Genomic DNA, 57671 nt, shown 5'->3' with positions numbered 1-57671 from the left:
GGACCATCCGGAGATCCGGCGCGCCGTCCGCTTCACCGCCTGATCAACACTCCGGCCGGACCAGTTCCTTGATCAGGAGTTCGAACACGAGGTCGTCGCGCTGCGGGATGCCGAAGCGCTCGTCGCCGTACGGGAACGGGCTCGTCCTTCCCGTACGGCGGTAGCCGCGGCGCTCGTACCAGGCGATCAGCTCCTCCCGCACCGAGATCACGGTCATGTGCATCTCGGTCGCCCCCCAGTCCTCCCGGACGGCGCGTTCGGCCTCGGCGATGACCACCTTGCCGAGCCCGGCGCCCTGAAGGTCGGGGCGGACCGCGAACATCCCGAAGTAGGCCGCGTCGCCCCGGCGTTCGAGCTGGCAGCAGGCGACGACCGTGCCGTCGCGCTCCACCACGAGCAATCGGCTGCCGGGGGCCTCGACGACCTCGCGGACGCCGTCCGGGTCGGTCCGCCGCCCGTCGAGGATGTCCGCCTCGGTGGTCCACCCGACCCGGCTGGAGTCGCCCCGGTACGCCGATTCGACCAGCGCCACGAGGACGGGAACATCGGCGTCGGCCGCGTCGCGGAACGTCAGCCGTCCCGAATCCTGGGTGGGGGCCATGTCCATGACGGCGATTCTCCGTTCCTCTGCTGCGGACGTGCCGCAGCAGCGTAACCCGGTGTCGCACGGCGGGCGGCGGTGCGGGGGCAGACATAGAGTCCGCCGCATGGTTCATGTGCTGAGCAGCCGCATCCTGCTGCGTCCCACCGATCCCGAACGGTCCCGCGCCTTCTACGGGGAGTCGCTCGGACTGCCCGTCTACCGGGAGTTCGGGACCGGGCCCGAGCGGGGAACGGTCTACTTCCTCGGCGGCGGCTTCCTGGAGGTGTCCGGACGCGCGGACAGCCCGCCGGTGCCGAGTCTCGCGCTGTGGTTGCAGGTCGCGGACGTGCACGCGGCGCACGACGAGCTGTCGGGCCGCGGGGTCGAGGTGCTCGGACCGCCGCTGCGCGAACCGTGGGGGCTCGTCGAGATGTGGATCCGCGCCCCGGACGGGCACCGGATCGTCGTGGTGGAGGTCCCGGCGGACCATCCGCTGCGCCACCGTCCCTGAGGGACCGGGTCGGCATCCAGTGCTGTGACCGGGAAGGTTCACCGGCTCGCGGCGTCCGGTGCGGTGCGTCGCAAGGCGGAGCATCGTCCGCGTACTGGACGTACGCGGGTGATGCGACAACGCCGCGAGGTGCCGTGCCGGGCGTCGCGAGCCGGTGAACCCTCCCGGTCACAGCACTAGTGCCGCATGGCGGCCGGCTCCCGCGGCGCGGACCACGGGGACGGCCTCAGCGCGGGGCGCGGCTCCGTCCGGCGCAGTCGACCAGCACGGGCAGGGCCCGCTCCAGGGCGCCGTCGTCGTCCGCGAACGGGAGGCGCAGGTGGTGCCGGAAACCGTCCACGGCGGAGAAGGCGGGGCCCGGCACGATCAGGACGCCCGCACGGCGGGCCAGTTGTGCCGTGGCCTCGGCGTCGGCGCCGGGCATCTCCACCCAGAGGGCCGAGCCCCCGGCGGGCCGTTCCCACCGCCATCCGGTCCCCTGCGCACGCAGGAGGCGTTCGGTCTCCGTCAGGCGTTCGCGCAGCCGGGAGCGGCGCCGGGAGCGGGCCTCGGGCAGCTGCTGGAGCAGACGCACGGCCAGCATCTGCTCGACCACCGGGCAGGACAGGTCGACGGACCTCTTGATGTCGGCCAGTCGGCGGACGACGGTCGTGGAGGCGCGGATCCAGCCCAGCCGCAGACCGCCCCAGAACAGCTTGGACAGGGTGCCGATGGTGGCGGACCCGGCGGGCGGCAGCCGGGAGGCCAGCGAGACGGGCGCCTTGTCGTGGTCCAGGGCCAGTTCCGCGTACGCGTTGTCCTCCACGGCGTACAGGCCCTGCTCGGTGAGCACGGCCGCCCAGGCCCGGCGCGTGTGCTCGTCCATGCTGCGCCCGGTGGGGTTGTGGACGGACGGCTGCAGATAGACGAGGCGTGGGCGCACGTGCCCGGCCAGCCGGGCCAGGGCGGCGGCGTCGCGGTGGGAGGCGTCGGCCGCCAGCGGGACCAGCCGGGCGCCGCGGGCGCGCAGGGCTTCGAGGGCGCCGCGGTAGGTCGGGTCCTCGACGATCACGGTGTCCCCCGGCTCGACGAGTCCCTGGGTGATCAGCCAGACGGCCTGCTGGGACCCGGCGGTGACGAGGATCTGCTCCGGCGTGGTGGGCAGGCCGGCCGCACGGTGGTAGCCGGCGATCGCCTCGCGCAGCTCGGGCAGCCCGTACGGCAGGTACCCGTCGTCGGCCAGCGCGGCGGTGAGGTCGCGGGCGGTCAGGGATCCGGCCGCCGACGCCACCATCGGCAGGCCGTCCAACGCGCCGCTGGAGAGGTCGATGCCGTCGTCCCTCGTACCGAAACTGGCCAGCCGTCCCTCGGTCGCCGGTTCGCCCACGCCTCCCGATCCCCGCAGCCGGGAGCCGCTGCCCTGCCGGCTCTCCAGCCAGCCGCCGGCCTCCAGCAGCCCGTACGCGGCCGTCACCGTGGAGCGGCCGACCCCGAGCGCGGTCGCGAGAGCCCGTTGCGAGGGCAGCACGGTGCCGGGAGCGATGTCCCCGCGCTCCGCCAGCTCCCGCAGCGCCTCGGCGAGCAGCTGCGGCAACGCGCCCGCGCCGCCCTTGGACCACCCGGTCAGCAAACGCGACAGGCGGGTGGGAGGAATGCGGTCCATGCGTTCATCATCACCCGGCGCAGGCCAATTGCCCTCAAGTGGTCTTGGTCGCCCTCCGGCCGCGGGCACATGATCGGGAGAACGCCGTTGCGAAGGAGCAGAACATGGCGACCGTCGTGCTCGTCGGAACACTGGACACCAAGGGAGCGGAGTACGCGTGGCTGTCGGAGCGGCTGCGCGAGTCGGGATGCGATGTCGTGCTCGTCGACGCGGGCGTGCTGCCGCCGCCGCAGGACGGCCCCGCGAGTGACGTCGACGCCGCCGCCGTGGCGCGGCGCGCCGGGCACGATCTGGACGCGCTGCGCGCCGCCGGGGACCGTGGGGCGGCCGTGACCGCCATGGCCGAAGGCGTCGAACTGGTCGTCGGCGACCTTCACCGGGAGGGGCGGCTGCACGCGGTCCTGGCGGTCGCCGGCAGCGGCGGATCGTTCATCGCCGCCCGCGCCATGCAGGCACTGCCCGTCGGCGTGCCGAAACTGCTGGTCTCCACCATGGCGAGCGGGGACGTGTCGCCGTACGTGGGCAGCAGCGACGTCACCATGATGTACAGCGTGGTCGACGTCGCGGGCATCAACTCGGTGTCGTCCCTGACCCTGGGGAACGCGGTGGCGGCGGCCGCCGGGATGGCCGCCCACCACGAGCGGAGCGTGAACCGGTCGCATCCGCAGGGACGGCCGCTGATCGGTGCCAGCATGTTCGGCGTGACCACGCCCGCGGTCGACGCCGCCCGGCGGCATCTGGACGAGCTGGGTTACGAGGTGCTGGTCTTCCACGCCACGGGCGCGGGGGGACGGGCCCTGGAGAAACTCGCCGCCGGGGGGTTCCTCGCGGGCGTCCTGGACCTGACGACCACCGAGCTCGCGGACGAACTGGTCGGCGGCGTGCTCAGCGCCGGGCCGGACCGGCTGACGGCGGCGGGCCGGGCGGGGCTGCCCCAGGTCGTGGCCCCCGGCGCCCTGGACATGGTCAACTTCGGCGCCCGCGAGACGGTTCCGGAACGCTTCGCCGAGCGCCGTCTCCTCGTCCACAACCCCACCGTGACCCTGATGCGCACCACCGCCGGCGAGATGACGGAACTCGGCACCCACATGGGGCGGAAGCTGGCCGCGGCTCAGGGCCCGGCGGCGGTCCTGTGGCCTCTGGGAGGGGTCTCCGCGGTGGACGCTCCCGGCGGACCGTTCCGGGATCCGGAGGCCGATGCGGCCGGGCTCTCGGCCCTGCGCACGGCGCTGGAGGGCAGTGCCGTCGAGCTGCGCGAGGTGGACGCGCATCTGAACGACCAGGCCTTCGCCGTGGCCGCCGCCGACCGTCTCCACCAGCTGATCTGTGCCCCCGCGGACCGGGACACGGGCGTCCGCTCCGGACCGACGTCCGATTCGACGTCCGAGCCCGCACGACGTGCCCGCGCCATGTGACCACCTATGTCACGCGCGTCCCCTATGTCACGCGCGCCCGACAGAATCCGACCGCATCCGACCGATCCCGAACGATCTCACCCGAACAGGAGTCCTTCCGTGAACCGCGACCAAGCCCTGGCCCGCCTGACCGCACAGGTCGGCGCCGGCAAGCCCGTCATCGGCGCAGGCGCGGGCACCGGCCTGTCCGCCAAGTGCGCGGAGTCCGGCGGCGTCGACCTGCTGATCATCTACAACTCCGGTCGCTACCGGATGGCCGGCCGCGGCTCGCTGGCGGGCCTGCTGCCCTACGGCGACGCCAACGCCATCGTCCTGGACATGGCGGGCGAGGTCCTCCCCGTGGTGCGAGACGTGCCCGTGCTCGCCGGAGTGTGCGGCACCGACCCGTTCCGGATCATGGGCAACTTCCTCGACCAGCTGAAGGCCGTCGGTTTCACCGGCGTGCAGAACTTCCCCACGGTCGGCCTGTACGACGGGAAGTTCCGCGAGAACCTGGAGGAGACCGGCATGGGCTTCGGCCTGGAGGTCGACATGATCCGCCAGGCCCACGAGCGCGATCTGCTCACCGCGCCCTACGTCTTCGATCCCGAGCAGGCCGCCGACATGGCGCGGGCCGGCGCGGACGTCCTGGTCCCCCACGTCGGACTCACCACCAAGGGGTCCATCGGCGCCGCCACCGCCCTCACGCTCGATCAGGCCGCGACGGCCGTGCAGGAGATGCACGACGCCGCCAAGCGCGTCAACCCCGACATCATCGTGCTCTGCCACGGCGGGCCCATCGCCGAGCCCGAGGACGCGCGCTACGTCCTGGAGCACACCAAGGGCATCGCCGGGTTCTTCGGCGCCTCCTCCATGGAACGGCTCCCCACCGAACGCGCCATCACGGAACAGGCCCGCGCCTTCAAGTCGCTCACGATCGGCTGATCGAACGGGCAAGGAAGGGGTGGGCCCGGACCGGGGCGGCAGGGCGCGCGGCGGGGAACGCTCCGCCGCGCGCTCCCCGTGTACTCCCGTGCGCCGCGTACGACGTTCCGTGCCCGGGCATCGACCCAAGGGACCGACTCGTGCGTCCAGGGGGTGCGCTGTGCACGGACCGGCGATGTCCGGCTGGCTGCTGATGGCGTTGTGCGCGCTGACGGGCGCGTACTGCCTGCTGCGTGCGCGCGGCGAGACCGGTGAGAGGCGCAGGGCGGCGCGCGCGGAGGCGCTGATGGGATTCGGCATGGCCGCCATGGCGGTGCCGACGGCCGTGATGACACCGCCCGCGTGGGGGTGGGCGGTGTACGCCGTGCTGTTCGGCGCGGCCTCGGTGCGCGCGTTGTGGTTCTCCCGGCGCGGCGGGCACCATCTGCACCATCTGGTCGGGTCGTCGGCGATGGTCTACATGGCGTTGACGATGGCACCGGGCGGCGGGGGCGCGGCCGGTCACGGCGGGCACGCGGATCACGCCATGGCCGCCGCGGCCGGGGGCATACCCCTGCTGACCGGGCTGCTGCTGGCCTACTTCGCGGCCTATGTACTGCGGGCGGGGACCCGGCTGATACCGGTGGCCGCGGGCGGCGGACCGGCCGGGAACGGAGTCGGCGGACCGGCCGGGGACGGGTCCGGCCGGGCGGCACGGCCGGAGCTCGCTCTCGCCTGCCGGATGACGATGGGGATCGCCATGTTCGCGATGCTGCTCACCGTATGAGGGGCGCGTGGGACAAACCGTGGCGTGCGTCACTTGCCGTGCGTGGGCATATCGCGGGCACCTCGACGCCCATAGGCTGACGCCATGTTGGTCTCCCTCGCACTGCTGTCGCTCGGTGCACTGGCCGCTGTCGTGACCCCGCGCCTGATGGCGCGGGCCCGGTGGCGGGAGCGGGAGCCGGTGGTCGCGCTGTGGGTGTGGCAGTGCGTGGTGGCCGGGGTGCTGTTGTCCTTCGCACTGTCCATGACGTTCAGCGCGGCCGCGGCCTGGCAGGCGGTGCGCGGGCACGTGTTCGCTCCGGCGCCGCGGGCCGTGGTGGAGGCGTACGCGCTGGGAGACCACGGCCGGTGGTCCGCGGCCATGGCCGTGCTGCTGGCGCTGGGCGGGGTGTGGACGGCGGCGATGCTGGCCCGCGAGGTGGGCCGGGCCCGGGTGCGCCGACGTCGGCGCAGGGCCGAACTGCTGGTGCGTTCCCCGCTGTTGCCCGGGGAGGAGCCCGGCAGCGGGCGGCTCGTCGTGCTGGAGGGCGAGCGTCCCGGTGCCTGGTGGCTTCCGGGCGCGGCGCCGCAGCTGGTCATCACCACCGGGGCGCTCGGCCGCCTGAAGGGGCGTCAGCTCGATGCGGTGCTGGCCCATGAGCAGGGACACGCGAAGGCCCGGCACGACTGGCTGCTGCATTGTTCCGACGCGCTGGCCACCGGTTTCCCGCAGGTCCCGGTGTTCGCCGCCTTCCGCGACGAGATGCACCGGCTAATCGAACTGGCCGCGGACGACGTGGCGTCGAAGCGGTTCGGGCGGCTGACGATCGCCCTGGCGCTGGTGGAACTCAACGAGGACCGGGGGGTGTTCGGCCCGTCCCCCGCCGCCGACGCCCAACTGCCGCTGCGGGTGAACCGGTTGCTGACTCCGGTGGAACGGCTCACCGCGGGCCGTCGGCTGCGACTGACCGCGGCGGCCGCCCTGGTGCCGGTGATTCCGCTCCTGGTGGCTTTCGTCCCGGGGCTCAGCGCGCTGCGATAGCCGGGACAGGGGCTTTCCGCGAAGATCGCCTCATGCCCTCCCGGTCTCCTGCTCCGCCGCCCCGTGCGCGTTGCTTCGTCACACCGTTCGGCGCGGCCGTAGCCTGCGCCGCTGCCGCCGTGGTCCTGCTGGTCCTGGTCGCCGTGCGCTGGTCGCCGCTGATGGCGGCGGACCTCTCGGTCGCGCGGGCCCTGCACCGCAGGGCGGTGACGGAACCCGGTCTCGTGCATGTGAACCGGATCCTGACCGACTGGGTGTGGGATCCGTGGACCATGCGCGCGCTGATCGCGGTGGCCGTGGTGGCGCTGTGGTGGCGCGGGGAGCGCGTGCTCGCGGGGTGGGTCGCCGTGACGAGCGTGCTGTGCGCCGTCCTGCAGCAGGGGCTGAAGTCCGCGGTCGGACGTCAGCGCCCCCGGTGGCCGGATCCGGTGGATTCTGCCCACTACGCGGCGTTCCCGTCCGGTCATGCGATGACCGCGATGGTGAGCTGCGCCCTGCTGCTGTGGCTGCTGCGCCGAAGCGGTCCCGGCCGGCCGGTGTGGCGGGCGGCACTGGCCGTGGCGGTGGTCTCGGTTGTCGGGGTCGGCGTCACCCGGCTCTACCTGGGGGTGCACTGGATGAGCGATGTGCTGGGCGGCTGGCTGCTGGGGGCGGCCCTGGCCGGGTTCTGCGTCGCCGAGTTCGACAGGTACGAGCGGCGGGGCCGGTACGAGGGCGTGTTTCGAAAGTGGCGTCGTCCGCCCGAAGGGCGGGGCCCGCGGCGTCTGGTGCGGTGCATCGCAAGGCGGAGGGGCGTCCTCGTACGGGGCGTACGTGGACGATCCCGACGACGTGGCGAGGCGCCGTGCCAGACGCCGCGGGCCGGACGGGACTTTCGAAACACGCCCTAGCGGCGCGGAAGGGCGGCCTTGCCCCGGCGTTCCTGAACCGGAAAGGATCGCCCTCATGCGAATCAAGGGTGTGCTCTTCGACTTCTCCGGGACCCTCTTCCGTATCGAACCGGTCCGGTCCTGGCTGCGCGCCGCCCTCGCCGAGCGCGCGGTGCCGATGGGCGAGGACGAGTTCGAGCGGTGCGCACGGGAACTGGAGGCGGCCGGGGCGCTGCCGGGCGGTCCGCCTCCCCTGCGGGTGCCCGACGAGCTGGCCGGGCTGTGGGCCGCCCGTGACGAGAGTGCGGAGCTCCACCGGCGGGCGTACACCGCCCTGGCCCGGCAGGTGGAGCTGCCCGACCCCGGGCTGTACGACGGGCTGTACGAACGGCAGAGAACGCCCGCCGCCTGGCGGCCGTACCCGGACGCGGCGGAGGTGCTCGGCGCGCTGCGCGAGGGCGGCACCCGCGTCGGTGTGGTCAGCAACATCGGCTGGGACCTGCGACCGGTCTTCAGGGCGCACGGCCTGGCCCCCCTGATCGACGCCTACGTGCTGTCGTACGAGCACGGCGTCCAGAAGCCGGACGCACGTCTCTTCCACACGGCATGCACACTTCTGGAGCTGGATCCGGCGGATGTGGTGATGGTCGGTGACGACCGCCGCGCGGACGGCGGGGCGGCGGCGCTGGGCTGTGACGTGCGGTTCGTGCGCCATCTGCCGGTGGAGGAGCGGCCGGACGGGCTGCGGGAACTCGGACTGGTGCCGGGCGCCGGCTGAAGAACATGTGAGGGATGTCCCTGACGCACAATGGGTCGGATTTTCACATCAGGGCTTTAGCCTGTATGCATGTCCCGCTCTCCGTGCCCCTCCGATTCCACGCGCACCGCCGCCGTGGTGAACAAAGACATTCGTGACCTGTGGCAGCGTTCGGGCGGCCGCCTGTCCCCGGAGGACGAGGAGCAGTACCAGCGGCTGCTGGTGGAGTGGGCGGCGGTGACGGGCGGGAGTTCCAGGCCCGCCGCGTGACGCCGCCGTGCGCTCCGCCCCGACCGCACCGCCCCCACCGTCCGTCGGCGGAGCGGGGCTGCCGCACCGCCCGTCCCGGTCGACGCGACGGTCAGTCGCGCCGCCGGAGCACGATGGCGGCGTCCGCGTCGTACCCCTGGGTCCAGCTGCGCCCGGCATCCGACGTCCAGGTGACATGGACGGTCTCCCCGACGACCCTGACGGCCTCCACCGTCATGACCCGGTCGCCGTCCCTCACGTCCCCCCGGCGCAGCTCCCGCGCGCGGACGGCGACGGGCTCCGACACTGCCGCGGCCTCGGCCCGGTCCGCCGCGAGGGCGAGGGCCGCCGCCAGCTCCCGGGCGCGGGCGGGGGTGCAGACCAGGGACAGCTCCCCCGACGGCGCCGCGGCCCTGATACCGACCCTCGTCCCGGCCGGGGCCACCTCCAGGGTCGCGACGCGCCCGTCACGGTCCTCGACACCAGTCGTCATCGCTCCGCACTCCTCCTGTACGACCTGCTCGCCCGTCCCGTGCCGGGCGAACCTTCCCGCCGGTCCGCCCGTAGATCAATTGCGTTGCCGACCGGTCCGGGCTCGCATACCGTCCCACACATGGCGACACCCACCCTGAACACCGAACGGCTGATTCTGGAGCCGTACTCCCCCGCCGACGAAGAGGCCTTCGTCGAGCTCTTCCAGGACACCCGGGTCTCCCGGTGGATGGGCGACGGGACGAAATCCGAGGCCGAGGACCGCGCCATGTTCCAGCGCGTCTTCAGCAAGGTGTACGCGCAGGAACTGTTCGACGTATGGGCGGTGCGGCACGACGGCCGCCTGATAGGACACGCGGAGATCAAGCCCACCGAGGAGGTGTCCGGTCACGAGCTCGTGTACGCGCTGGTGCCGGACGCGTGGGGGCGCGGTTTCGGCACCGAGATCGCACGGGCACTGATCGCGTACGGGCACGACGTCCTCGGCCTCACCGAGGTGCATGCCACGGTGGCCGCCGAGAACACCGCGTCCCTGGTGCTGCTGGACCGGCTCGGGTTCCGGTACGTCCGGGACATCACGGAGGACGACGGCGGCACGACCCGGGTACTGACCCGGTCCGCCGCCGGCGAGGCGCCGGAAGCGGCGGCCGGTCAGCCGCTGTAGACGTCCAGTCGGCCGCACATACCGAACCTGCCGCGGGCAAGAGGCCGTTCGGCGTGCGCGCCGGTGGCGGCGAGATATCCGCCGTCGCCGGGCGCCAGGGCGTCGAGCCGGTCCCCGGTCGCCGCCGCCACTCCCCGGCCATCGGCCGCACGAGTGCGGCGGCGGCCCGGTGGAAGGCGGCGAGGGGACCGGGGTCACCGGCCTCGACGGCCCGGCGGGCGAACGCGGCCCGCCCCCGCTCCGCATCGGACCCTTCGGCGGGAAGTCGACACGCGTACTCCTTTTCGGTGTGTCGGTCACGGCGCCGGGAAAGCGCTTTCCGCATGTCCCGCACCGGCCGGGAAGCGGCAGGGGCGGATCGCCGGGAATCACCCTGCGGGGTTGCGCCGACGTAGGGGTGCAGACTTGCGCGTATCCGGCAGAACGGCGTTTCGGGAGGTTCGGCCATGGCCGACGTACTGCTCACCGTGGGCACCCGCAAGGGACTCTTCATCGGCCGCCGACGCGGTGGCGAGTGGGAGTTCGACGGTCCGCATTTCAACGCCCAGGCGATCTCCTCGATCGCGATCGACACGCGCGGCCGGGTGCCCCGGCTGCTGGTCGGCGGGGACAGCGCGCACTGGGGTCCGTCCGTCTTCCACTCCGACGACCTGGGCCGCAGCTGGATCCAACCCGAGCAACCGGCCGTGAAATTCCCGCAGTTCACCGGCACCTCGCTGGAGCGGGTCTGGCAGCTGCAGCCGGCGGGGGCCGAGGCGCCGGACGTCGTGTACGCGGGGACGGAGCCGGCCGCGCTCTTCCGCTCCCGGGACGGCGGTGTGTCCTTCGAACTGATCCGCCCGCTGTGGGAGCATCCGACGCGCTCCGCGTGGGTGCCGGGCGGGGGCGGCGAGGGGCTGCACACCGTGCTGACGGATCCGAGGGACGCCGGGGCCGTGACGGTCGCGGTGTCCGCGGCCGGGGTCTTCCGCACCAGGGACGGCGGGGCGAGCTGGGCCCCGGCCAACAAGGGGGTGTCGGCGTCCTTCCTCCCCGGACCGGATCCGGTGTTCGGGCAGTGCGTGCACAAGGTGGCCCGGGACGCGGTCGATCTCGACCGGCTCTATCTCCAGAACCACTGGGGCGTGTTCCGGAGCGACGACTCCGGGGACCACTGGACGGACATCGGCGGCTCCCTGCCCTCCGACTTCGGTTTCGCCATGGCGGCGCATCCGCATCGCGCGGACACCGCCTACGTCTTCCCGATCAACGCCGACGTCGACCGGGTGCCGGCCGAGCACCGTTGCCGGGTGTTCCGCACCGGGAATGCGGGCGGCACCTGGGAGCCGCTGTCGGCGGGGCTGCCCGAGGAAGCGCACTACGGCACGGTGCTGCGCGACGCGCTCTGCACCGACGACGCCGACCCGGCCGGGGTGTACTTCGGCAACCGCAACGGCGAGGTGTACGCGAGTGCGGACGACGGGGACAGCTGGCGGCAGCTCGCCTCCCACCTGCCGGACGTGCTCTGCGTCCGGGCGGCGGTGGTCGGCCGGTGACGACCGCCGGAGGGAGCCGCCCGCGGAGACGCGCGGTCGGCCCCGGGAGGGCCGGATACGCAACGGGGTCGTGCGCGGAGCCCCTCGGCCGGGAGGCCCGTCGCCGGAAGGTCCCCGACGGCGGGCGTCCGGTCACGGCAGTTGCCAGTCCACCGGCTGGGCCCCCTGGCGGAGCAGCAGCTCGTTGGTACGGCTGAAGGGGCGCGAGCCGAAGAATCCCCGGTCCGCGGACATGGGCGAGGGGTGGGCGGACTCGATCGCCGGGAAGTCGCCGAGGAACGGCCGCAGGTTGCGGGCGTCGCGCCCCCACAGCACGGACACCAGGGGCTTGCCGCGCGCGGCCAGGGCACGGATGGCCTGCTCGGTCACTTCCTCCCAGCCCTTGCCGCGGTGCGCGCCCGGCTTGCGGGGCGCCGTGGTGAGCGCCCTGTTCAGCAGCAGCACGCCCTGACGCGTCCAGGGCGTCAGATCGCCGTTGGACGGGCGCGGCAGTCCCAGGTCCGTGTGGAGTTCCCGGAAGATGTTCTCCAGGCTGCCGGGCAGTTGACGGACCTCGGGGGCCACCGAGAAGCTCAGCCCCATGGCCATTCCCGGTGTGGGGTAGGGATCCTGACCGACGATCAGGACGCGCACCTCGTCGAAGGGCTGCTGGAAGGCGCGCAGGACGTTCGCGCCGGCGGGCAGATAGGTGCGACCGGCCGCGATCTCCGCCCGGAGGAAATCGCCCATCTCGGCGATGCGTCCGGCCACGGGGGCCAGGGCCTCGGCCCAGCCGGGCTCGACTACTTCATTCAAGGGTCGTGGTGCCACGGAACATCACTCTACCGGCGTAGCCGACACTCCCCCGCTCCCTGTTGACAGCTCCCACCTCCGGACTTCCGTGCCCGGCTTCCCGCCCTCCGGCTCCCGGTCCACCCGCTCCAAACCCCCCTCCTCGCGGTTTCCGTCCCTCCCTCGCATCGCGGTTCCCGGGCCGACCGCCCGGCCCGCGGAGATCCGCCGTACGACCGGTTCCGCCTCGGGCGGCTCGCGGCGGTCGGGATAGGCTGCCGCCGTCATTCCTCGTTCCTCCTCGCACTGGAGCCGGTCCATGAGGTCACACAGGCGTCCGCCGGTGAGCGGCGATGCGCGTCACGCCCCCTGGAGGCGGTCATGACGGCGGGGACGGACACGCCTTCCGGAGCGACGGAGGCACAGGGAGCGACCAGGACGAAGGCGACCGGGACGAAGGCGACCACGGGGACGGCCGCAGGGGCGGGTGCGCCGGGCCCCTTCGTGCTCGGCGTGGACTCCGGCGGCTCCGGGCTGCGGGTGGCGCTGGGCGGCGTGGACGCGTCCGGCGCCCTGGACACCGCGGTCTGCGGCGAGCCGGTGCGGACCGGTCCGGAGGGGATCGACGCGGATCACCTGCTGGAGCAACTACTGCCCGCCGCCCGCCACTTGCTGGAGGGACAGGGCGCTCGCCCCGGCTCCGGGATCGCCGCGGTGGCGATCGGCGCCGCCGGGATGGCCACGCTCGGCGGGCGGTTGCGCGCCGAGCTGCCCGCGGCCCTGGAACGCGCGCTCGGGGTCCGGCTGCTGGCTCTCGCCGCCGACGCGGTGACCGCGTACGCCGGCGCGGTGGGACAGCGTCCCGGCGCGGTCGTGGCGGCGGGCACGGGCCTGATCGCGCTGGGCACGGACCTGACGCGTTGGCACCGGGCCGACGGCTGGGGGCATCTGCTGGGCGACAGCGGCGGCGGTGCCTGGATCGGGCGGGCCGGTCTCGACGCCGCCATGCGCGCGTACGACGGACGCCGCGGCGGGTCCGCCGCGCTGCTGGCCCGGCTGGAGGCGGTGTTCGGGCCCGCGCCGGAGCTCCCGGGGCGGCTGTATCCGCGCACCGACCGGCCCGCCGTGCTGGCCTCGTTCGCGCCCGAGGTCGCCGTCTGCGCCGGTCACGACCCGGTCGCGGCGGGCATTCTGCGGGAGGCCGCCGGGCACATCGCGGCGGCGGCCGCGGCCGTGTGCCCCGAGGCCGGAGCCGACGGCGGACCGTACGAAGTGGCCCTGACGGGCGGCCTGTTCCGAATGGGCGATCCGCTGCTCGTGCCGCTGCGCGAGGAGCTGTCCCGGCAGGTTCCACAGGCCCGGGCGGTCCCCGGTTCGGGTGATCCGCTGACCGGCGCCCTGTCCATGGCACGGGCGGCGGCCGACGGGGATCTGCGGCTGCCCCGCCATCCGACGCTGTTGTGCGTACGCGGCGACGGGCCTGCGCAATGACCTCGAACAGGCACCGACAGAACGGGACGGTCAGCCGGTAAGCCTCTCATCGGATAAAAGCGGACAGATGGCGCCCGACTGGGCCCTCCCCGAACGGGGAGACACTCGAAGCCAGTAGCATGCGGCGCCATGAGCACCCCCACTGGGCCCGCTTCCGGCCTGCCTGTACGAATGCCGCGACCTCGCCAGTCCGGACGGCACCGCCGCCCGGAGCCCGTGGTCGCACCCGAGGGCGCCGCGGCGCTCGTTCTCGCCGTCCCCGGTGCCCCTTCCTCGGCCACGCGCAGCCTGGCCGAGGAAGTGATCAGCATCGCCCGTTCCGAGCTGCCCGGTCTGAACGCCCTGATCGGCTACCTCGACGGCGACGACGCCGAGTTTCCCACGCTCTCGTCCGTCCTCGCCCAGAACGCCGCCGAGCGCGTCGCGCGCGTCGAGCAGGCGCGGGCCGCGGGTCGCGAGGTCGCCGACCCCGAGGGCCCGTCGGGCGTGGTGGTGCCGCTGCTCGCGGGGCCGGACAGCGCGCTGATCAGGCAGATACGGCAGGCCGTGATGGACAGCGGCACGCAGGTGGAGCTGACGGACGTGCTCGGCCCGCACCCGCTGCTCGCGGAGGCGCTCCACGTCCGGCTGTCCGAGGCCGGCCTGGCCCGCGCCGACCGCGCGCGGCTGTTCACCGTGGCGACGGCGGCCGACGGCATCGTGCTGGCCACGGTGGGCGGAGAGGAGGCCGTGCAGGCGGCCGGGATCACCGGCATGCTGCTCGCCGCCCGGCTGGCGGTCCCCGTGATGGCCGCGGCGCTCGACGTGGACGGGTCCGTCGCGTCGGTGGCCGAACAGCTGACGAGCTCGGGCTCGGCGCAGCTGGCGCTGGCCCCGTACCTCGTCGGCCCCGAGGTGCCCGAAGGTCTGCTCGACATCGCCGCGAAGGAGGCGGGCTGCGCGGCGGCGGAGCCGCTCGGCGCCTACCCGGCGATCGGCAAGCTCGTACTGTCGATGTACATGTCCGCGCTCGGCATCACGCCGGCCGTGCCGCAGGGCGCCCCGGCGCACTGAGCCGGGGCCGGGTGCGCTGCCCGGGGTCGCCGTTCGTTCCCGACGGCCGGCCGGGTCCGGAGGAACCGGACCGGGCCGGCCGTCGTGGTGCTCGGGACGTTCCGGCGGCCGTCAGGCGAAGACCACGCAGGACGCGGCGGGGACGTCCAGCGAGCCGACACGGCGCGGGATGCCGGTCGTCGTGTCGACGGCGAACCAACTGACGTTCCCCGACCGCTCGTTGGCCGCGTACAGCCACCGCCCGGTGGGGTCGAGCGCGAGATCGCGCGGCCAGTGCCCGCCGCAGTCCACGGTCGTGACTGTCCTCGCCCTCTCACCGGCCGGGTCGAGGGCGAGGACGGAGATGCTGTCGTGGCCCCGGTTCGCGGTCCACAGGAACCGGCCGTCGGGCGAGACGACCACCTCCGACGGGTAGGTCACCAGATCCTCGGCGCCTTCCTCCCCCTCGGGCAGCACGGCCGTCTCGGCGACCGGTTCCAGAACGCCCGCGGCGGCGTCCCACCTGCACAGGGTGACGGTCGGTTCGAGTTCGTTGAGGACGTAGGCGTGGCCGCCGTCGGGGTGGAAGGCGAGGTGGCGCGGGCCCGTGCCCGGCCGCAGGGCCGTCTCGCCGTGCAGACGCAGCGCGCCGGTCGCGGTGTCGAGGGCGCAGATCCGTACGGAGTCGGTCCCGAGGTCCACGGTGAGCACCCAGGCGCCCGAGGGGTCGGGCAGCACCTGGTGCGCGTGCGGGGCCCGTTGGCGCTCGGAGTCCGGACCGCCGCCCTCGTGGCGGAGCACGGAGCCGACGGGGCCGACGGAGCCGTCCGGCCGCAGGGGCAGGGCGGTCACGCTGCCGGAACCGTAGTTGGCGGTGAGCAGTTGACCGGCCGCGAGGGCCAGATGGGTCGGGCCCTCGCCCTCCACGGGCCGGAGTGCGCCGATCGGCCGCGGCACGTCGCCGGTGATGTCGAGGGCGGTCGCCGCGCCGTGCTCCGTCTCGCTGACCGCGTAGAGCACCCCGCCGCCCGGCCCCGGCCCGGCGCCGACGGCCAGGTACGAGGGATCGGGGACGGCGTCCGTCGCGCCGAGGAAGCTCAGTTCCCCGGTCCCGGCGTCCACGGCGACGGCGGTGATTCCCCGTCCGCCCGCCGAGGTGAACGATCCGATGTAGGCCCGCCCCGCGCCGTCGCCCGTCGCACCGCTTGTCACCGCACTGCCCCTCTCCGCCGACGGACCGCGGCCGTGCGCGGCACCGCGGTCTCTCCGGAGCGACGGTAGCAGTCGGCCGGTCAAGGTCTGGACCAGGGCCACGGCGGGTGGTACGGCCCGGCACCGCCGTGTCAGGCGCCGATCAGCGGCGCCCCCGGCGCACTGCGCAGCGGCGCGGCGAGTTCGGCCAGGGCCCGCTCCAGGCCGTGCAGATGGGCGAGGGCGGGCTCGGCGACGGTGACGTGCGGCGGCACGCCGGGCACATCCGCCCGGCGCGCCGGGTCCGGGGCGGTCAGTGCCTCGACGGACGCCTCGACGCGCCAGCACGCGGCGGCGAGACGGGCGTCGTGGGACGCCTCCGGGTCGGCGGCGACGGAGGCCAGTCCGTGTACTTCCCGGGCGCACGCGTCCAGGAGCGCGAGCACCTGCTGGGCCCTGGCCCGGCGGGCGCGCAGCGGGCTCAGCGGATGCACCAGCGGCGCCAGTGAGAGCCGGACCCGGCCGAGGAGCGCTTCCAGTTCGGCGATGCGCGGCGCGGGGTCGGCGGTCGCCGAGCCCGCCAGCCGCGCCGCGGCCTGCGCGGTGCAGGCATGCACGCACCGCAGGGTCCGCTGGATCCACGCGTCGGTCGTGGCGTGGGTGGTGACGGGCAGCACGAGGAGCACCGCGAGGGCGGCGGCGAGCGCCCCGGCGGCGGTCTCCGTGACCCGCAGCAGGAGGAGGGCGGGGTCGAGCACGCCGAGGAGTCCGTAGAGCGCCCCGGCCAGCACGGTCACGGAAAGGATCATCCAGGTGTAGGAGACCGCGGCGGTGTAGAAGATCCCGAAGACGCCGAGCGCGACGAGGAGGGCGCTGGGCACGGGCGCCCCGTGCAGCGGCACGACGACGGCCAGCCCGACGGGAACGCCGATCAGGGTGCCGAGGACCCGGCGGAAGCCGCGCACCAGGGTCTCGCCGCGCGAGGTGGTGTTGACGAAGACCCACCAGGTGGCGCCGACGGCCCAGTACCAGCGCTGTTCGGACAGGAGCAGGCCCGCCGCGAGCGCGACCGCGCCGCCGGTCACGGCCTGGACGGCCTGCCGGGTGGTCACCCTGGCCAGTCCCGTGCCGGTCGACGGGGCGGGTACAGGGGCGGCCGACAGCTGTCGTTCGTAGCACCACAGCCCGAAGCGGACGGTCGAGGAGGCGAGAAGGGAGAGCGCGACGGCGGAGTACAGCTCGGGGAGCTGCTCGGGCAGCGTGTGGAGGAACTGGGTGGTGAAGAAGGCCATGAACGCGAAGACGCCCAGCGAGTGGCCGCGCGGCCCCCACCTGCGCGCGTACACCCCGAGGCCCATGACGGCGAGGAACGCCGCACCCCGCGCGGTCGGGTGGTCGTGGAGCACGGCGGCGAGCGCGAGCACCGGGAAGCCCGCGACGGGCAGCAGCGCGGTGGTGAGGGCCTGGTCCCGGACCGTGGTGTCCAGCACGGTGAACAGCGCGAGCAGCGCGGCGAGTCCGCCCGTGACCGCCGCGACGAGAGAATGCCCCGCCAGTCCGCAGAGGGTGACGGCCAGGCCGATGCCGAGGACGGCCCTGAGCGCGCCGCGCAGCCGCAGCCGGCCCGGGTCCGGGGAAACGAACATCCTCTTCAGCACGTGGCTCCCGATTCGTGCACCGGTTCCGCGCACCGGCATGAAAAAGGCGCCGCGGAGATCCGCAGCGCCATCGACGGGTACATCACAGCACCCCTGAAGACCTTGGCTCAACCGAACGCGGATTCACTGGGCCATTGGTCCATTCGACGACTGTCCGGCCGGGCCAGGGGTGGGCCAACGGACCGGAGGGCGACACGGGGCCGGAGACGGCTCGGGGCCGGTCCCCGCGGGCACGGTCCGCCGTCAGGGGGTGCGCGGGGCGGGTTCCGCCAGGCCGACGGGACCGTCGGCGGACCCTGCCGGGAGGATCGCCGTCACCTCGTACCCGCCGTCGGGCGTGGGTCCGGTGACGAGTTCGCCGCCGAGCATCGCGGCGCGTTCCCGCATGCCGAGCAGTCCGTGGCCCGCGCCCGCCGAGGACGGAACGGCCCGTTGGGGCGCGGTGTTGGTGACCCGGACCGTGAGCCCGGACGGGCGATGGCCGATCTCGACCCGCACCGCGGAGCCGGGTGCGTGCCGCATCGTGTTGCTGAGTGCCTCCTGCACGATGCGGAACGCCGACAGTTCGACGCCCGGGGGGAGCGGCCGCCGCTCCCCGGAGACGGTGACGGTGACCGCCAGCCCGGCGCCGCGGGCGTTGCCGACCAGTTCGTCCAGCCGGTCGAGGGTGGGCTGCGGGGCGTGCCGGGCGGCCTCGGTCAGCGGCTCCTCGGAACGCAGCACGCCGAGGACGCGGCGCAGTTCGGTGAGCGCGTCGACGGCGTTCCGGCGGATGACCTCGGCGTTCTCCCTCAGCGCGTCGGAGGGGTTGTCGACCAGGTGCGGGACGACCTGCGCCTGGATGGAGACGACGGACATGTGGTGGGCGACCACGTCGTGCAGTTCGCGGGCGATCCGGTTCCGCTCCTCCAGGAGGGTGCGCCGCGCGCGTTCCTCAGCGGTGCGTTCCTCCTGGACGACCAGCCGGGTGCGGGCCACCCCGAGTCCGCCCAGCGCGGCGCCGACCACGACGGTGGTGACGAGGACCAGGAGCGCGAGGCGGAGGTCGCCGCCGCCGGGGCGTGGGATGCCCGCGCCGCAGACGAGTCCCGCCAGCACCGTGATCGCGAGCGCCTCGACGGCGATCCGGGGCCGTACCCGCAGGGCCAGCAGGAACAGCGACCCGGCCTGCTGGGCGACGGAGGCCCCGTCCCAGGGGAAGGCCGGGCCGCCGGGGACGCCGGTCACGGACACGCCGTTCGAGGGGAACACCTCGCCCTGGTGGGCGTGCGCGGCGAACGGGGTGACGGCGACCATGACGAGCAGCGACGTCCACCAGGCCGGGACCGGGCGGTAGAGCGCGACGACGAGCGACACGGACTGGGCCCCGGCAAGGAGGATGCCGAGCAGGATGCCCGTCCGGTAGTGGAAGGCGTACTGGTTCGTGGCGAGGACGAGCATGCCCACCGCGAGCAGCGTCAGCGGCACGGCGATCACCGGCCGCCATTCCAGCCAACGCGGCGCTCCCGCCCGTCCGTCCGGTTCTGCCCCGGACGTCAGGAGGTCCGCGCGCAGGGTGCGGGGCAGCGCCCGCAGCATCCGCGGCAGCCCCCTCACGGCCCGCTCCCACGGCCTTCGCCCCGGGCGCCGCGTCGTCCCTCCCCGTCCCGCCGTGTCCCCCCGATCCATGACATGCACCTTACGACCCGGGGATCCGGCAGGAGTCGTCGCGGCGCGGCCGGGCTGGGCGTCCTTCCCGTACGACGGTGCTCCCGGTCCGTGGCCGGCCCGTCTCGTAGCCGCAAAACGCCGCCCGGCAGATCAGCAGGGCCACGGCGAACGCGGGCAGCCAGGCCAGGCGGGCGAGCACCCAGCCGGGGGTGTCGGGCAGGGTGTGCAGGCCGGGCAGGGGGGCGTCCAGCAGCAGACCGGTGGCGGTGACCGCGATCATGGCCGTCTGGTGCCACAGGAATATCGTCATCGCGGAGAGGTTCACCACCGCCACCGCCGCCCAGACCGCCGGGCGGCGCAGCACCCTGCGCAACGGTGCGAGGAGCAGCAGGGCCGCCCCGCACTGGGCGAGGCCGAAGCAGACCGCGGCCAGGGTCGGCGGATCGAGGTTGGAGATCTCCTCGCCGGGCACGCCGACCATGGTCGGCGGATAGCCGGCCCACAGCACGAGCGCGACGGCGGCAGCGGCTCCGCCGAGCAGCAGGGCCCATCCGGTCCCGCGGCCGCGCAGTTCGCCCCGGGACCAGGCCGCGCCCAGGCAGTACGGCACCAGCCAGCCCGCCGCCACGTTGCCCCAGGCGTACGCGCCGGGCGCGTCCGAGCCGAACCGGTAGAGGTCGATGATCAGGACGACGGCGAAGGGCCAGAGCGGATGCAGTCGCTTCACCAGCGGGGTCACCGCCGTCAGCAGCGCGAAGACCGCCACGAACCAGAGCGGGGACCAGACGAGCCGGCAGAGCGTGAGCACGGTGTCCTGGTCGGCGCCGAGGGCGAGCATCGCCGCCACCGCCACGGCCCACACGAGCAGCACGACGACGACCGGCCGCAGCAGCCGGGCCAGCCGCCCGCGCAGCCACTGCCCGTGGCTCTCGCCGCGGGCGCGTGCGGAGGCGTGGCTCCGTGCGCCGACCAGCCCGCCGACCACGAAGAAGACGGCGAGGGTCTGGAACACCCAGGACAACGGGGCGAGTCCGGGCATGGCGCGCAGGGGGCTCGCGCCGTGCAGGGTGCCGCTGTCGGCGACCAGCGCGGTCACCAGCCAGTGGCCGAGGACCACGCCGAGGATGGCGAGGGCGCGCAGGGCGTCGACGGCGCGGTCGCGGTCGACGGGTGTGGCGGCGTCGATCCGCCGGACGAGGTCACGCACGGCGGTCTCCCGCGGGTGCCAGGGCCGCCGGGCCTGCCGCGGCCACGATCCCGGCGATGTTCCTCAGCGGTACGGAGCCGGGGCTGAGGTAGTCGCTGTGTCCGCCGTCGCCCGCCTCGAAGATCCGGGCGCCGAACGCGGGTGAGACCGGGTCGGTGCCGAATCCGATGTCCGTGAAGGGGAGCCGGAGCCTCAGGTGGGGCACGCCCGCGATCCAGTCGTCGCCCCCGCGGCCCGCCCAGACGGTGGCCGTGGTGCGCAGGTCGGCGGCCGTCGCGTAGCCGGTGCCGGGGCTTCCGTACAGGACGATGTCCTGGACTGGCAGTCCGTGCGCGGCCCCGGCGCAGACGACGGAGCCGTAGGAGTGGCACAGGAGGGTCGTCCCGGCCCCGGGCCGGAGTGCGCGCAGTTCGCGGACGAAGTCCCGGAGCGCGGGCGCCGCTTCGGCGGCCCGGCCCGGGGTGAGCGCGGCCGGGCTCACCGTCGCGGGGGTCCGGTAGCCGAGCCAGACGACGACGGCCGTCCCCGTGCCGAGTTCCTCGTGGAGGGCCGTTCCGCCGCCGCGCAGCCGCCCGTAGTGGTCCAGGTCCATCCCCGCGCCAGGGACCAGTACGGCGATCCGCTCCGCGTGCGCCAGGTCGCCGAAGACCTCGGCACCGCGGCCGCCGTCGCGGCCGTCGAAGGAGAGGAAGCGGCGTCCGGGCTGCGCCATGGCGCGCAGCGCGGCGGCCCGTCCGCGGTCGCCGTGGGCGGCGGCGGCCCGCTCGGCCGCCCGGATGTCCGCGCGGGTCGCGGCGTAGCGTTCGGCCAGTGCCCCGGGGACGGCGGCGCGCAACGGGCCCTGTGCGGCCGGAGCGGGTGCCGGTACGGCCGCGGGTCCGGCGGCTCCCGCGACGGGCACCGCGACCGAGGCTGCCACCAGTGCGGCGAGCAGGCCGCGACACAGGCGGGAGGTGCGCGGTGGGGACGGCATGACGGTGTTTCCTTCCGTACCGGACGGCCGGGTCGCCATCGGGTACCGAAGCTAGGGACGCGGCCCCGTAGTCGGCGTCACTCCGGGGCGTGAAGCTCTCCCGTAGCTCCCCAGGACTACGGGTATGAGGGGGCGGCCGCCCGGCCCCTCCCGGTCTGTCCGGCAAGGGCACTGACGGGTCATTGGTACAGTCGCAGCCGGATCGTCCCGCACAGGAGGCCGACGGAGCATGGCGGTGGACGCCCTCGACACCCGCATCCTGCGGCTGCTCATCGAGCAGCCGCGGACCAGTGTCCGTGAGTACGCGCGCATCCTCTCCGTCGCCCGGGGCACCCTCCAGGCCCGTATCGACCGGCTGGAGCGGACCGGGGTGATCACCGGAACGGGGCCGGTCCTCTCCCCCGCCGCGCTGGGCCACCCGGTGCTGGCCTTCGTCCATCTGGAGGTCACCCAGGGGCATCTGAACGAGGTCGGTGAGGCGCTGGCCTCGGTGCCGGAGATCGTCGAGGCGTTCTCGACCACGGGCGGCGGCGATCTGCTGGCCCGGGTGGTGGCCCGCGACAACGAGCATCTGGAGGACGTGATCCAGCGGTTGATCCGGCTGCCCGGGGTGGTGCGGACGCGGACCGAGGCGGCCCTGCGGGAGCGGGTGCCGCACCGGCTGCTGCCGCTGGTCGAATCGGTGGGCCGCACGGCCGCGGCGGGGCCGGACGTGTCGGCGGGCCGGTCGCCCGGCGGGCGCTGACGCCGCATCGGGGGATCGTGGGGCGTCCCCGACGGGGACGCCGGGTCCTGGAGACCCTCGGGTTCCGCAGGCCCGGTCGACCGGCGGGCCGGAGGTCCCCCGGGGCCGGGCCGGGGCCCCGGCCGGGGGCGCGGCAGGAGGGCGCCGCAGGGCCGCCGTCGGCACGGCCACCGGCGACTCACGAGCCGTCCGCGCGCCGAAACCACCCGAAACACGGCGAATCCCCACGGGTCCGCGCGGACCGTACGAGCGGGAGCGGGGCGTGCCGTCGCGGTCCGGCGGCCCGATATCCTGATCACGCCGCGCGCCCCCCACCTCGCCCCGATCACGGTCGGGGCGCGCCGTGGCAGTCGGAGCGGCCCACAATTCGAGAATGGTGCACAGGTGCTGGTAGCTGGTCGGTACCGCTTGACGTCCCCCATCGGCCGTGGCGGCATGGGTGAGGTGTGGCGTGCCGAAGACGAAGTGCTCGGCCGCGCGGTGGCCGTGAAGCTGCTGCTGGGCGATCACGCGGACGAGTCCGCCACCGCCCGGTTCCGTCTGGAGGCCCAGACGGCGGCCCGCCTGAGCCACCCTCACCTGGTGGCCGTGTTCGACTTCGGGGCCTGGGAGGGCCGCTTCTTCCTCGTGATGGAGCTCGTCGAGGGCATAAGCCTGGGCGGTCTGCTCACGGCCGAGGAGCGGCTCGGCGCCGAGCGCGTCGCCCGGATCGCCGGCCAGGCTGCCGCGGGGCTGGCCGCGGCCCACCGGCAGGGCATCGTGCACCGCGACATCAAGCCCGGGAACCTGATGCTGGATGCCGAAGGCTCCGTCAAGATCGGCGACTTCGGCATCGCCCAGTTCGTCGACGACCCGTCGGCCGCGCTGACCACCACGGGGCAGATCGTCGGCACCAGCCTCTATCTCGCCCCCGAGCGGGCCCTGGGACGCACCGCCGAAGCGGCGTCCGACATGTACTCCCTCGGCTGCGTGATCTACCAACTGCTGCTGGGCGATCCGCCGTTCCGCTCGGACACGGCGACCGCCACGCTCTACCAGCACGTCGACACCGCGCCCGTGCCGCTCAGGCAGCGGGGCGTCGACGTGCCCCCGGCCTTCGACTCCTACCTGCTGGGGCTGCTCGCCAAGCAGCCCGAGGACCGGCCCACCGCCCAGCAGGTCGCCGACTGGTTCCAGAGCGACGCGTGGCGGGGCCGGCCGGAGCCCATGCCGTTGTACGGGACGCCGCCCACCGCGGCGCCCGGCGGCGTCCCGTACGCCTCGGCTCCCGCGCCCCGGTTCGACCCCGCCCCGGCGACGGGCGGCGCACCGGAGGTCCCGGGCCAGACGACGTACCGCCTGCCGCAGACCGGGGGGCACCGGCGTCGCCAGCCGGCCCCGCCGGCGCCCGCCCTGCGGCTCACCACCGCCCGGGCGGCGATCCGGCGTCGGCCCAGGGTGGCCAGCGCCATCGCCGGTACGGTCGCCTTCATCGCGGCCGTGTACCTGGGGATGAGCCTGTTCGCCCCCGACTCGGGTCCGGCGGACACCCCGGACAGCGGTCCCACCGCGAACACCGGGGCCCCCGAGAACCCTGCGCCCCCCGCCCGGGACGGCGGGGACGACGAGGGCGACGAACAGGACTGAGGGGCGCACCGCCGTACCGCCGCCAGGACCGGCGATCCGCCGGACCCGCTCCGACGCCCTGTCGGGGCACGGCGGACCGGAACGAACTCCGTCCGATCCCGGGACCGTTGTGCGAATCGGCCACGCGGCTTGACCAAACTTGCCAGGTCGCCCGGCGGCCCCCGCGATTCATTGACGCAGCCATGACGACATGTGAGTGTTCGGTCGCTCGATCACGGACGACGGCGACGCGGACGGCCGAGGCCGCGTCTTCGAACTGACGTCTGCTGTATGGCGTCCGGCACGCACGCTCGCCGTGTTGTCGGAGGACCGTCCTCGTACATCCCGTACGAGGACGGTCCTCCGCCTTGCGATCGCACGCGCCGGACGCCGTACAGCCCGGCCTTCGGCCGAACACCGCCAGTTCGAAGCACGGCCGAATCGGATTGGACGCCGCGCGCGGCTGCCCGTGATCGGGGCCCCCACCGAACCGAGGAGCCTCGATGAAACGCAGACCGTCGACGGCCGGGACCACCCTGGCCGTCCTCGCCGGAATGCTGGTCGTCAGCGGCGGCCAGTCGGCCTCCGCCGAACCCTCCCCGCCCGCCCCCACCGCCCGCGCCGCGATCCAGGCCGCGGTGTCGGCGGCCGACCGTGCCGCCGCCAGCGGTCTCGACACGCTGGCGAAGGGGCCGGACGAGCGGTACGAACGCCAGATGGTGACCCCCTGGGTCAAGGGCATGTACTCCGTCGCCTACCAGCGCACCTACCGCGGTCTGCCGGTCGTCGGCGGGGACGCCGTCGTGATGGCCGACTCCGAGGGCCGGGTGCGCGGCACGCAGTCGGCGCTCCCCCGGCGGATCGACGTACCGACCACGCCGAGCGTCTCGGCCGCCGCGGCCGAGAGCGTCTCACGGGGGCGACTCACCGCCGTGGACCGGGTGGAATCGCACCGCCTGGTGGTGCGCGCCGCGGGCAGGACGCCTCGCCTGGCCTGGGAGACGGTCCTCACCGGACGCACGGCCAAGGCGCCGAGCCGCCTGCACGTCTTCGTCGACGCGGGCAACGGCAAGGTGCTCGACAGCTACGACGACGTCAAGGCCGGTACCGGCAACAGCCAGTGGAACGGCCCCAACCCGCTGACCATCGACACCACCGCGTCGGGCGGGAGCCACTCGCTGCGCGATCCGAACCGGACCGGGCTGAGCTGCGCCGACTACAGCACCGGCGGCGTCTTCAGCAAGTCGAGCGACTCCTGGGGCACCGGCAACGCCTCCAGCAAGGAGACCGGCTGCGTCGACGTCATGTGGGCGGCCCAGCACGAGTGGAACATGCTGCGGGACTGGCTCGGCCGCAACGGGCACGACGGCAACGGCCGCAGCTGGCCGGTCAAGGTCGGCCTGAACGACGTCAACGCCTACTGGGACGGCTCGTCGGTCTCCATCGGGCACAACAACGCAAACCAGTGGATCGGCGCGATGGACGTGGTGGGCCACGAGTTCGGCCACGGCATCGACCAGTACACGCCCGGCGGCGCCAACAACGAGTCCGGTCTCGGCGAGGCCACCGGCGACATCATGGGCGCCCTGACCGAGGCGTACGCCGACGAGCCGGCGCCGTACGACGATCCCGACTACACCGTCGGCGAGAAGATCGACCTCGTCGGCGACGGTCCGATCCGGATCATGTACGACCCCTCGCAGACCGGCGACCCGAACTGCTACAGCTCCTCGATACCCAACACCGAGGAGCACGCGGCGGCCGGTCCGCTGAACCACTGGTTCTACCTCCTGGCCGAGGGCTCCGGCCCGGGCGGCGGCAAGCCCGCCAGCCCGACGTGCAACGGCTCCTCGGTCACCGGTGTCGGCATCCAGAGCGCCGGCAAGGTCTTCTACGGCGGCATGCTGCTCAAGACGAGCGGGATGACCTACAAGCGCTACCGCACGGCCACCCTCACCGCCGCGAAGAACCTCGACGCGAGCTGTGTCCTGTTCGACCGCGCCAGGGCGGCGTGGGACGCCGTCAGCGTGCCCGCGCAGAGCGGCGACCCGACCTGCACCTCCAACGGCAACAACGACTTCACGCTGTCCCTGGACCCGTCGTCCGGCTCCGTGAAGCCGGGCACCTCGGTGACCGCCGCGGTGCGGACCACGGTCGGCTCGGGCAACGCGCAGACGGTGCAGCTGTCGGCGAGCGGTCTGCCGAGCGGCGTCACCGCCTCCTTCAGCCCGTCCTCGGTGCAGTCCGGGGCGCCCTCCACGATGACCGTGTCCGCGTCGTCGTCCGCCGCGCCGGGCGCGTACACGTTCACGGTGAAGGGTGACGGCTCCCAGAGCCACACCGTCCAGTACACCCTCACGGTCGACAACGGCGTCAACCCGGGCGGCGGGGCGCCCGACATCGGCGTCGCCGCCGTGCAGGCGCACCTGACGCAGCTGAACACCATCGCCACCCAGAACAGCGGCAACCGCCGGGCGGGCAGCGCCGGTTACACGGCGTCGGTGGCCTATGTGAAGGGCAAGCTGGAGGCGGCCGGTTACACCGTCACCGAGCAGGCCTGCACCAGCTGCACCTACCGGGGCAACAACCTGATCGCCGACTGGCCGGGCGGCCCGTCCGACCAGACCGTCATGTTCGGCGCCCACCTGGACGGCGTCTCGGCCGGCCCCGGCATCAACGACAACGGTTCGGGCTCCGCCGCGCTGCTGGAGAACGCGCTGGCCCTGGCCGAGGCGAACCCGACGATGACCAAGCACGTCCGCTTCGCCTGGTGGAACGGCGAGGAACAGGGGCTGCAGGGTTCGAAGTTCTACGTCGGACAGCTCACCTCCGCCCAGCGCGCCACCATCAAGGCGTACTACAACTTCGACATGGTCGCCTCGACCAACGGCGGCTACTTCATCAACAACCTCACCTCCGCGGCGTCCGCCCCGATGAAGGAGTACTGGGACTCGCTGAACCTCGCCCCCGAGGAGAACGTCGAGGGCCAGGGCCGGTCCGACGACTACTCGTTCCAGCAGGGCGGCATCCCCACCTCGGGCTACGCCACGGGCGCGAGCGACACCAAGACCTCGGCGCAGGCCGCCAAGTGGGGCGGCACGGCGGGCCGTTCCTACGACCCCTGCTACCACCAGTCCTGCGACACCACCGCCAACATCAACGCGACCGCGCTCGACCGCAGCGCCGACGGGATCGCTTACACGGTGTGGAAGACCTCCGTCGGCAGCACCGCGCCCGTCGACGACTTCTCCGTCGCGGTGCAGCCGGCCTCCGGCAGCGTCCAACCGGGCGGATCCGTCACCGCGACCGTGAAGACCGCAACCACCAGCGGCTCCGCCCAGACCGTGAAGCTGACCGCCTCCGGCGCCCCGAGCGGGGTCACCGTCTCGTTCGCCCCGGCCTCCGTGCAGTCGGGCTCCTCGTCCACGATCACCGCCTCCGCCGGGTCCCGGACCGCGCCCGGCACCTACACCCTCACCGTGACCGGTACCGGCACGGCCACCCACACCACCACCTACTCGCTCGTCGTCGGCGGTGGCAGCAGCGGCTGCCAGGCGACCCAGGCCGTCGCCAACGGCGGCTTCGAGAGCGGGGTCGCGCCGTGGAGCCAGACGGACGGTGTGATCAACAACCGGACGTCGGAGAAGCCCGCGCACAGCGGCTCGTACACGGCGTGGCTGGGCGGCCGGGGCTCCACGCACACCGACACCCTCACCCAGTCCCTGAAGGTCCCGGCCGGCTGCTCGACGTACCAGCTGTCGTTCCACCTGCGCACCGACACCGCCGAGTCGGCGGGCTCCCCCGCCTACGACACGCTCACCGTCAAGCTGGGCGCCAGCACGCTCGCCACGTACTCCAACGCGGACGCCACGGACTCCTACGCCCAGAAGACCTTCGACGTCGGCGCGTTCGCCGGACAGACGGTCACCCTCGGGTTCACCAGCAGTGAGGACGCCTACCTGCAGACCGGTTTCGTCGTCGACGACGTGCTACTGAACGCGAGCTGACGAAGCCCGCACGGCACACCGGGCGGGGCGCGTGCGTACGCGCCCCGCCCTCACCGTTCAGCGGACGACGGCCGCCAGTCGGCGGGTGAAGTCGTCGCTCTCCGCACGGCCGACGCGTCCGGCGGCCAACCTGCCGAGCAGGCCCCGCAGTTCGTGCCCGAGCAGTGCCGATGCCGTGACCTCCGCGGTGTCCAGCACGGGCCGGGCGATGGCGATCGCCGCCTGCGGGTCGCGGGCGCAGGCATGGGCGTCCGCCATCCGCACCAGGAGCAGTGCCCGCGCCGAGCGCATACCCGGCGGGAGCAGTTCCAGCGCGGCGCGGCTCGCCTCGACCGCGCGCAGCGCCAGCCGCCGCTCCCCGGTCGTGACGGCCAGGTCCCGCAGCGCACCCGCGGCCCCGGACTCCACCCTCAGACGCACGGAGGCGACGGACAGCCAGGGCGCCTCCCGCTCGTCCTGCTCGCCGACCCGGTCCAACTGCACCCGGGAGCGGTCGATATGCCCCAGTACCTGCCGGATGTCGCCCCGCACCGCGTGTCCGCGCGCCAGGTAGACGTCGCTCATGGCACCGGCCCAGTCCCGCCCGGAGGCGGCCTGCCGAACGGCGCCGCCGTAGGAGAGCGCGGAAGCCGCGTCGCCCTCCAGCCGCGCCAGGGTGCTCATGTCGCTGAGCGCGGCCACCTCCGTCCCGACATGGCCGGCCAGGTCCGCCCACACCAGCGACCGGTCGAGCCAGGCCATCGCCGTCGCGTTGCGGCCCCGCAGCAGCCGCAGGCACCCGGCCGACTGCGCGTACTCGGCGGCCAGCGGCGCCAGTTGGCGCTGGTACGGGGCGGCGGGCAGCGCCATCCAGCGGAGCATGGCGTGCAGGGTGCGTTCGACGACGGCGGTCGCCCCGGGCCAGGATCGTTCCTCGTCGGCGCGCAGACAGACCGCGAGCAGCGCCGTCAGGGCGTGCACGGTGTCCGCGTCCAGCGGCGGGCGCGCGACGGCGGCCGGACCCAGCTCGCAGAAGGCCGAGTGCAGCGCGACGGTGTCGGCCAGCGCGGGCACGGCGCAGCCGTCGCGGCCGTGCACCGGGCACACCAGCCCGTAGGTGGGCAGTCGCGCGGGCAGGACGACGTCCGGCGGCAGCATCGAGAGCAGGTCGCCTCCCGCCGGTTCGCCGGGCAGCGGACCCGTGCGGGCGCCGGTCGCCGGCCGGCGCGCCGAGGACCCGTCCTCCGGGACGGTTCCCGGCCCCTCCGCCTCCGCGGCCTCGCAGGCGCCGAGGAGGTCGCCGCCCGCGGTCAGCAGGTCGTCCAGCCTGCGGGCGAGCGGCAGCGGCGTCCTGCGGGCGCCGTGCTCCAGTTTGCTGATGGCGGTGTGGTCGTATCCGACGCGGGCACCGACCTGGGCCTGGGTGAGCCCGGCGCGCCTGCGCCACTGGCGCAGCCGGGTTCCGAAGACCAGCCACGCCCCGGCGGTGCGGGCATCCGGCGAGGGGCCCACGTACTCGGTCACGCGGCGCTCCGCGGAGCCGTGCGGGACGCCTCTCCCGTGCCATGTTCATGGCTCATGACGGGAGAATAGCGAGCACGTGTGCGCGCTGTCCCCGGTGCGTCGGGAAGACGGCGCCGCCCCGTACGCCGCCCGGACGTCCACCCCGCCCTGTGCACAACACCCTTGCTCCCCGGACCGGTTGGACCGGGTGGGGCCGCATGAAGCAGTGGCTCGCCGGGCATACGACCGGTAATCCGAGTGGAGGTGGTGGCCGTGGGCCGCATCAGGATCGTCCGACGTCCGCAGCGGCCGTCACGGCCGCACCCTCTCGACCTCCGGACCCCGTCCGGCCGCCCGTTGCCGTACTGACTCCGAGCGGTGTCCGCGGCTTCCCCCGCCCCCGTACGGCGGTTGACATCGTGTCGGGCCGGTGCCGGGCGGCGGGCCCGGTTCCGCGGCGGCCTCTCCTGATCGATGACGGGCCCGGGCCGCCGTCCTCGGTACGGCACCGGCCGACGCGGAATCAGGAAGAAGGGGTCCCATGCGGGAAGCGACACCGGACCGGTCTCCGTCGGACGAGGGACCTGTTCGCGGTCCGGACGAGGAGGCCCAGGTCATCGTGGTCGGGGCGGGGCCCGCGGGCTCGTCGGCGGCCTTTCATCTGGCGCGGGCGGGGGTCGACGTCCTGCTCCTGGAGAAGTCCGGTCTTCCCCGGGAGAAGGTGTGCGGGGACGGCCTGACGCCGCGGGCGGTGCACCAGCTCATCCGGATGGGCGTCGACATCAAGGCTCCGGGGTGGACGCGTTCGCGCGGGATGCGCTGGGTGGCCGGGGACCACCGGGTGCACATCGACTGGCCGTCGCTCGGGCGCTACCCGGATTTCGGGCTGACCCGAAGCCGGCACGACTTGGACGACATCCTGGCCCGGCACGCCGTCGCCGCAGGGGCCCGGCTGCGCGCCGGGGTGAAGGTGACCGGGCCGTCGACCGACCGGGCCGGGCGCGTCACGGGCGTCACGGCCACGACGACCGCGACCAGGCAACCGCTGGCGTTCCGCGCGCCGATCGTGGTCGCCGCCGACGGCGCATCGGCCCGCCTCGCACTCGCCCTGGGGCTGCGACGGGACGCGCGCAGGCAGATCGCGACGGCCGCCCGCCGCTACTACCGCAGCCCGGAGCGCTCCCAGGAGGAGTACCTGGAGCTGTGGGCCGATCTGCGCTTCCCGGACAGCGACGACCACCTCCCGGGATACGGCTGGATCTTCCCCATGGGCGACGGCCGGGTCAACGTCGGTCTGGGTGCGCTGCCCCACCGCAGGCACGGTTCGGCCGATCTGCGCGCAGCGCTGGACCGGTGGCTGGACCGCACCCCGAGCGCGTGGGGGCTGAGCGAGGAGAACGCCGAGGGCCCCGTGCGGAGCGCGGCTCTTCCGCTGGGCTTCAACCGTCATCCCCTGTACACCCGCGGACTTCTCCTCGTCGGCGACTCCGGGGGCATGATCAGCCCCTGGAACGGTGAGGGCATCGGGCAGGCCATGGAGGCGGGGGAGGTCGCGGCCGAGGCCGCCGCGCTCGCGCTCGCCCTCCCCCCGGGACCCGGGAGGGAGCGGGTGCTGCGCGGCTATCCCGTGGAGATGAACCGCCGCTGGGGGCGCTACTACCGCCTCGGCAACGCGGCCGCCGGCCTCGTCCTCAGCCGGTCGGGGTTCCAGCCGGTCCTCAACCGGTACGTGATGGGGTCGCCGTTCCTGCTCAACACCCTCGCCCGGCTGCTGACCAACCTCACGGACCGGCCCTCGCGCGATCTCGTCGACCACCTGCTGAACGGTGTCGTACGCCTCGTGCCGGAACCGAGGATGCGGACCGGACGCTGAGCCGGGAGGTGCGTCGCCGGGCGTCACGCTGCCGCCCGTCGGCCGGAGCCGGGTCCCTGTGCCGTCACCCGCGACGGCTGTCGTCGGGCGTCGGCCCGGGACGACGGGAGGGCCCTCAGGACCGGCGGCGGGGCCTTCCGCGCCTGCTGCCGCCCTTGGTGCCGCCGCCGGAGGTGCCGCGTCGGCCCTTCCCGGCCGTTTGACCGGCCGACCTGCCGGTCGCCCTGCCCGCGCCGCCGGCCGAGGACTTGCGGCGCGCGCCGCCCGTGCGGGGGCCCTCGTCCTTCGACTGCGCCGGGGTCCTGGGACGTCCCCGCGTGCTGTTGACGGTCCGGCCTCGGACGATTCCGATGAAGTCGTCCACCAGGTCCGTCGTCTCGTCCTCCGGCCATGACAGGGCGACCCGCGACTGAGGAGCGTCGGTCACCGTCCGGTAGGTGAGGTCCTTGCGGTGGTGGAGGCGGGCGAGCGACTGCGGGACGACGAGGAGGCCCACTCCGGCCGCCACCAGTTCGACGGCGTCCCCGGTCGTGGCGGGGCGCTCGATCGCGGGACGTCCCGGCGGGCGTTCCCAGTCGAGGGTGTCGTCGAGCGGGTGCAGCACGATGTCGTCGGCGAGGTCCTCCGTGGAGACCTCGTCGGCCGCCGCGACGACGTGGTCCTTCGGCACCACCACGACCGTCGTCTCCGTGTAGAGCGGGATCGCGCTGAGGCCCGTCCGGTCGGTCGGCAGCCGCAGCAGCCCGGCATCGGCGCCGCCGTCCCGCAGCAGGCCGGCCGCATCGGCGGCCGACACCGCGACGAGCTCCAGCGGGACGTCGGGCAGCCGTTCGTGCCAGATCCGCACCCACTTGGCGGGCGTCACCCCCGGGGCATAGGCGAGCCGGAACACGGGGGCTTCTTCGGAGCTGGTCACCCCGCAAGGTTACCGGCCCCTGGTCAGAGGCGGTGCGCACGCTCGATACCCTGGACACCATGACGTCGCACAAGACCGCCCAGACGATGAAGCCCGCGACCGCGGCGAAGAAGCTGGGCGTGTACCTCGAGGCCACCCCCGCCGCGTTCCGGGAGGGTGTCGTCTCGCGCACCGAACTGAACGCGCTGCAGTCCGATCCGCCCGAGTGGCTGCGCGAGCTGCGACGCAACGGCCCGCACCCCCGTCCCGTGGTCGCGGCGAAGCTGGGGGTCTCCATCTCGGGTCTCGCCCGCGGCGGGATCACGGACGCGCTCACCACGGAGCAGATCGAGGAACTGAAGAAGGAGAACCCCGACTGGCTCCAGCGGGAGCGCACCACCCAGGCGGAGGTCCGGAAGGAAGCCGTCCGCATCAAGGAGAAGCAAGCGCAGAAGGAGAAGCGCGCGGAGGACTCGGGACGGAGCGCCGACCCGCGCGACTGACTCCCGCGTGTCACGGCGGCCCCGGGGCCGTCGCGAGGGAGCATGCCCCCCTCAAGGGGCGATTTGGTATGCCATCCCTCCATGACCCTTGCGGCTCTGGTGAATGTCCGCCCCTGGGGCGCCGAGCCCGTGGACATCGTGATGTCCGGGGCCGCGATCGAGGCCGTCGTGCCCGCGGGCCGGTCGAGCGGCGGCGAACGCAGGGCGCGGGTCCCGGTGCTCGGGCGGCTCAGTACCCGCTCGGGCGCACCAGCCCCGTCTCGTAGGCGTGGATCGCGGCCTGGGTGCGGTCGCGCACGCCCAGCTTGGCCAGGGTGCGGCTCACATGCGTCTTCACGGTCTGCTCCGCCACGACCAGACACTCGGCGATCTCCGCGTTGGACAGGCCCTGCGCGACGAGGGCGAGGACCTCGGTCTCGCGTTCCGTGAGGTTGCCGCTGCGTGGCGCGAAGGGACCGCGCGGAACCTCGGAGATCCGGGAGAACTCGGCGATGAGGCGCTTGGTGATGTTCGGCGAGAGCAGTGCCTCGCCGGCCGCCACCACCCGTACGGCATGGGCGAGTTCCGTGGCCGATGCGTCCTTGAGCAGAAAGCCGGACGCTCCGGCGCGCAGCGCCTCGTACACGTACTCGTCGAGGTCGAACGTGGTCAGGACGAGGACCCTGGTGGCGGACGACGACGCGGTGACCCGCCGGGTCGCCTCGATGCCGCCGACCCCGGGCATCCGTATGTCCATCAGTACGACGTCGGGGGCCAGTTCGGCGGCCTTGGCGACGGCGTCGGCGCCGTCCACGGCCTGCCCGACGACCTTGATGCCGGGCTCGGCGTCGAGCAGCACCGTGAAGCCCTGACGGACCATCACCTGATCGTCGGCGATCAGCACACGGGTGGTCGTCACGGAGGGCCTCCAGAGGATCCGACGGTTCTGCGGGGAGCCGCCCGGGCGGCGTCACGATCATCCCGCAGTCCGGTTCCGGGGAACACCAGGGGCCTCGTCGCCCGGGCCCCGGGCAACGCGGCGGCGGGGCGGGTGCGGGCCGGGTCGGCTCTTGCGGAGACCGGGGGCCGGCACGCCGATGAGCAGCCGCCGAACGGCGTCCCACGCGGCGCGCATCGCGCGGGTGACGGCGGGCGAGTCGCTGCCGAGGATGCGCGCCCAGGCCCCGCAGTCCTCGGGCAGGGTGCTCGCACCGAACGACAGTCCCGTGGCCGTGAACGCCTCGTGAAGGGTGTCGGCGACGCGGGCCGCCGGGGCGAGCGGGGTGACCGCGTACAGGGTGGCCATCAGGTCGTGGCCCGCGAAGACGGCCGGTCCGGTGACCGGGCCAGGGGCCCGTGTGTCGAGACGGACGGTGTCCACCGCCAGGAGCGCCCCGTCGGGGCGCAGGATCTCCAGGTCGGCGAAGAGCATGCGGTAGGCGTGCCGTTCGCCGCGGGCGAGCCGTCCGGCCGCGATCGTCTCACCCAGCAGCACGGTGGCGGTCGGGTCGGCGACCACGCGGGTGTGCTGGTAGAAGCGCGCGTCCCGGTACGGGACGACGGGGTCCGGCAGGTACTCGACGTAGCTCCCCTCCGCCGCGGTGAGGCCGACGGCCTGGGGCGCGTGGTCGAACTCCATCCGGTGCACCTTGGTGGCGGCCTGCGTGGTCAGGTGGACGGCGGTGCCGGGGCCGCAGTCGACGTCGATCCGGTCCGGCGACGCCGACGCGCAGGACGCCGTCCTCGGGCCGTCGGACGAGTTCGTCGTGGTCGTGGTGGTGGTGCCTGGCCTGCATGGGGTCGTGCATGGTGCTCCGGTTCCTGTCTGTGATGTCTTCGTGTACGGAACGGGGCGGGGCGGCCGGGTCGGGGCGGGACCGCCCGCGGTGCCCGGCGCTCCCCCGGCCCCGGGACGGTCGTCAGCTGGCGAACAATCGTGCCTCCGCCCGTTCGTGACGGCCCGCCATCACGTCCGCCATCGGGACGCAGCCCCCGAGATCGGCCCGTTCCCGCCGCAGGGCCGCCTCGACGGTCTCCTCGATCACGGGGGCGGCCGTGTGCAGCAGGACCTGCGCCCTGCGGTGGTCGGTCAGCCGCAGTCGCAGCGCGGCGCCCGCGAACCCGGAGGCGAAGGCGAACAGTTCGCAGGCGATGGCCTGGCGGGCGGTCACACCATTGGCCGCGTGGACGACGGCGGCGACGACCGGCCGGCAGCCGCGCACGACGCCCTCCAGGCGCGCGAGGGCCTCGTCGTCGTCCCCGTCCCGGCGGCGCCGTCGCGCTCGCCGGGCAATCCCGCACAACCATAACGACCTGGGGAACAAGAGGGAGTGGATCAGCGAACGGCGTCAATGCGGCATCGAATCCAGGGCGGAGGAGGGAGGCGGATGGGGCCTCCGCTGCTCGAAAGCAGCTGAGAGCTCGGGGAAGGGGCGTCGGTGACCGACGACAACGCGGGAGGAACCGGAATTCTGGCCGCCGCCGCGTTCGAAGGCGGTCTCCCCGGCGTCGCACCCCGTTCAGCCACCGGCTCGACGGCCGGCGAGCTCCCTCCCGGTCCGCGCGATGTGGGTGCGCGAGATGCCGGCCGCGTCGAGCAGTTCGGCGCTGGTCCCGGAGCCCGGCAGGTCGCGTACGGCGAGATGGGCGAACGCCGGGGTCAGCCGCTGCGCGGCGAGCGCGGACAGCACGGCCTCGCCGATGCCTCCCTCGGGGTGGTGGTCCTCCGCGACGACCAGTGCTCCGGTGTCCCGGGCGGCGCGGGCGAGTGTGTCGAGGTCGACCGGCTTGACGGAGTACAGATCGACGACGCGCGCGGGGACACCGTCGGCGGCCAGCGCGTCCGCCGCGGCGAGGCATTCGTGGAGGGTGACGCCCGCGCCGACGAGGGTGACCCGGTCCTCGGGGCCGGAGCGCAGGGTCTTGGAACCGCCGACGGGGAACGTCTCGTCGGGCGCGTAGAGGACGGGGTAGGCGCCCCGGGTGGCGCGCAGGTAGGAGATGCCGTCCAGGTAGGCCATGGCGGCGGTCAGGGCGGCGGTGGACGTGGCGTCGGAGGGGTAGAGCACGGTGGAGCCGTGGACGGCGCGCATCATGGCGAGATCCTCCAGACCCATCTGGGAGGGCCCGTCGGCGCCGATCTCGACCCCGCAGTGGGTCCCGCACAGACTCATCGAGATCCCGGAGACGGCCGCCATGCGGATGAAGTCGTGGGCCCGGGTGAGGAAGGCGGCGAAGGTGGTGGCGTAGGGGCGGTAGCCGCGCGCGGCCATGCCGACCGCGGAGGCGATCATCTGCTGTTCGGCGATGTAGGTCTGGAAGTACCGCTCGGGGTGGGCCTTACCGAAGTCCTCCGCGTGCGTGGAGTTGCCCACCTCGGCGTCCAGGGCCACGATGTCGGGCCGGTCGCCGACCGCGGCGAGCGTCTTGCCGAAGGCGACGCGGGTGGCGACGATCTCGCCGGTCCGGAACTGCGGCAGCACGACCCGCACCGGGGCGTGCGGGGAGACCGCGGGGGCCTCGGGCGGCCGGTGGCCGCGCACGGTGAGGTGGCGTACGCCGCCGAGTTCGGCGACGGCACGGGCGGCGAGGTCCTCGGGCAGCGCCTTGCCGTGCCAGCCCTCGGCGTCCGCGATCTCGAAGACGCCCTGGCCCTTGACGGTGCGGGCGACGACGACGGTGGGGGCCTGCCCGTCGCGCGCGGTGGCCAGCGCCTCGTCGACGGCCGCGAGGTCGTGGCCGTCGACGACGAGGGCTCGGCAGCCGAACGCCTCGGCGCGGCGTGCGTAGGCGCCGGTGTCCCATCCCAGCTCCGTGGGACCGCGCTGGCCGAGCCGGTTGACGTCGATGATCGCGACGAAGTTGGCCAGACGGTGGCGGCCCGCCTTGTCCAGGGCCTCCCACACCGAGCCCTCGGTCATCTCGCTGTCGCCGCACAGGACCCACACACGGTACGGCTCGTGCTCCAGGTCGCGTCCGGCGAGCGCGATGCCGACCCCGTACGCGATGCCCTGGCCCAGCGATCCGGTGGCCGCGTCCACCCAGGGCAGCACCGGAGTGGGGTGCCCCTGGAGGCGAGCACCGGCGCGACGGTAGGTGGTCATCAGCTCTTCCTCGTCGATCGCGCCGGCGGCGAGGAACATCGCGTACAGCAGGGGCGAGGCGTGTCCCTTGGAGAAGATCAGGTGGTCGTTGGCGGGGTTGTGCGGGTGCTGCCAGTCGTAGCGCAGATGGCGGGTCATGAGGACGGCCATCAGGTCGGCGGCGGACAGGCTGGAGGTCGGGTGCCCGGAACCGGCGGAGGTGCTGGCGCGGACGGAGTCCACGCGCAGTTGCTGGGCCAGTTCGAAGACCTCGTCCAGGCCGCTGTCGGGTCCGAGGGCGGTGCGGGTGTTCTCGGCCGTCATCACGGCCTCCTCTCGTCCGGTCCTCCGCTTCCCGTCCGCCGCCTCCCGACGGTCCGGTTCCGCGTTCCGGGCGTTCCACGGCCGTCGGCGCGCGGCCACGGGGCGGCGCGCCCGGGAGCGGGGCGGCAACAGGGGGCACGGCACCGTGCCCCTTGCCGACCGTATGTCCCGGGCGCGCGGGCCGCGATTCAGAGCCTGCCGGGTGGCCTTCGGCCGGAAAGCGGACGCGGCACGGCGCGTGCGGTGCCAAGGCGCCGGAAACGTGCGTGCCAGGGAACGGCCGCACCGGTCACCGGTCCCCCGGAAGGCTCTCAGGCGCGGGACGGTCCGACGGTGCGGTCGAGGAGGGCCAGCAGGGCGGTCCAGTGGCGCTCGTCCGCGTCGCGGTCGTACGCGGCGGTGTCCGCCTGGGTGAATCCGTGCCGCGCCCCGGCATAGACCTCGCCCCGGTGGCGCACGCCCGCCGCGGTGAGGGCCTCGTCGAGGCGGGCGATCTGCTCGGGCGGCAGCGCGGGGTCCTCGTCGGCGTGGCCGAAGTACAGCTCCGCGGTGATCCGGTCGGCGAGCAGATGGGGGCTGTCGGCGGACTCGGTGGCCAGCCGCCCGCCGTGGAAGCCTGCCGCGGCCGCGATCCGGTCCGGGTACGTGCCCGCGGTGCGCAGGGCGAGGCCCGCGCCCATGCAGTATCCCGTGACGGCGGCCGGCCCGTCGGCGACCGCGGGGCAGTCCGCCAGCCAGGTCAGGTAGGCGTCCGCGTCGCGCATCGCCAGGACGGGGGTGAGCGAGTGCAGGATCGGCCCGAGTCGCTCGAAGATCTCCGGACGTGCGGCCGGATCGATGAAGTCGGGCAGCTCGACCACCGGGGCCCGGCCGTGGCGGTGGAAGACGTTGGGGACCAGGACGGTGTATCCGGCTCCGGCGAGACGGTCGGCCATGCTCCTGAGCCGGGGGCGGAGTCCGAAGGCATCCATGTAGAGGAGGACCGCGGGATGCGGCATTCCGTCGTCCGGGTGGACCAGATAGGCGTCGGCGACGCCGTCCGGTGTGGCGATGTCCACGGACGTCCCGTGCACGGCGGTCATGGGCGGTTCCCTTCACTTCTCGCTTGCGGCGGTTCTTCGTGCTCGCGGCGGTGCTTCCCGGTCGTGGCGCCGGCCGGCGTGCGGGGACGGCCGGGCGGGAGGTGACCGGCGCCCCGGCGGGCGCGGGCGGCTCCGACCATGTCATGAGCACTGTTCCGGTCCCCCGACTCGGTATCGTCGAGCGGCAGCCTCGGTCGAAGAACAGTACTCGGGCGGACAGCAGGTGCGGTTTCCGGCAGGGGACCAGGACGGTGAAGGATGCGGAACCCCGATGACAGACAACTCCGACATGATCGAATTCGTTCGGGCGCGTCTCGCCGAGGAGGAGCGGATCGCACAGGCGGCGGGCGGGGACAGCTGGCGCTGCCCGTCCGGGATGTCCGGCGAGGTCCACGACCGGACCGGCGCCATCACGTTCAGCCTGCGCGGTCACGGTTTCGATCAGCACATCGCCCTCCAGGACCCCGCGCGCACCCGTCGTCGCATCGAGACGAGCAGGGTTCTCCTCAACGAGTACGCGGAGGTGGCCGACCGGGACACCGACCGCCCCGACCACGACTTCTCGTCCGGTCGCGCGGTCGGTCTCGGTTTCGCCGTGCGGCAGCTGGCCGCGGAACACGCGGGCCATCCCGACTACCGGGCGAAGTGGCTGCCGCGGTTCATCCACTAGGGCGTGTTTCGAATGTAGCGTCGTCCGCCCGAAGGGCGGGGCCCGCGGCGTCCGGTGCGGTGCATCGCAAGGCGGAGGGGCGTCCTCGTACGGGGCGTACGTGGACGATCCCGACAACGTGGCGAGGCGCCGTGCCAGACGCCGCGGGCCGGACGGGACTTTCGAAACACGCCCCAGGTCAGACCCGGACGTGCAGCAGCGAGGTCTCCGGGAGCGGCCGTCATGTCCGGCGGTGGCCGTCCGCCGACGGAACCACCGCTTCGCCGGGCACTCGACCGGCGCCGTCGCGGGTATACGTCCCCTGTCATCACCGGCCCGGGGACTGCACCGGAGGGAGCGGCGGCCATGGAACGGACCACATGCTGTGTGGTGGGCGGCGGGCCCGCCGGAATGGTCCTCGGACTGCTGCTGGCCCGGGCGGGGGTGGCGGTCACGGTCCTGGAGAAGCACGGCGACTTCCTGCGCGACTTCCGCGGCGACACCGTGCATCCGTCCACCCTGGGACTGCTGGACGACCTGGGGCTGGCCGGACGGTTCGGCCGGCTGCCGCAGCGCCGGGTGACGACGGTCCAGGTGCCCCTCGGACCGGACCGCTCGCTGGTCACCGTCGGAAACATCGGCGCGTTGCGGGGCCCGTACAACTACATCGCGATGGTGCCGCAGTGGGATCTGCTGAACCTCCTCGTGGACGAGGCCGCGCGGGAGCCGTCCTTCTCCCTCCGGATGAACACCGAGGCGATCGCGTTCCTGCGGGAGCGCACCGGTTCACGCCCCGGCCGAAGGGGGCGGAGGGTTCGGGGAAGGGTCACCGGGGTGCGGTACCGCACGTCCGACGGCCGCGTCGGCGAGCTGCGCGCCACCCTGACCGTCGCCTGCGACGGCCGGTTCTCGCTGGCCCGGTCGTTGCCCGAACTGGGGCTGCGGAGCTTCGCCTGTCCGATGGACGCCTGGTGGTTCAGGCTGCCACGGCGGGACGGCGACCCGCACGGGCTCGTGGGAGGCGTCGGCGACCGGTTCTTCAGCGCCATGATCGACCGCGGGGACTACTGGCAGTGCGCCACGCTGATCCCGAAGGGGACCGACACGCGGCGCCGCGCCGCCGGCCTCGACCGGTTCCGGGGCGAGTTCGCGGCCGGCGTCCCCTGGCTCGCGGACCGCGTGCACGCACTCGGCTCGTGGGACGACGTGAAACTGCTCGACGTACGGCTCGACCGCCTGCAACGCTGGCACCGCCCCGGACTGCTCTGCATCGGCGACGCCGCGCACGCGATGTCACCGGTGTTCGGCATCGGGATCAACCTCGCGGTCGAGGACGCGGTGGCCGCCGCCCGGTACCTCGTCGGGCCGCTGCGCGAGGGCGCGGTCGGTCTGCGGACCGTGCGCCGGATCCAGCGCCGCCGCCTGCCGACGACCGTCGCGACGCAGACCCTTCAGCGCTTCGCCCACACGAACATCATCGAACCGGTCCTCTCGGGCCGCCCGGCGTTCGGCGACGCGAGGCGCGCCCGGCGGCTGAGCGAGCTCGTCACGACCTCGCGGTGGCTGAACCGTCTGCCGGCGTACTTCTTCGCCTACGGGGCCCTGCGCGAGCGCCCGCCCACCGCCTCGGTGCGCTGAACGCGCACGGTGGAACGGCACCGGGCATCACGCACCGGACATCGGAGACGCGCGGAGTCAGGCGCGGGCGCGGTCGGGCGCGGGCGGAGTCAGGCGCGCCTTGCGGGCCGACATCCAGGCGTAGACGAGGACTCCCGCGAAGAGGAACAGCACGCCCTGATAGACGGCGGCGTAGCCGGAGCCCGCGAGGAGCCACATGGAGAAGCCGAAGGCGGCGAGGGCGAGCGCGGCGTCACGGGCGAGGCGGGCCGGGCGGACCCGGTCGCGCCGCCCCGAGGCGAGGAAGTACAGCTGGGCCGCCGTCGCCAGCAGGTACGGGACGGCCGCGGTGAAGGTCGTGACCAGCACCAGGATCTCGAACACCCGGGCCGACCCGGCCATGTAGTTGTAGACGGTCAGCAGGGAGGCGAGCACGGCCGCGACGACGACCCCGAAGGTGGGCACTCCGCGCCGCTTCACCACGAAGCGGTCGGGGAACAGCCCGTCGCGGGCCGCGGCGTACGCCGTCTGGGCGCTCAGCAGCGTCCAGCCGTTCAACGCGCCCACGATCGACACGAGCGCCGCGCAGGCGACCACCGCGCCGCCCCACGTCCCGCCGAACATGACGTTGACGGCGTCGGTGAAGGGCGCCTTCGACGTGAGCAGTTCGTCGTGCGCGACGGTGCCGAAGACGGCGAGCGTGCCGAGGAGGTACACCAGCGCCGCGCCGAGCGTGCCGAGGACGGTCGCCCGGCCGACGTTGCGCCGGGGGTCGCGCACCTCCCCCGCGCTGACCGCCGCCGACTCGACGCCGAGATAGCTGAAGAGCAGGATCGCGGCGGACGCGGAGACCGCGCCGAGGGCACTGCCGCCCGTGGCCTGGAAGGGGCCGAGGTTGTCCGCGTCGAAGAAGAACATCCCGCCGACCGCGACCAGGAGCAGGGGCACGAACTTCAGCACGGTGGAGACGAGCTGCACCGCGCCCACGTAACGGGTCCCGGCGAGGTTGGCGAGGGCGGGCACCCACTGCACCACGAGTGCGGCGGTCATCATCAGCCACGGCGAACCGTGCAGGGGCAGCAGCACGTCCAGGTAGCCCACGGCGGTGACGGCGAGCGCCGCGTTGCTCACCCAGGAGGTGATCCAGTACGACCAGGCGGCCAGAAAGCCCGCGAAGTCGCCGAATGCCTCGCGCACGTAGACGTACGGCCCGCCGGTGCGCGGGTCGCGCCGCGCGAGCCGCCCGAAGACGAGCGCGAGCGCGATGGCCCCGAGCGTGAGCACGCCGAAGGCGACGAGGCTGATGGTGCCGTACGGGGCGACGGACGCGGGGAGCAGGAAGATGCCGCCGCCGATGATGTTGCCCATGACCAGGGCGGTCGCCACCGGAAGCCCGAAGCGTCGGGCGTGCCGGCCGTCCTCTTCCCGCTCCGGGGGCCGCGAGGACCCCGGCGGGGCCGCGGAGGCCGGGGCCGGAGCCGATGGCGGAACGGTTCCGGTGTCGCGCATGGGTGGTGTGCCTTTCGTCCTTCCGGGATGCCGTCGCCCGCCCCCGCGGGCCGCGTCACGGCCCCCCGGCCGGCGCCACGGCGGCGGGCGGGTGTGCGGGCACACACCTCTGCCGTGGTCATCGCCCGGGGATTTCCTCCATGCTCGGATATCGGACACCTGAGACAAAATCGCCGCTGAATGTTCACCGAAGCACCCGCTCCGACCGGAAAACGGACGGGTTCGAGCGCATGGGTCGGCGCATTCTTCACCAGCAGCCCCGGCGCCGCCGTCACCCCGAGCCCCCGGCACCGCCTGCGCCGGACACACCCGAAGGGAAAAACGCGTCGACATCGCCCCATCGCCTCCGGCACAGTGACCGCCCATGACAAGCAGCGAGCTGTGGACCCGCGCGACCGCCGAACACTACGACGCCGAGGAGAGCGAGAGGTCCTCGCCCGCCTTCCTCGGACCGACTCTCGATTTCCTGGCCGAACTCGCCGGGGACGGCCGGGCACTGGAGTTCGCCGTCGGAACCGGGCGGGTGGGCGTCCCGCTCCGGGAACGCGGTGTGCCGGTCGCGGGCATCGAACTGTCCGAGCACATGGCCGCGGTCCTGCGGCGCAAGGTGGACGAGGAAACCCTTCCGGTCACCATCGGGGACATGGCCACGACCACCGTCCCCGGGGAGTTCAGCCTGGTCTACCTCGTCTACAACACGATCACCAACCTGCTCACCCAGGACGAGCAGGTCGAGTGCTTCCGCAACGCCGCCCGCCATCTGGCCCCCGGCGGCCGGTTCGTCATCGAGCTGGCAGTACCGCCGCTGCGGTTCCTTCCGCCCGGGCAGGTCGCGGTGCCGTTCGACGTCTCCGAACGGCATCTCGGCTTCGACACCTTCGATCTGGCCGAGCAGATCCTCGTCTCGCACCACCTCACCCGCGACGGCGACGACGGCCGATACCGCCGCGGCGAGTCCCGGCACCGGTACGCGTGGCCGGCGGAGCTCGACCTGATGGCACGGCTCGCGGGGCTCGAACGGGAACGCCGCGTCGCGGACTGGAGCGGGGAGCCGTTCACCGAGGACTCCACGAAGCACGTCTCCGTGTGGCGCAAGCCGGTCTGAGGCCGCCGCCCGGCCCTCAGGGACCCGCGTGCACCTGGCAGGCCCACAGGCTCGGGGTCCGCGGATAGGTGTCGCGCAGGGTGCGCACGGCCCGGTGCAGGGCCTCGGCCGCGCGGGCGACGTCGAGTGCGCCGTCGCCCGTGTTCAGCGCTTCGTAGACGCTCAGCGCGACCTCGGCCCCGATGGCGTCGTCGACGTGCCACAGCGAGCCGACGACGTGGGGGAAGCCGGCCATCTGGAAGGCGCTGACGATGTGCACGGCCTCGTCGGCGAGCTCGGGGCTGGTGCGCAGGGTGTCGCAGGCGGAGAGGTAGGCGAGCCGGACCGACGGCAGCCGCAGCCGGGCCAGGTCGCGCACGGTCAGCGGGTGCGCGGTGTGGTCGTGCAGGACGAGCCTGCTGCCGGAGGGACGTTCCGGGTCGCCCAGGGCGTGGCAGGCGAAATGGGCGTGGGCGTGGTGGTGCAGGGCGGAGACGACCGCGGAGCGCGTGGCGTCCGTATCCGCCAGCAGCGCGGCGCCGGGGAGGAGGCCGGCCAGCTGGTCCGCCTCCCGGCGTGCGCCCGGGAGCGGCGCCTGGCCGGTGGCCTGCGCGACGCTGACGACGAGCGTGCCGGTGCCCGCCGGGCGGGCGGCGCGGCGCCGGGCGTGGTGCAGGGCCCGCAGCGTCGGTGTGTACGAGGAGACCACCCGGTCCAGGGCGCCGGGAGCGTCGGCGGGGGCCGCCGCGTGCAGGGGCAGCGTGCCCAGGAGGCCGCCGGGCGACCACCACACGCGGGTGGCCTCGGGGAGGCGGTCGAGGACCGGACCGGTGGCCGCCCGCCACAGCCACGCGAGGGTCTCCCGTACGTCCTGTTGGGCACGCTGCGACTGTTTGCGGGAGGTTCCGGGTGTCTCGATGCGGACCAGCGCGTCCTGGAAGGTGCGCCGGCGCGCCGCCGTCGTCCGCTGGTCGAGCCCGGGGAGGGGCACGGCGTCGATGGAGTGCTCGGTGACGACCAGGGCGTCGCTGCCGTACGGCGAGACGTTGACCAGGATCACCGGGCCCGCCGCGGCGGTCGCGCGCAGTTCGCGCTCGTCCCACTCCCGCACCGGACGCAGCATGCCCAGCTCGGGGTGTTCGGCGCGGATCCGGTCCGTGAGGTCCCGCCACTCGGCCGCCAGCCGCTGCCGCAGATCGGCGCGGGCGTCGGGGCCGGGCGGTCGTTCGTCGAGGAACTCCCGGGTGCCGGTCGCGGTGTCGAGGGCCTCCCGGAGCTCTTCGAAGCGGTCGGCGAGGTCCGGGGCGGTCTCCCGGAGCCGTGTCAGATCGCTGTCGGCGTCGAAGGCATGGGAGAGGATCACTCCCCTGGCCTGTTCGAGCAGTCCGACCGCGAGCCCGGGCCGGCCGCAGCGCACCGCACAGGCCGCCGCCCGGGCGCCCAGCCCGACGGTCCCGCTCAGCAGGAACTCCTGGTCGTCGCGGACGAGATGACGGGGCGCCACGGAATGCAACAGGTCGACCGCCAGGGCGTAGCCGTCCAGGGCTCCTTCCCAGTCACCCAGCTCCGCCCGGACCTCGCCCCAGGCCCGTGCCGCGTCCAGGCGCAGGGAGGGCGCGCACTGCTGCTCCAGGGCCGCCGCCCGGAGCACGTCGGCCGCCTCGACCAGATCGGCCCTGCGGCGACGGCGGCCGGGCCCCAGGCCGCGCAGCACGTGGCCGAGGTTCGTCAGGCGCAACGTGCGCTGGGGGTGACCGGGCGGGGTGGACTCGGCCGCCCGGCGGTAGAGCGCGGCCACTTCGTCGCGGGCCGTCGACGACAGCAGGATGCGGGGGCTCAGGAGCCGTGCCCCCGCCGCGACCGTCAGGGCACCCGGGAGGTCGGGCGAGTTCGCGGGCAGCGCCGCGATCACCGCGTCGGTCAGCTCGCGCGCCTCGCGGGCGTCGCCGAGCCGCGGCGTGCGCGCGCAGCGCATCATCAGGGCGATGGCGAGGTTGTGACGTCGGCGCGGCAGCCGCGGGTCGCCCTTCGGGGTGAGGGCGAGCGCTTCTCTGAACAGCGGCACCGCCTCGTCGAGCAGGCCGACCGGGTCGGCGGCGCGTTCGAGGCCCATGAGCAGACCCATCCCCGTCGAGCTCAGCAACGCCGCCTGGTGCGCACGGCCCAGGCCGGGCAGCGCGGCGGCCCGGCGCCGGCACTCCTGGGCCTCCCGCAGGTCCTCGCCGTCCTCGGTGAGCTGGTGGCGCAGACCCAGCGCCGTGCCGAGGTTGAGCAGCCGCAGCCCGAGCAGCTGGTGGCCTTCGGGGGTGAGCGCCACCGCCTCCCGAAGGACCCGTACCGCCTCATTCAACTCCTCGGGTTCTCCGGAGCGTTGATAGCCGGTGGTGAGCACGAGTCCGAGATCGTTGAGCGCTGTGGGACGGTTCGGGTGGCCCGGCGGCGTGAGCGCCTCGGCCTGCCGCAGCCGGCGCAGCGCTTCCGCCAGGTCCGGCCTGTTCGCCTCCGGATCGCGCCTGTAGCGGGCGTACAGGGCCATCGCAGGGGCGAGAAGCGGCGGTTGGGAACCGTCCGATGCCTCCGAGGACGCGGTTGCCCGGGCAGTGAGGTCGATCGCCGCGTCCAGATCGGCCTGATCTCCTGTCGCGACGGAACGGGCGCGCAGGGCGTTGCTCAGGGCGTTGCGCAAGGCGTCCGTGTGACCGGGATTCGTGGTCGCCCGAAGCGCCTCGGTCAGCACGGCGACCGCCTCGTGCAGGTCCTCGAACCGGCCCGTGTGCTGTGCCCTCAGCACGAGGGCCATGCCCAGGTCGTAGCCCGCCGGCGCGGCTTCCGGATCGCCGGGCAGTGCCCGGCGGCACAGCTCCACCACCTCGTCGCACTCCTCGGGTGTCGCACCCTCGCGCTGTCGCAGCAGCAACAGCGCGCTCCTGAGGACGCCGAGGCCGTGGGACGGACGGGGGCTCCCCGGGGGTGATTGGGCCACTACGTCACGTGCGATGCCGACCGCCTCGTGCAGGTCCTCCGGGTCGTACGAGCGCAGGTAGCGGTCCAGGAGCCGCCCTCCCAGAGCGTCGAGGGCGAGGAGCCGCTCGGGCGAGTCGGCCGGGATCCTCCTGAGGACGCGGTGGACGAGCCCGACCGGATCCGCGGCCTCGAAGTCTCCGGACACGTCGCCGAACAGGTCCGAGAACGTCCAGGTCGTCCCGGCGCGGTCCAGCAGCCGGGACAGACCCGCGCGCCGATCCGCGTACCGGGGGTCGTACTCCGGCGTCGCGAGGACGGCGAGGCTGCCGCACCCGACCGCGGTGGCGAGCCGGATCTCGGGGGAGGGCATCATGGCGTCGAGCGCCGCGGCCAGTTCGTGGAGCCGGCGGACGTCTTCGGAGGCGTCCGGCGGCGGGCCGTGCTGACGTCCCTCCGCCGCGATCACCAACGCGTCGCACTGGGCCGCCCACTCGGCGGGTCCGTCCGCGTTCGCCGGGTCGGGGCGCATGGCGGGATCGGTGGCCGCGTAACCCGCCGCCAGTTCCGGCGGAACCAGCCCCGGATCGGCGACCCAGACCGGGAAGAGCAGTGTTCCCGCCATGCACCCGTGGACATCGGATCGATCCCCGGGGCCGGCCATCGCGCGGGCGACGCACAGCCAGCCGGCCGTGTGCCGGGCCTCCATGTCGGTCCTGGCGTCGGCGGTGCGCAGCAGTCCCCGGAGTTCCGCATCCGACTCGGGGCCGAACACCACGTCCCCGTCCACTCCACCGTCCGCCGTTCCGGCCCGCGCGAGTCGCGCGCGGATCTCCTGCAGGAACCAGTCCCGGTCGTACCTCACCCCACCACTCCTCCGCTGTCCGACCTCGTTGCCGCATCCGCTCACGCCCAACTCTGCCCGATCTACGGCACACTTGGACCATGACCGCGTCTTCCGACTTCCCTCAGGCCGATCACAGCGCGACAGCGGCTTTGTGCGTCCTGCTCGGCTCGCCGGACAATCTGCGCCAGCCCGGGGTCAGGGAGGCCGCGGAGCACGCGCGGGACCGGCTGCGGTCCGGTGCGGACGACGACGAGCTCGCGACCTGCTATCGCGCCCTGGACACGGCGTTGCGTCGGGCCGGGGACGCCCGCGGGCTGGTCAATGAATCCCGGGGCTGGACGGCCCCCGGCGTCGCTCCCCACATCAAGGTCGCCGTATGCCCCGGACCGGCCCAATGCCCCCGCGTCGAACGGGCCCGCGACCTGCTCCCCGCCCCGCACTGCGCGGTCAACGGCACTCGCATGCACAAAGGCCGACTGGGCTCCGCCCAGTGATCCCGCTCCCATGAACCCCCTCCTCGCCACCCTGGGCGGCAAACTCACCGAACGCTGGCTGAACCTGCTGGTGCTCCCCGGCGCGCTCTTCCTCGCCGTCGCGGCCGTCGGCGCCACCCTGGGTCACCGCCACTGGCACGACGTCGACCGACTGCGCACCGTCCTGGACGACCTCGCCGCCCGCCCCGCCCTCGACCGCGCGGGCACCGCCGCGCTCCTGGTCGCCCTCTTCCTGCTCGTCGCGACCGCGGCCTCACTCGCCGCGCAGTTCCTCGGCGGCGCGATCGAGCGGTACTGGCTGCGTTTCGGGCGGGACCCACTGTCGCGCGCCCTCACCGTCCGCCGCGTCCGTAGGTGGAGGCAGAGGGAAGCGAGGCTCGACGAGGCCGTCGGCCACGCGCACCGAACAGGCGCCGGGCCCGACGACACGGTGATGGTCCCGAGCGGCACACTGGCCCGGATCCAGTCCCTCACCGAGGCCCGCGACCGTGTCGCACTGCGCGAACCGGCCCGCCCCACCTGGTACGGCGACCGCATGCAGGCAACGGCCGACCGTGTCGAGGCGGCCTACGGAGTGGACCTCGCCGCCCTCTGGCCCCGGCTGTGGCTGGTCCTCCCCGAACCCGCCGTACGCCACATCCAGTCGGCCCACGACTCCTTCGGCGCCGCAGCCCGCCTCGCCGCCTGGGCCGTCGGCTACGCCCTGGTCGCCTGCTGGTGGTGGCCTGCCGTCCTGGCCGCCCTCGGCTGCGCTGCTGTGGCCCGCTCCCGCGCGCGCACCGCTCTGGATGCGCTGGCCGGCCTTGTCGAGGCCGCCGTCGACGTCCACGGCCGCGAACTGGCCACCCGGGTCGGCCTGCTCCCGCCGGAGGCACAGGGGCTGCTGGCCCATGACACGGGGGACGGAATGTCGGCGGTGTTCAGAAAGGCCGAGTGACCGCCGCCGGACCATGGCAAGGCCGCTGACCGGTCCTCGTCGGCGCAACCGGTGGGAGTGCCGGGCGGCGCGACGGGGCAGATGTCGCCGGGAGCGGCACTCGCACCAGGAACGCCACGGGCGCGGCGCACTCGCACAGGACGCGACCTCGCCGCGCAGGCAGCCGAGTGAGCCGCTGAGGTGTCCGCACGGCGAGGAAGGCGGCCGGCGTCCGGTGCCGCCCGGATCAGCCCGACTTCGGCGGCTTCTGCGTGTCGAAGGCGAAGAGGGTGTTCTTAGCCGCGGCCACGATCACCGCACGCCCCGCGACGGTCACGCGCGGGCTCGCGCCCTGCTCGCCCGTCAAACCATCGGCCTGCGGGTCTGTCGTCCACAGGGGTTTGCCGTCGTACGGCGACAGCGCGACCACCCGGCCGGTGGCCGAGCTGAAGTACAGCGCGTCGGCTCCCGCGACGGGACCCGACGCACCCTCCACGGCAGTCTGCCGCGACCACTTCTTCCGGCCGGTCGCGGGGTCGAGCGCCGTGACGAGACCGGTCTGCCCGCTCACGTAGACGGTGCCGTCCGCCATGCCGGGCGTCCCCGCGTATGTCTCGGCCAGACGGGAGTACGTGACCTTCCGGGAGGCCGGGTCCACCCGCGCCACCCCGTCGTAGCCGGCCAGCGTCGCTCCTTCCTTGTGTCCCTGAAGGAGTACGAGCCTGCCGTCGGCGACGCCCATCGGCACGACGGGGCCGTCGACCGCGATGGGCCCGCCCAGTGCCCCCGAGGATCGGTCGACCGTGCGCAGGGTGGGGTGGCGCACCTCCAAGGCATCCACCTCCGCATCCGTCGCGCACATCGCGAGGAGCTGTGGGCCCACCGGGACGGGAGCGCACTGCGCACCCGCGGGGAACGACGTCGTCCAGGCGATCTCACCGCTGTGCGCGTCCCGGGCCTCGAAGCGGGAGTTGGAAGCGTCGACCGTCACGACGGCGGAGCCGACCACGAGGGCGTCCTGACTCCGACCCATGACGGCCATCGACTGGGCGCCGGACGGCACGGACCACAGCTCCCGGCCGTTGTCGGCGTCGATGGCCACCACCTCGCCGGGAGGGTCCTGCGGGGCGTCCTGGGCGGCGAAGCGGTAACCGAGCACCGTGTCGTCGGTGGCACCCACCAGGTGCATGCCCTGGACGGGGATGCCCGGGCTCTTCGCCGTCCACACCCGCGAGCCGTCCTTGGCCCTGATACGGGTCGCGACGACACCGCCGCCCCCGCAGAACAGCGCGTCGCCGTGCGCGACGCAACGCAGCTCGTCGGGAATGTCCTCGCGACCACCCGGCACGGTCTTGCGCCACGGCTCGAAACCGTCCGGAAGTGCGGCACCCTGCGTCGCAACGCTGTTGTCCTCGCCGCCACCGCTGTTCCCTCCGAAGCCGCCCGCCTCCAGTGCGGCGACTCCCCCGCCGATCGATGCCACCGCGACCGCGGCCGCGAGCACAGGACGCCATCGGCGACGCAGACGGCGGCCGACGGGCGTGCAGGTGCTCCCTGTGTCGGGACCGGCCGGGGCGGCGGTCGGGGCGGACGGCGCCGGGGTGTCCCGCGTCGCGAAGTGATGCTGAGTGATCATGTCGCGGGTGCGGCCCGTGCCAACCCCGTTCGCGTCGGTTCCACCGAGGTCGGCCGGCAGGTCCCGCAGCAGCACGAGGAGTTCGTCCGCAGAGGGGCGTCCCTCGGGGTCCTTGTCCAGGCACAGCTCGACGACCGCGCGCAAGGCCACCGGCACGGCATCCAGTGACGGCTCCTCGTGCACCACCTGATACGCCGTCATGTATGGGCTGTCCGCGTCGAAGGGCCCGTGACCCGTCGCCGAGTACACCAGCAGCGTCCCCAGCGAGAAGACATCGGACCGCGGCCCCACACCACGCGGCGCCTGCAACTGCTCCGGCGACATGAAGGGCGGCGTACCGATGACCCGGCCTGTCATCGTCAGCGTCTGCTGGTCCACGGCGCGCGAAATGCCGAAGTCGATGACGCGCGGGCCCTCGGGCGAGAGCACGACGTTCGAGGGCTTCAGGTCACGGTGGACGACCCCCACCCGGTGGATGTCGCGCAGCGCCTCCGCCAGCCCGATGGCGAGCCTCCTCAGCTCCGCTCCGGTCAGCGGGCCCTTCGTGGCGATGTGCTGGGCGAGCGTGTGCCCCTCGATATAGGTCGTCGCCATCCACGGCTGCTCGGCCTCAGGGGCGGCATCGACCACGGCGGCGGTGAACGCGCCGCTCACCCGCCTCGCCGCCGCCACCTCCTGCCGGAAACGGATGCGGAACTCGTCGTCCTCCGCGAACTGCTGGTGGATCAGTTTGATCGCGACAGGTCGCCCCGAACTCGTACGGGCCAGAAAGACCGTGCCCATGCCACCCGAGCCGAGTCGCGCCTCGAGCGGATAGCCGCCGATCTCGACTGGATCACCTCCGCGCAGCGACACCCTTCCCGCCCTCCCGTCCCCCGTGCACCTCTGCCACCACGGGCCTGCGTACCTGTCCTGCACACAAACTAGCCGCAGGGCAGTACGGCAGAGCAAAGCGGGTGACGATCACGGAGCCCAGGGCCGCTCCCGTGCCGCACACGACGAAGCCCCGCCGAGAGCATGACGGAACTTCCTTCGTGCCGCCGGACACCGCACGGTGCGGCCGGACTTCCCCTCTGCGGTCCCGCCGAAGCGATCGGCTAACCAACGAAGCTCAGACGCACCTGACGGTCGGGATTGTCCTTGTTGGTGTCGACCAGGCACACCGACTGCCACGTCCCCAGTTCGAGTCGTCCGCCGATCACCGGCAGCGTCGCGTGCGGTGGCACGAGGGCGGGCAGTACGTGGTCGCGGCCGTGCCCGGGCGAGCCGTGACGGTGCTGCCAGCGGTTGTCGGCGGGCAGCAGGGTGTGCAGGGCCGCGAGCAGGTCCTCGTCACTGCCGGAACCCGTTTCGAGCAGGGCGATTCCGGCGGTCGCGTGCGGCACGAAGACATTGAGCAGCCCGTCCCTGGCGGCGGCGGTCCGGGCGAGGAACTCCTCGCAGTGGCGCGTCAGATCGGTGACGGTCTCCGTCGTCCCGGTGGTGATGCGCAGGACGCTGGTGCTGAAGGGGGATGACATGGCTCCCATCTTGCCGCCCTCGCGGCGCGGTCGCGCCGTCCACGCCTTCCGCACACGGACGCGCCTTCCGCGCGGGAACGCGGGCCTGCGCCGGTGCGGGGCTTCCGAGGCGGGGCAGGAAGATCCTCGCCGCTCGCGCGGTTAGTAGAAGCGTGAACAACACTGAGGTGGCCGCAGCGCACACGGTCGACGCCGTCGTGATCGGCGCCGGACAGGCGGGACTGTCCGGCGCCTACCATCTGCGGCGCGCGGGCCTGGAACCCGACCGCGACTTCGTCGTACTGGACCACTCGCCGCGCCCCGGTGGCGCCTGGCAGTTCCGCTGGCCCTCGCTGACGTACGGCAAGGTGCACGGCATGCACGCGCTTCCCGGCATGGAGCTGACCGGCGCCGACGACGACCGGCCCTCCTCCGAGGTGATCGGCGCGTACTTCGACTCCTACGAGCGCACCTTCGACCTGCGGGTCCACCGGCCGGTGGACGTGAGCGCGGTACGCGAGGGCGACGGCGGCCGACTGCTCGTCGAGACGTCCGAGGGCACGTACGCCACCCGCGCCCTGATCAACGCCACCGGCACCTGGGACCGGCCGTTCCGGCCGCGCTACCCGGGGCAGGAGAGCTTCCGCGGGCGGCAGTTGCACACGGCCGACTACCCCGGGCCCGACGCGTTCGCCGACAGGCGGGTGGTGGTGGTCGGCGGCGGTGCCTCCGGCACCCAGCACCTCATGGAGATCGCCGAGGTGGCGGCCGGGACGTACTGGGTGACGCGTCGGCCGCCGGTCTTCCGGGAGGGACCGTTCGACCAGGACCGGGGCCGGGCCGCCGTGGCGCTGGTGGAGGAACGGGTGCGGCACGGACTGCCGCCGCAGAGCGTGGTGAGCGTGACCGGACTTCCGTTGAACGACGCCGTCCGACGGGCCCGTGCGAAGGGAGTGCTGGACCGGCTGCCGATGTTCGACCGGATCACGCCGACCGGCGTCGCCTGGGACGACGGCCGGACGATCGACGCCGACGTCATCCTCTGGGCGACCGGGTTCCGGGCCGCCGTCGGTCACCTCGCGCCGCTGAGGCTGCGCGAACCCGGCGGCGGCATCAGGCTCGACGGCACGCGGACGGTCAGGGACGCACGCGTCCATCTCGTCGGATACGGGCCGTCCGCCAGCACCATCGGCGCCAACCGGGCCGGGCGGGCCGCGGTGCGCGAGATCACGCGGCTTCTCGCGGTACCGGAGTCCGAAACCGTCGCGGGCGCGGGTCCGGGTGCGCCCAGCGCGGACAACCGGGCGCTCGCTCCTGCCGCGATCCGACCCCGTCATCCGGTCCTACAGACAGCTCAGCCCACAGAACAAACGAACAAGGGATCGGATGTTCGCTAGAACGCGTGATCGTTTCGCATTTCGTTGCTCAGCGCCCCTGCGACGGTTGATGATTACAGGGCGCAAGCAACGGGCTGCAGACCGCGACTGCGCTGTCCCACATATGCACCATGTACAAGGAGAAAATCCTCATGAACATCCTCACCAACCTGCTCGCCGGCATCGTCCACTTCGTGGGTTGGCTCGTCTGACCGTTGCTCCACCCGGCGCCGTCGCTCCCCGTCCCACGGGAGCGGCGGCGCCGCCGCGTGTACGGGCCGCTCGGGGCCGCACGCCCGGCCTCGCCGGTCAGGTGGCCACCGGGGCCAGTCGGCTGTCGCGACGGACGAGCGCGGCATAGCGGCCGTCCTGCCGGAGCAGCTCGTCGTGGGTGCCGCGTTCGGTCGTGCGACCGCCGTCCAGGACGACGATCTGGTCCGCGTCGCGGACGGTGGAGAGCCGGTGGGCGATGGTGATGGTGGTGCGGCCCGCGGAAAGCGCGTCGATCGCTTCCTGAACCGCGAATTCTGTTCGGGTGTCCAGGGCGCTCGTCGCCTCGTCGAGCACCAGCACCGGCGGATCGCGCAGGATCGTACGGGCGATGGCCAGGCGCTGCTTCTCGCCGCCCGAGAAGCGATGGCCCCGCTCCCCGACCAGGGTGTCGTAGCCGTCGGGCAGTGCGGCGATGTGGTCGTGGATCTGCGCCGCGCGGGCCGCCGCCTCGATCTCGGCGTCGGTCGCGTCCGGTTTGGCGAAGCGCAGGTTGTCGGCGACCGAGGCGTGGAAGAGGTACGTCTCCTGGGAGACCACCCCCACGGCCCGCGCCAGGGTGTCGAAGTCGAGCTCGCGCACGTCGACGCCGTCGATCAGGACCCGGCCGCCGGTGACGTCGTAGAGCCGGGGCACCAGATGGCTGAGGGTGGACTTGCCCGACCCGGTGGGTCCGACGATCGCCAGGCTGCCGCCCGCCGGTACGGTCACGTCGATGTCGCTGAGGGTCGGACCGTTCTTCTCGTCGTAACTGAAGTCGACGTGCTCGAAGCGGACCTCGCCGCGGATCCTCTCCAGCCGGACGGGGTGGTCGGGCTCGGTGATCTCCACGTCGAGGTCGAGGTATTCGAAGATCCGCTGGAAGAGCGCGAGGGACGTCTGCATCTGCACCCCGGTGGAGAGCAGGCTCACGGCCGGCCGGAACAGCGCCTGCTGGAGCGAGACGAAGGCGACGAGCGTGCCGATGGAGACGGCCGGACCGCCCGATCCCAGGGCCAGCCCCGCCGCCCAGTAGATGACGGCGGGCATGGCGGCCATGACGACGCCGATCGTCGCCATCCGCCACCGCCCGGCCATGCTGGAACGCACTTCGAGATCGACCAGCTTCTCCGACTCCTCGGCGAAGCCCTTGGCGAGGGAGTCCGCCCGGCCCATCGTGCGGCCGAGCAGGATGCCGCTGACGGAGAGCGACTCGGTGACCGTCGCGGCCATGGCGGCCATCTGCTTCTGTCGGCGGGTGGTGATCTTCTTGCGTTCGCGGCCGACCTTGCGGCTGATCCACACGAAGACCGGCAGCAGGAGCAGCGAGACCAGGGTGAGCCGCCAGTCGAGCGCCAGCATGGCGACGACCGTGGCGACGACCGCGGTGAGGTTGGAGACCAGCGAGGTCGCGGTGGAGGTGACGGTCGCCTGCATGCCGCCGATGTCGTTGGCGATGCGGGACTGCACCTCGCCGGTCCTCGTCCGGGTGAAGAAGGCGAGTGGCATGCGCTGCAGCTGGGCGTAGACCGCAGTGCGCAGATCGTGCATGACGCGCTGGCCGACCGTGGTGGAGATCAGCGTCTGCAGGACGCCGAGGACGCCGTTCGTCACGGCGGCCACGATCATCCCGAGGGCGAGCAGCGACAGCAGTCCCGTACGCGCCTGCGGAATGGCGGTGTCCAGGATCTCGCGCAGCAGGAACGGCGAGGCGACCGACACCAGCGACGAGGCGCCCACGAGCAGCGCCACCAGGGCGAGCCGGCCTCGGTAGGGACGGAACAGGCGCAGAATGCGACGCACCTCGGCGGGCGGGTGTTCTCCGTCCCGGGGCGGGGGCGTCCAGTTGATTTCGTCGGGTTTCATGGGCTCCTTCGACGGTGCGGGGCCGCGGGGGACCCACGGTCCGGCCGGTCCGGCATCCGGCCCGGGGGGCGGGTCCGGATCGAGGGCCGGGGCTGCGGCATTTCAAGAGCTTAGCTCATTGTTACCTTCACTCACAATGAATACGGTCCTGATATTGTTCCGCCATGGACTCCTCCGACGCAGACGGCGTGCTCGCCGAGCAGTTGTTGCGGGTGACCCGCAGGCTCCAGCGGATCCAGAGCCGCCAGCTGGAGCCGATCGGTATCACTCCCGCGCAGTTCCGGCTGCTGCGCATCGTGGCCCATTACGACGGGCCGCCCCGGATGGCGGATCTGGCCCAGCGGCTGGACGTCGTCCCGCGCGCCGTGACGAGTCTGGTCGACGGCCTGGAGACGAGCGGCCGGGTGCGCCGCGCCCCCGACCCGGACAACCGCCGGGTGATCCGGATCGAGATCACCGAGGAGGGCCTCGCCACCCTCCGGTCGCTGCGCGACGCGCGCCGGGCCGCCGCGGAGGAGATCCTGGCCCCCTTGACCACCGATCAGCGCGAGGTGCTCGGCGGGCTGTTGTCCGCCCTGGTCAACGGCATGCCGGAGCGCCACTGCTAAACCTGTGGGAACGCGCGTCCGGCCGTACCGAACGAACAGAACAGAACCGCCGAGGAGAGCCCGACATGCCGCTGCTGGAGCCGAAGCCCGAAGCACTCCGTCCCGGTGCGGAACGCACGCCGTCCCCGGACCGGGTCCCCGACCGGCGGTCCCAGGGCACGCCCGAACCGCTGCGCAGCGCGCTGATCGGCCTGCTGGGGGCCGAGAAGGTGCTGTGGAAGGTCTCCGACCTGGTGAAGTACGCCTCCGACGCCAGCCCCTACCGGTTCGTGCCCCAGGTCGTCGTGGTCCCGGAGGACATCGCCGACGTCGCGGCGATCCTGTCGTACGCGCACGACAACGGCCGCGAGGTCGTCTTCCGCGCGGCCGGCACCAGTCTGAACGGCCAGTCGCAGGGCGAGGACATCCTGGTCGACGTGCGCCACCACTGGGCGGGCATCGAGGTGCTGGACGGCGGCGCACGCGCCCGTGTCCGGCCCGGGACGACGATCGTGCGGGCCAACGCCACGCTCGCCCGCCACGGCCGGCTGCTCGGCCCCGACCCGGCCAGTGCCATCGCCTGCACGGTCGGCGGAGTCGTCGCCAACAACGCCTCGGGCATGACCGCGGGCACGACCCGCAATTCGTACCGCACCGTCTCCTCCCTCACGTTCGTCCTGCCGAGCGGCACGGTCGTCGACACGGGCGCCCCCTCGGCGGACGAGGACCTGGCCCGGGCCGAGCCCCGGCTCTGCGAGGAACTGCTGGCGCTGAAGGCGGAGATCGAGGCGGACGCCGGGCTGACCGCGCGCATCCGGGCCAAGTACGAGATCAAGAACACCAACGGCTACCGCCTCGACGCCTTCCTGGACGGGTCGACGCCCGTCGAGATCCTGCGGGGGCTGATGGTCGGCTCCGAGGGCACCTTCGGCTTCATCTCCGAGGTCGTCTTCGACACGCTTCCGCTGGACCGACGCGTCTCCACCGGTCTGCTGTTCTTCCCCTCCCTGACCGCGGCGGCGGCGGCCGTGCCGCACTTCAACGCGGCGGGGGCGATCGCCGTCGAGCTGATGGACGGCAACACGCTGCGCGCGTCGGTGAGCGTCCAGGGCGTTCCCGCGGACTGGGCCGGGCTGCCGAAGGAGACCACGGCGCTGCTGGTGGAGTTCCGCGCGCCGGACGAAGCGGGACAGGAGGCGTACGAGCGGGCCGCCGCGTCCGTCGTCGAGGGGCTCGACCTGGTCGCGCCGGTGGCCTCGGTGACCAACGAGTTCACCCGCGACGCCGGGACCATCGCGGGCTATTGGAAGGCCCGCAAGGCGTTCGTCACCGCGGTCGGCGGATCGCGGCCCTCGGGGACGACGCTGATCACGGAGGACTTCGCGGTGCCTCCCTCCCGGCTGGCCGATGCCTGCGAGGCCCTGCTCGCGCTCCAGGCGGAACACGGTTTCGACGCCGCCGTCGCCGGGCACGCGGCGCACGGCAACCTCCACTTCCTGCTCGCCTTCGACGCGGCGAAGCCGTCCGACGTCGAGCGCTACGCCGCGTTCATGGACGACTTCTGCCGACTGACGGTGGAACGCTTCGACGGCTCCCTGAAGGCCGAGCACGCCACCGGCCGCAACATCGCCCCGTTCCTGGAGCTGGAGTGGGGCCCGAAGGCCACCGAGCTGATGTGGCGCACGAAGCAGGTCATCGACCCGGACGGGGTGCTGGCCCCGCGCATCGTCCTCGACCGCGACCCCAGGGCCCATCTGCGCGGCCTGAAGACCATCCCCGAGGTGGAACCGATCGCGGACCCCTGCATCGAGTGCGGCTTCTGCGAACCCACCTGCCCCAGCCACGACCTGACCACGTCCCCGCGCCAGCGCATCGTGCTGCGCCGGGAGATGATGCGGCAGACGGGCGGCTCACCGGTGGAGTCGCGGCTGCTGGACGCGTACGGCTACGACGCCGTCGACACCTGCGCGGGCGACTCGACGTGCAAGCTGGCCTGCCCGGTCGGCATCGACACGGGCGCCATGATGAAGGACTTCCGCCACCGTCGGCACTCGCCGCGCGAGGAGCGGATCGCGGCGCTCACCGCGAAGAACTTCAAGGCGGTCGAGGCGGCGGCACGGCTCGCGGTCGCCGCGGCCGACAGGATCGGCGAACGCATCGGCGACGGACCGCTGGAGACGATCACCGGGCTCGCCCGCAAGGCCGTACGCCCCGATCTCATGCCCGAGTGGCTTCCCGAGACCCCAGGCGCCGCCGCCCGGAGGCTCCCCCGCACCTCCCGCGTCGGTGCGAAGGCCGTCTACTACCCGGCGTGCGTGAACCGCATCTTCGGTGGCCCGGAGGGCCATCGCGGCCCGTCCCTGCCGCAGGCCGTCGTCGCCGTTTCCGCCCGCGCCGGGAAACC

General features: G+C 73.5%; 47 protein-coding genes and 1 pseudogene (2 of these 48 cut by a window edge). 26 read left to right on the top strand and 22 right to left on the bottom strand.

Going from position 1 to position 57671, the window contains the following annotated elements; translation table 11 throughout:
• Positions 1-43 carry the 3' end of a glycerophosphodiester phosphodiesterase gene (locus tag ACFYXM_RS19460; protein WP_389290793.1) on the top strand. It extends 641 nt beyond the left edge of the window, so the window shows 43 of its 684 coding nt (coding positions 642-684); its start codon lies off the left edge, out of view; it ends in the stop codon at positions 41-43.
• Here the strand turns inward: ACFYXM_RS19460 and ACFYXM_RS19455 are convergent, their stop codons facing one another.
• Positions 44-607, bottom strand: coding sequence for a GNAT family N-acetyltransferase (locus tag ACFYXM_RS19455; protein WP_389290791.1), 564 nt, complete (start codon positions 605-607; stop codon positions 44-46).
• A gap of 100 nt (positions 608-707) precedes the next feature.
• On the opposite strand from ACFYXM_RS19455, the gene ACFYXM_RS19450 reads away from it, so the two are divergent.
• Complete coding sequence (locus ACFYXM_RS19450) at positions 708-1094, top strand: VOC family protein (protein ID WP_389290789.1); 387 nt, start codon at positions 708-710, stop codon at positions 1092-1094.
• 226 nt (positions 1095-1320) lie between these two features.
• On the opposite strand, the gene ACFYXM_RS19445 is transcribed toward ACFYXM_RS19450, so the two are convergent.
• Positions 1321-2736 carry a PLP-dependent aminotransferase family protein gene (locus ACFYXM_RS19445; RefSeq protein ID WP_389290788.1) on the bottom strand — a complete coding sequence of 472 codons (1416 nt, stop codon included), beginning with the start codon at positions 2734-2736 and terminating at the stop codon, positions 1321-1323.
• Between the two features lie 104 nt (positions 2737-2840).
• Between ACFYXM_RS19445 and ACFYXM_RS19440 the strand changes: the two genes are divergently transcribed.
• The 7 genes from ACFYXM_RS19440 to ACFYXM_RS19410 all read left to right on the top strand — a co-directional run bounded on the left by ACFYXM_RS19440 (position 2841) and on the right by ACFYXM_RS19410 (position 8757).
• Positions 2841-4151 (top strand): Tm-1-like ATP-binding domain-containing protein, encoded by a 1311-nt coding sequence (locus ACFYXM_RS19440; RefSeq protein ID WP_389290787.1) that lies wholly within the window; start codon positions 2841-2843, stop codon positions 4149-4151.
• Positions 4152-4250: 99 nt separating this feature from the next.
• The gene (locus tag ACFYXM_RS19435) at positions 4251-5075 is read left to right on the top strand and encodes a phosphoenolpyruvate hydrolase family protein (protein WP_389290786.1); all 825 of its coding nucleotides are present in this window, start codon (positions 4251-4253) and stop codon (positions 5073-5075) included.
• A gap of 160 nt (positions 5076-5235) precedes the next feature.
• A complete protein-coding gene (locus ACFYXM_RS19430) occupies positions 5236-5841 on the top strand; it encodes a DUF5134 domain-containing protein (RefSeq protein ID WP_389290785.1) in 606 nt (201 codons plus the stop codon).
• Positions 5842-5925: 84 nt separating this feature from the next.
• The gene (locus tag ACFYXM_RS19425; protein ID WP_389290783.1) at positions 5926-6861 is read left to right on the top strand and encodes a M56 family metallopeptidase; all 936 of its coding nucleotides are present in this window, start codon (positions 5926-5928) and stop codon (positions 6859-6861) included.
• A 32-nt stretch (positions 6862-6893) separates the two neighbouring features.
• A complete protein-coding gene (locus ACFYXM_RS19420) occupies positions 6894-7751 on the top strand; it encodes a phosphatase PAP2 family protein (protein ID WP_389290781.1) in 858 nt (285 codons plus the stop codon).
• 55 nt (positions 7752-7806) lie between these two features.
• Positions 7807-8508 carry an HAD family hydrolase gene (locus tag ACFYXM_RS19415; RefSeq protein WP_389290780.1) on the top strand — a complete coding sequence of 234 codons (702 nt, stop codon included), beginning with the start codon at positions 7807-7809 and terminating at the stop codon, positions 8506-8508.
• A 69-nt stretch (positions 8509-8577) separates the two neighbouring features.
• Positions 8578-8757 carry a hypothetical protein gene (locus ACFYXM_RS19410; protein ID WP_389290779.1) on the top strand — a complete coding sequence of 60 codons (180 nt, stop codon included), beginning with the start codon at positions 8578-8580 and terminating at the stop codon, positions 8755-8757.
• Between the two features lie 91 nt (positions 8758-8848).
• Here the strand turns inward: ACFYXM_RS19410 and ACFYXM_RS19405 are convergent, their stop codons facing one another.
• Positions 8849-9229 carry a hypothetical protein gene (locus tag ACFYXM_RS19405; protein ID WP_389290777.1) on the bottom strand — a complete coding sequence of 127 codons (381 nt, stop codon included), beginning with the start codon at positions 9227-9229 and terminating at the stop codon, positions 8849-8851.
• A 120-nt stretch (positions 9230-9349) separates the two neighbouring features.
• Between ACFYXM_RS19405 and ACFYXM_RS19400 the strand changes: the two genes are divergently transcribed.
• Entirely contained in the window at positions 9350-9892 is a 543-nt protein-coding gene (locus tag ACFYXM_RS19400; RefSeq protein WP_389290776.1) for a GNAT family N-acetyltransferase, read from the top strand.
• On the opposite strand, the pseudogene ACFYXM_RS19395 reads toward ACFYXM_RS19400, so the two are convergent.
• Positions 9880-10166 (bottom strand): annotated as a pseudogene (locus ACFYXM_RS19395) (cupin); the annotation flags it as partial. The gene ACFYXM_RS19400 and the pseudogene ACFYXM_RS19395 sit on opposite strands and share 13 nt — an antisense overlap.
• A 172-nt stretch (positions 10167-10338) precedes the next feature.
• On the opposite strand from ACFYXM_RS19395, the gene ACFYXM_RS19390 reads away from it, so the two are divergent.
• A complete protein-coding gene (locus tag ACFYXM_RS19390; protein WP_389290774.1) occupies positions 10339-11427 on the top strand; it encodes a WD40/YVTN/BNR-like repeat-containing protein in 1089 nt (362 codons plus the stop codon).
• 132 nt (positions 11428-11559) lie between these two features.
• On the opposite strand, the gene ACFYXM_RS19385 is transcribed toward ACFYXM_RS19390, so the two are convergent.
• Positions 11560-12237 (bottom strand): uracil-DNA glycosylase, encoded by a 678-nt coding sequence (locus ACFYXM_RS19385; protein ID WP_389290773.1) that lies wholly within the window; start codon positions 12235-12237, stop codon positions 11560-11562.
• A 474-nt stretch (positions 12238-12711) separates the two neighbouring features.
• Between ACFYXM_RS19385 and ACFYXM_RS19380 the strand changes: the two genes are divergently transcribed.
• A complete protein-coding gene (locus tag ACFYXM_RS19380; RefSeq protein ID WP_389290824.1) occupies positions 12712-13689 on the top strand; it encodes an N-acetylglucosamine kinase in 978 nt (325 codons plus the stop codon).
• Between the two features lie 129 nt (positions 13690-13818).
• Positions 13819-14742: a sirohydrochlorin chelatase gene (locus ACFYXM_RS19375; protein WP_389290771.1), complete on the top strand. Its 924-nt coding sequence runs from the start codon at positions 13819-13821 to the stop codon at positions 14740-14742.
• Between the two features lie 111 nt (positions 14743-14853).
• Here the strand turns inward: ACFYXM_RS19375 and ACFYXM_RS19370 are convergent, their stop codons facing one another.
• From ACFYXM_RS19370 to ACFYXM_RS19350, 5 genes are all read right to left on the bottom strand, one after another.
• The gene (locus ACFYXM_RS19370; RefSeq protein ID WP_389290770.1) at positions 14854-15933 is read right to left on the bottom strand and encodes a lactonase family protein; all 1080 of its coding nucleotides are present in this window, start codon (positions 15931-15933) and stop codon (positions 14854-14856) included.
• A gap of 131 nt (positions 15934-16064) precedes the next feature.
• Positions 16065-17570, bottom strand: coding sequence for an FUSC family protein (locus ACFYXM_RS19365; protein WP_389290768.1), 1506 nt, complete (start codon positions 17568-17570; stop codon positions 16065-16067).
• 243 nt (positions 17571-17813) lie between these two features.
• Complete coding sequence (locus ACFYXM_RS19360; RefSeq protein ID WP_389290822.1) at positions 17814-19148, bottom strand: sensor histidine kinase; 1335 nt, start codon at positions 19146-19148, stop codon at positions 17814-17816.
• Positions 19149-19248: 100 nt separating this feature from the next.
• Positions 19249-20427, bottom strand: a complete 1179-nt coding sequence (locus ACFYXM_RS19355; protein WP_389290766.1) for an acyltransferase family protein — start codon at positions 20425-20427, stop codon at positions 19249-19251.
• A complete protein-coding gene (locus ACFYXM_RS19350) occupies positions 20420-21400 on the bottom strand; it encodes an alpha/beta hydrolase (protein WP_389290764.1) in 981 nt (326 codons plus the stop codon). The genes ACFYXM_RS19355 and ACFYXM_RS19350 overlap by 8 nt, the downstream gene beginning before the upstream one ends.
• Before the next feature lie 229 nt (positions 21401-21629).
• On the opposite strand from ACFYXM_RS19350, the gene ACFYXM_RS19345 reads away from it, so the two are divergent.
• The 3 genes from ACFYXM_RS19345 (at position 21630) to ACFYXM_RS19335 (ending at position 27757) form a co-directional block, all read left to right on the top strand.
• Entirely contained in the window at positions 21630-22145 is a 516-nt protein-coding gene (locus ACFYXM_RS19345; protein ID WP_389290762.1) for an Lrp/AsnC family transcriptional regulator, read from the top strand.
• 435 nt (positions 22146-22580) lie between these two features.
• Positions 22581-23771: a protein kinase gene (locus ACFYXM_RS19340; protein ID WP_389290820.1), complete on the top strand. Its 1191-nt coding sequence runs from the start codon at positions 22581-22583 to the stop codon at positions 23769-23771.
• Positions 23772-24253: 482 nt separating this feature from the next.
• A complete protein-coding gene (locus ACFYXM_RS19335; protein ID WP_389290760.1) occupies positions 24254-27757 on the top strand; it encodes a M28 family peptidase in 3504 nt (1167 codons plus the stop codon).
• A 57-nt stretch (positions 27758-27814) separates the two neighbouring features.
• On the opposite strand, the gene ACFYXM_RS19330 is transcribed toward ACFYXM_RS19335, so the two are convergent.
• Positions 27815-29260 (bottom strand): helix-turn-helix domain-containing protein, encoded by a 1446-nt coding sequence (locus ACFYXM_RS19330; RefSeq protein WP_389290758.1) that lies wholly within the window; start codon positions 29258-29260, stop codon positions 27815-27817.
• 520 nt (positions 29261-29780) lie between these two features.
• Here ACFYXM_RS19330 and ACFYXM_RS19325 point away from each other — a divergent pair.
• Positions 29781-31112, top strand: a complete 1332-nt coding sequence (locus ACFYXM_RS19325) for a geranylgeranyl reductase family protein (protein ID WP_389290755.1) — start codon at positions 29781-29783, stop codon at positions 31110-31112.
• A gap of 115 nt (positions 31113-31227) precedes the next feature.
• Here the strand turns inward: ACFYXM_RS19325 and ACFYXM_RS19320 are convergent, their stop codons facing one another.
• Positions 31228-32028 carry a LysR substrate-binding domain-containing protein gene (locus ACFYXM_RS19320; protein ID WP_389290753.1) on the bottom strand — a complete coding sequence of 267 codons (801 nt, stop codon included), beginning with the start codon at positions 32026-32028 and terminating at the stop codon, positions 31228-31230.
• 59 nt (positions 32029-32087) lie between these two features.
• Between ACFYXM_RS19320 and ACFYXM_RS19315 the strand changes: the two genes are divergently transcribed.
• The gene (locus tag ACFYXM_RS19315; protein WP_386609521.1) at positions 32088-32510 is read left to right on the top strand and encodes a DUF5997 family protein; all 423 of its coding nucleotides are present in this window, start codon (positions 32088-32090) and stop codon (positions 32508-32510) included.
• A 229-nt stretch (positions 32511-32739) separates the two neighbouring features.
• On the opposite strand, the gene ACFYXM_RS19310 is transcribed toward ACFYXM_RS19315, so the two are convergent.
• The 5 genes from ACFYXM_RS19310 to ACFYXM_RS19290 form a co-directional block, all read right to left on the bottom strand.
• Positions 32740-33408, bottom strand: a complete 669-nt coding sequence (locus ACFYXM_RS19310; RefSeq protein WP_389290751.1) for a response regulator — start codon at positions 33406-33408, stop codon at positions 32740-32742.
• A gap of 57 nt (positions 33409-33465) precedes the next feature.
• The gene (locus ACFYXM_RS19305) at positions 33466-34161 is read right to left on the bottom strand and encodes an urease accessory protein UreD (protein ID WP_389290818.1); all 696 of its coding nucleotides are present in this window, start codon (positions 34159-34161) and stop codon (positions 33466-33468) included.
• A gap of 247 nt (positions 34162-34408) precedes the next feature.
• A complete protein-coding gene (locus tag ACFYXM_RS19300; protein WP_389290749.1) occupies positions 34409-34792 on the bottom strand; it encodes an urease accessory UreF family protein in 384 nt (127 codons plus the stop codon).
• Positions 34793-35008: 216 nt separating this feature from the next.
• The gene (locus ACFYXM_RS19295; RefSeq protein ID WP_389290747.1) at positions 35009-36895 is read right to left on the bottom strand and encodes a transketolase; all 1887 of its coding nucleotides are present in this window, start codon (positions 36893-36895) and stop codon (positions 35009-35011) included.
• Positions 36896-37206: 311 nt separating this feature from the next.
• The gene (locus tag ACFYXM_RS19290; protein WP_389290744.1) at positions 37207-37977 is read right to left on the bottom strand and encodes a dienelactone hydrolase family protein; all 771 of its coding nucleotides are present in this window, start codon (positions 37975-37977) and stop codon (positions 37207-37209) included.
• 271 nt (positions 37978-38248) lie between these two features.
• Between ACFYXM_RS19290 and ACFYXM_RS19285 the strand changes: the two genes are divergently transcribed.
• Positions 38249-38647, top strand: a complete 399-nt coding sequence (locus ACFYXM_RS19285; protein WP_389290742.1) for a DUF6221 family protein — start codon at positions 38249-38251, stop codon at positions 38645-38647.
• 345 nt (positions 38648-38992) lie between these two features.
• Positions 38993-40264 carry an FAD-dependent oxidoreductase gene (locus ACFYXM_RS19280; protein WP_389290740.1) on the top strand — a complete coding sequence of 424 codons (1272 nt, stop codon included), beginning with the start codon at positions 38993-38995 and terminating at the stop codon, positions 40262-40264.
• Positions 40265-40321: 57 nt separating this feature from the next.
• On the opposite strand, the gene ACFYXM_RS19275 is transcribed toward ACFYXM_RS19280, so the two are convergent.
• Complete coding sequence (locus tag ACFYXM_RS19275) at positions 40322-41752, bottom strand: amino acid permease (protein WP_389290738.1); 1431 nt, start codon at positions 41750-41752, stop codon at positions 40322-40324.
• A gap of 364 nt (positions 41753-42116) precedes the next feature.
• On the opposite strand from ACFYXM_RS19275, the gene ACFYXM_RS19270 reads away from it, so the two are divergent.
• Positions 42117-42857 carry a class I SAM-dependent DNA methyltransferase gene (locus ACFYXM_RS19270; protein WP_389290736.1) on the top strand — a complete coding sequence of 247 codons (741 nt, stop codon included), beginning with the start codon at positions 42117-42119 and terminating at the stop codon, positions 42855-42857.
• Between the two features lie 16 nt (positions 42858-42873).
• Here ACFYXM_RS19270 and ACFYXM_RS19265 read toward each other — a convergent pair whose 3' ends face one another.
• The gene (locus ACFYXM_RS19265; protein WP_389290734.1) at positions 42874-46662 is read right to left on the bottom strand and encodes a CHAT domain-containing protein; all 3789 of its coding nucleotides are present in this window, start codon (positions 46660-46662) and stop codon (positions 42874-42876) included.
• An 80-nt stretch (positions 46663-46742) separates the two neighbouring features.
• Here ACFYXM_RS19265 and ACFYXM_RS19260 point away from each other — a divergent pair, with 80 nt between their 5' ends.
• Together ACFYXM_RS19260 and ACFYXM_RS19255 are read left to right on the top strand one after the other, a co-directional pair.
• Positions 46743-47138, top strand: a complete 396-nt coding sequence (locus tag ACFYXM_RS19260) for a hypothetical protein (protein ID WP_389290732.1) — start codon at positions 46743-46745, stop codon at positions 47136-47138.
• 10 nt (positions 47139-47148) lie between these two features.
• Complete coding sequence (locus ACFYXM_RS19255) at positions 47149-48075, top strand: hypothetical protein (protein ID WP_389290731.1); 927 nt, start codon at positions 47149-47151, stop codon at positions 48073-48075.
• 226 nt (positions 48076-48301) lie between these two features.
• Here the strand turns inward: ACFYXM_RS19255 and ACFYXM_RS19250 are convergent, their stop codons facing one another.
• Positions 48302-50545: a serine/threonine-protein kinase gene (locus ACFYXM_RS19250; RefSeq protein WP_389290729.1), complete on the bottom strand. Its 2244-nt coding sequence runs from the start codon at positions 50543-50545 to the stop codon at positions 48302-48304.
• Positions 50546-50787: 242 nt separating this feature from the next.
• Positions 50788-51210: a secondary thiamine-phosphate synthase enzyme YjbQ gene (locus tag ACFYXM_RS19245; protein ID WP_389290727.1), complete on the bottom strand. Its 423-nt coding sequence runs from the start codon at positions 51208-51210 to the stop codon at positions 50788-50790.
• Positions 51211-51362: 152 nt separating this feature from the next.
• Here ACFYXM_RS19245 and ACFYXM_RS19240 point away from each other — a divergent pair, with 152 nt between their 5' ends.
• Positions 51363-52586 carry an NAD(P)-binding domain-containing protein gene (locus ACFYXM_RS19240; RefSeq protein WP_389290725.1) on the top strand — a complete coding sequence of 408 codons (1224 nt, stop codon included), beginning with the start codon at positions 51363-51365 and terminating at the stop codon, positions 52584-52586.
• 288 nt (positions 52587-52874) lie between these two features.
• On the opposite strand, the gene ACFYXM_RS19235 is transcribed toward ACFYXM_RS19240, so the two are convergent.
• Positions 52875-54680 carry an ABC transporter ATP-binding protein gene (locus ACFYXM_RS19235; protein WP_389290723.1) on the bottom strand — a complete coding sequence of 602 codons (1806 nt, stop codon included), beginning with the start codon at positions 54678-54680 and terminating at the stop codon, positions 52875-52877.
• A 164-nt stretch (positions 54681-54844) separates the two neighbouring features.
• Between ACFYXM_RS19235 and ACFYXM_RS19230 the strand changes: the two genes are divergently transcribed.
• Together ACFYXM_RS19230 and ACFYXM_RS19225 are read left to right on the top strand one after the other, a co-directional pair.
• A complete protein-coding gene (locus tag ACFYXM_RS19230) occupies positions 54845-55288 on the top strand; it encodes a MarR family transcriptional regulator (protein WP_362029198.1) in 444 nt (147 codons plus the stop codon).
• Positions 55289-55353: 65 nt separating this feature from the next.
• Positions 55354-57671: the 5' portion of an FAD-binding and (Fe-S)-binding domain-containing protein gene (locus tag ACFYXM_RS19225; RefSeq protein WP_389290721.1), read on the top strand. The gene runs 634 nt beyond the window's last position; 2318 of the gene's 2952 nt are visible here — the first part of the coding sequence; it begins with the start codon at positions 55354-55356; its stop codon lies beyond the right edge, outside the window.

It is taken from the genome of Streptomyces sp. NPDC002476 (assembly GCF_042889785.1).
Taxonomy (GTDB): domain Bacteria; phylum Actinomycetota; class Actinomycetes; order Streptomycetales; family Streptomycetaceae; genus Streptomyces.
Note: the sequence above shows the minus strand (reverse complement) of the source record. Positions and strands in the feature narration are given on the sequence as shown.

What these genes read in the sequence shown, in the direction of transcription:
- ACFYXM_RS19455 (WP_389290791.1), bottom strand. Translation starts at nt 607, where the DNA reads ATGGACATGGCCCCCACCCAGGATTCGGGACGGCTGACGTTCCGCGAC.
- ACFYXM_RS19450 (WP_389290789.1), top strand. Translation starts at nt 708, where the DNA reads ATGGTTCATGTGCTGAGCAGCCGCATCCTGCTGCGTCCCACCGATCCC.
- ACFYXM_RS19445 (WP_389290788.1), bottom strand. Translation starts at nt 2,736, where the DNA reads ATGGACCGCATTCCTCCCACCCGCCTGTCGCGTTTGCTGACCGGGTGG.
- ACFYXM_RS19440 (WP_389290787.1), top strand. Translation starts at nt 2,841, where the DNA reads ATGGCGACCGTCGTGCTCGTCGGAACACTGGACACCAAGGGAGCGGAG.
- ACFYXM_RS19425 (WP_389290783.1), top strand. Translation starts at nt 5,926, where the DNA reads ATGTTGGTCTCCCTCGCACTGCTGTCGCTCGGTGCACTGGCCGCTGTC.
- ACFYXM_RS19420 (WP_389290781.1), top strand. Translation starts at nt 6,894, where the DNA reads ATGCCCTCCCGGTCTCCTGCTCCGCCGCCCCGTGCGCGTTGCTTCGTC.
- ACFYXM_RS19415 (WP_389290780.1), top strand. Translation starts at nt 7,807, where the DNA reads ATGCGAATCAAGGGTGTGCTCTTCGACTTCTCCGGGACCCTCTTCCGT.
- ACFYXM_RS19410 (WP_389290779.1), top strand. Translation starts at nt 8,578, where the DNA reads ATGTCCCGCTCTCCGTGCCCCTCCGATTCCACGCGCACCGCCGCCGTG.
- ACFYXM_RS19405 (WP_389290777.1), bottom strand. Translation starts at nt 9,229, where the DNA reads ATGACGACTGGTGTCGAGGACCGTGACGGGCGCGTCGCGACCCTGGAG.
- ACFYXM_RS19400 (WP_389290776.1), top strand. Translation starts at nt 9,350, where the DNA reads ATGGCGACACCCACCCTGAACACCGAACGGCTGATTCTGGAGCCGTAC.
- ACFYXM_RS19390 (WP_389290774.1), top strand. Translation starts at nt 10,339, where the DNA reads ATGGCCGACGTACTGCTCACCGTGGGCACCCGCAAGGGACTCTTCATC.
- ACFYXM_RS19375 (WP_389290771.1), top strand. Translation starts at nt 13,819, where the DNA reads ATGAGCACCCCCACTGGGCCCGCTTCCGGCCTGCCTGTACGAATGCCG.
- ACFYXM_RS19360 (WP_389290822.1), bottom strand. Translation starts at nt 19,148, where the DNA reads ATGCTGCGGGCGCTGCCCCGCACCCTGCGCGCGGACCTCCTGACGTCC.
- ACFYXM_RS19350 (WP_389290764.1), bottom strand. Translation starts at nt 21,400, where the DNA reads ATGCCGTCCCCACCGCGCACCTCCCGCCTGTGTCGCGGCCTGCTCGCC.
- ACFYXM_RS19345 (WP_389290762.1), top strand. Translation starts at nt 21,630, where the DNA reads ATGGCGGTGGACGCCCTCGACACCCGCATCCTGCGGCTGCTCATCGAG.
- ACFYXM_RS19340 (WP_389290820.1), top strand. Translation starts at nt 22,581, where the DNA reads ATGGGTGAGGTGTGGCGTGCCGAAGACGAAGTGCTCGGCCGCGCGGTG.
- ACFYXM_RS19335 (WP_389290760.1), top strand. Translation starts at nt 24,254, where the DNA reads ATGAAACGCAGACCGTCGACGGCCGGGACCACCCTGGCCGTCCTCGCC.
- ACFYXM_RS19325 (WP_389290755.1), top strand. Translation starts at nt 29,781, where the DNA reads ATGCGGGAAGCGACACCGGACCGGTCTCCGTCGGACGAGGGACCTGTT.
- ACFYXM_RS19315 (WP_386609521.1), top strand. Translation starts at nt 32,088, where the DNA reads ATGACGTCGCACAAGACCGCCCAGACGATGAAGCCCGCGACCGCGGCG.
- ACFYXM_RS19295 (WP_389290747.1), bottom strand. Translation starts at nt 36,895, where the DNA reads ATGACGGCCGAGAACACCCGCACCGCCCTCGGACCCGACAGCGGCCTG.
- ACFYXM_RS19290 (WP_389290744.1), bottom strand. Translation starts at nt 37,977, where the DNA reads ATGACCGCCGTGCACGGGACGTCCGTGGACATCGCCACACCGGACGGC.
- ACFYXM_RS19285 (WP_389290742.1), top strand. Translation starts at nt 38,249, where the DNA reads ATGACAGACAACTCCGACATGATCGAATTCGTTCGGGCGCGTCTCGCC.
- ACFYXM_RS19280 (WP_389290740.1), top strand. Translation starts at nt 38,993, where the DNA reads ATGGAACGGACCACATGCTGTGTGGTGGGCGGCGGGCCCGCCGGAATG.
- ACFYXM_RS19275 (WP_389290738.1), bottom strand. Translation starts at nt 41,752, where the DNA reads ATGCGCGACACCGGAACCGTTCCGCCATCGGCTCCGGCCCCGGCCTCC.
- ACFYXM_RS19270 (WP_389290736.1), top strand. Translation starts at nt 42,117, where the DNA reads ATGACAAGCAGCGAGCTGTGGACCCGCGCGACCGCCGAACACTACGAC.
- ACFYXM_RS19260 (WP_389290732.1), top strand. Translation starts at nt 46,743, where the DNA reads ATGACCGCGTCTTCCGACTTCCCTCAGGCCGATCACAGCGCGACAGCG.
- ACFYXM_RS19255 (WP_389290731.1), top strand. Translation starts at nt 47,149, where the DNA reads ATGAACCCCCTCCTCGCCACCCTGGGCGGCAAACTCACCGAACGCTGG.
- ACFYXM_RS19245 (WP_389290727.1), bottom strand. Translation starts at nt 51,210, where the DNA reads ATGTCATCCCCCTTCAGCACCAGCGTCCTGCGCATCACCACCGGGACG.
- ACFYXM_RS19235 (WP_389290723.1), bottom strand. Translation starts at nt 54,680, where the DNA reads ATGAAACCCGACGAAATCAACTGGACGCCCCCGCCCCGGGACGGAGAA.
- ACFYXM_RS19230 (WP_362029198.1), top strand. Translation starts at nt 54,845, where the DNA reads ATGGACTCCTCCGACGCAGACGGCGTGCTCGCCGAGCAGTTGTTGCGG.